The sequence below is a fragment of the Sphingobium sp. PNB genome, from assembly GCF_019873065.1.
Lineage (GTDB): Bacteria > Pseudomonadota > Alphaproteobacteria > Sphingomonadales > Sphingomonadaceae > Sphingobium > Sphingobium fuliginis.
Map to the genome: position 1 here is coordinate 1 of NZ_JAINEZ010000016.1, position 55,569 is coordinate 55,569.

General features: G+C 65.0%; 53 protein-coding genes, 1 tRNA gene and 1 pseudogene (1 of these 55 only partly in view). 33 read left to right on the top strand and 22 right to left on the bottom strand.

What is annotated here, in order from left to right; all coding sequences use genetic code 11:
* Positions 1-214 precede the first annotated feature (214 nt).
* Entirely contained in the window at positions 215-967 is a 753-nt protein-coding gene (locus tag K7W03_RS07860) for a DUF3631 domain-containing protein (RefSeq protein WP_226869890.1), read from the top strand.
* Between the two features lie 123 nt (positions 968-1,090).
* On the opposite strand, the gene K7W03_RS07865 is transcribed toward K7W03_RS07860, so the two are convergent.
* A complete protein-coding gene (locus K7W03_RS07865) occupies positions 1,091-1,393 on the bottom strand; it encodes a hypothetical protein (RefSeq protein ID WP_222885948.1) in 303 nt (100 codons plus the stop codon).
* A gap of 512 nt (positions 1,394-1,905) precedes the next feature.
* The gene (locus K7W03_RS07870) at positions 1,906-2,424 is read right to left on the bottom strand and encodes a hypothetical protein (RefSeq protein ID WP_222885949.1); all 519 of its coding nucleotides are present in this window, start codon (positions 2,422-2,424) and stop codon (positions 1,906-1,908) included.
* Between the two features lie 133 nt (positions 2,425-2,557).
* Between K7W03_RS07870 and K7W03_RS07875 the strand changes: the two genes are divergently transcribed.
* The 3 genes from K7W03_RS07875 to K7W03_RS07885 are packed head-to-tail and all read left to right on the top strand — an operon-like array spanning position 2,558 to position 4,815.
* Positions 2,558-3,238: an SLC19 family protein gene (locus tag K7W03_RS07875; protein WP_222885950.1), complete on the top strand. Its 681-nt coding sequence runs from the start codon at positions 2,558-2,560 to the stop codon at positions 3,236-3,238.
* On the top strand, positions 3,235-3,735 hold the full coding sequence (locus K7W03_RS07880; RefSeq protein WP_222885951.1) for an ImmA/IrrE family metallo-endopeptidase: 501 nt from the start codon (positions 3,235-3,237) through the stop codon (positions 3,733-3,735). The genes K7W03_RS07875 and K7W03_RS07880 overlap by 4 nt, the downstream gene beginning before the upstream one ends.
* A gap of 9 nt (positions 3,736-3,744) precedes the next feature.
* Positions 3,745-4,815, top strand: a complete 1,071-nt coding sequence (locus K7W03_RS07885; RefSeq protein ID WP_222885952.1) for a beta family protein — start codon at positions 3,745-3,747, stop codon at positions 4,813-4,815.
* Between the two features lie 88 nt (positions 4,816-4,903).
* On the opposite strand, the gene K7W03_RS07890 is transcribed toward K7W03_RS07885, so the two are convergent.
* A complete protein-coding gene (locus K7W03_RS07890; protein WP_222885953.1) occupies positions 4,904-6,100 on the bottom strand; it encodes a tyrosine-type recombinase/integrase in 1,197 nt (398 codons plus the stop codon).
* 184 nt (positions 6,101-6,284) lie between these two features.
* Positions 6,285-6,375: transfer RNA gene (locus K7W03_RS07895), tRNA-Ser, on the bottom strand.
* A 52-nt stretch (positions 6,376-6,427) separates the two neighbouring features.
* Here K7W03_RS07895 and K7W03_RS07900 point away from each other — a divergent pair.
* Together K7W03_RS07900 and ald are read left to right on the top strand one after the other, a co-directional pair.
* Positions 6,428-7,357 (top strand): peptidylprolyl isomerase, encoded by a 930-nt coding sequence (locus K7W03_RS07900; protein WP_222885954.1) that lies wholly within the window; start codon positions 6,428-6,430, stop codon positions 7,355-7,357.
* Between the two features lie 91 nt (positions 7,358-7,448).
* On the top strand, positions 7,449-8,564 hold the full coding sequence (gene ald / locus K7W03_RS07905; RefSeq protein ID WP_025551745.1) for an alanine dehydrogenase: 1,116 nt from the start codon (positions 7,449-7,451) through the stop codon (positions 8,562-8,564).
* 184 nt (positions 8,565-8,748) lie between these two features.
* On the opposite strand, the gene K7W03_RS07910 is transcribed toward ald, so the two are convergent.
* Together K7W03_RS07910 and K7W03_RS07915 are read right to left on the bottom strand one after the other, a co-directional pair.
* The gene (locus K7W03_RS07910) at positions 8,749-11,286 is read right to left on the bottom strand and encodes a penicillin-binding protein 1A (RefSeq protein ID WP_048577065.1); all 2,538 of its coding nucleotides are present in this window, start codon (positions 11,284-11,286) and stop codon (positions 8,749-8,751) included.
* Between the two features lie 146 nt (positions 11,287-11,432).
* Positions 11,433-12,431 (bottom strand): N-acetylmuramoyl-L-alanine amidase family protein, encoded by a 999-nt coding sequence (locus tag K7W03_RS07915; protein WP_413469319.1) that lies wholly within the window; start codon positions 12,429-12,431, stop codon positions 11,433-11,435.
* Positions 12,432-12,883: 452 nt separating this feature from the next.
* Between K7W03_RS07915 and K7W03_RS07920 the strand changes: the two genes are divergently transcribed.
* The 9 genes and pseudogenes from K7W03_RS07920 (at position 12,884) to K7W03_RS07960 (ending at position 22,200) form a co-directional block, all read left to right on the top strand.
* The gene (locus K7W03_RS07920) at positions 12,884-15,589 is read left to right on the top strand and encodes an Rne/Rng family ribonuclease (RefSeq protein ID WP_222885956.1); all 2,706 of its coding nucleotides are present in this window, start codon (positions 12,884-12,886) and stop codon (positions 15,587-15,589) included.
* Positions 15,590-16,033: 444 nt separating this feature from the next.
* Positions 16,034-17,404 carry a M48 family metalloprotease gene (locus K7W03_RS07925; RefSeq protein ID WP_222885957.1) on the top strand — a complete coding sequence of 457 codons (1,371 nt, stop codon included), beginning with the start codon at positions 16,034-16,036 and terminating at the stop codon, positions 17,402-17,404.
* Positions 17,401-18,171 (top strand): DsbA family protein, encoded by a 771-nt coding sequence (locus K7W03_RS07930; RefSeq protein ID WP_222885958.1) that lies wholly within the window; start codon positions 17,401-17,403, stop codon positions 18,169-18,171. The genes K7W03_RS07925 and K7W03_RS07930 overlap by 4 nt, the downstream gene beginning before the upstream one ends.
* 320 nt (positions 18,172-18,491) lie before the next feature.
* Positions 18,492-18,626, top strand: coding sequence for a 50S ribosomal protein L34 (gene rpmH / locus K7W03_RS07935; protein ID WP_007683189.1), 135 nt, complete (start codon positions 18,492-18,494; stop codon positions 18,624-18,626).
* Between the two features lie 32 nt (positions 18,627-18,658).
* Positions 18,659-19,033, top strand: a pseudogene (gene rnpA / locus K7W03_RS07940) (ribonuclease P protein component); the annotation flags it as partial.
* Positions 19,034-19,158: 125 nt separating this feature from the next.
* Entirely contained in the window at positions 19,159-19,371 is a 213-nt protein-coding gene (gene yidD, locus K7W03_RS07945) for a membrane protein insertion efficiency factor YidD (RefSeq protein WP_025551802.1), read from the top strand.
* A gap of 34 nt (positions 19,372-19,405) precedes the next feature.
* Positions 19,406-21,109 (top strand): membrane protein insertase YidC, encoded by a 1,704-nt coding sequence (gene yidC / locus K7W03_RS07950; protein WP_222885959.1) that lies wholly within the window; start codon positions 19,406-19,408, stop codon positions 21,107-21,109.
* Positions 21,110-21,119: 10 nt separating this feature from the next.
* Positions 21,120-21,767, top strand: coding sequence for a ribosome biogenesis GTP-binding protein YihA/YsxC (gene yihA / locus K7W03_RS07955; protein WP_222885960.1), 648 nt, complete (start codon positions 21,120-21,122; stop codon positions 21,765-21,767).
* Between the two features lie 10 nt (positions 21,768-21,777).
* The gene (locus K7W03_RS07960; RefSeq protein WP_222885961.1) at positions 21,778-22,200 is read left to right on the top strand and encodes a GFA family protein; all 423 of its coding nucleotides are present in this window, start codon (positions 21,778-21,780) and stop codon (positions 22,198-22,200) included.
* Positions 22,201-22,235: 35 nt separating this feature from the next.
* Here the strand turns inward: K7W03_RS07960 and K7W03_RS07965 are convergent, their stop codons facing one another.
* Positions 22,236-22,790 (bottom strand): 2'-5' RNA ligase family protein, encoded by a 555-nt coding sequence (locus K7W03_RS07965; RefSeq protein WP_222885962.1) that lies wholly within the window; start codon positions 22,788-22,790, stop codon positions 22,236-22,238.
* 128 nt (positions 22,791-22,918) lie between these two features.
* On the opposite strand from K7W03_RS07965, the gene K7W03_RS07970 reads away from it, so the two are divergent.
* From K7W03_RS07970 to K7W03_RS07985, 4 genes are read left to right on the top strand one after another with little or no spacing between them, the layout of a single operon-like run.
* The gene (locus K7W03_RS07970) at positions 22,919-23,353 is read left to right on the top strand and encodes a pyridoxamine 5'-phosphate oxidase family protein (RefSeq protein WP_373278268.1); all 435 of its coding nucleotides are present in this window, start codon (positions 22,919-22,921) and stop codon (positions 23,351-23,353) included.
* A 47-nt stretch (positions 23,354-23,400) separates the two neighbouring features.
* Positions 23,401-23,808, top strand: coding sequence for a DoxX family protein (locus K7W03_RS07975; RefSeq protein ID WP_103000577.1), 408 nt, complete (start codon positions 23,401-23,403; stop codon positions 23,806-23,808).
* 52 nt (positions 23,809-23,860) lie between these two features.
* Positions 23,861-25,909 (top strand): carbon starvation CstA family protein, encoded by a 2,049-nt coding sequence (locus tag K7W03_RS07980; RefSeq protein ID WP_222885963.1) that lies wholly within the window; start codon positions 23,861-23,863, stop codon positions 25,907-25,909.
* Positions 25,906-26,091, top strand: a complete 186-nt coding sequence (locus tag K7W03_RS07985; RefSeq protein ID WP_048577049.1) for a YbdD/YjiX family protein — start codon at positions 25,906-25,908, stop codon at positions 26,089-26,091. The genes K7W03_RS07980 and K7W03_RS07985 overlap by 4 nt, the downstream gene beginning before the upstream one ends.
* 203 nt (positions 26,092-26,294) lie before the next feature.
* Here the strand turns inward: K7W03_RS07985 and K7W03_RS07990 are convergent, their stop codons facing one another.
* Both K7W03_RS07990 and K7W03_RS07995 read right to left on the bottom strand, forming a co-directional pair.
* On the bottom strand, positions 26,295-27,212 hold the full coding sequence (locus K7W03_RS07990; protein WP_222885964.1) for an XdhC family protein: 918 nt from the start codon (positions 27,210-27,212) through the stop codon (positions 26,295-26,297).
* Between the two features lie 111 nt (positions 27,213-27,323).
* Positions 27,324-27,995 (bottom strand): helix-turn-helix transcriptional regulator, encoded by a 672-nt coding sequence (locus K7W03_RS07995; protein ID WP_044661513.1) that lies wholly within the window; start codon positions 27,993-27,995, stop codon positions 27,324-27,326.
* A gap of 295 nt (positions 27,996-28,290) precedes the next feature.
* On the opposite strand from K7W03_RS07995, the gene K7W03_RS08000 reads away from it, so the two are divergent.
* Positions 28,291-28,659: a hypothetical protein gene (locus K7W03_RS08000; RefSeq protein WP_222885965.1), complete on the top strand. Its 369-nt coding sequence runs from the start codon at positions 28,291-28,293 to the stop codon at positions 28,657-28,659.
* 46 nt (positions 28,660-28,705) lie between these two features.
* Here the strand turns inward: K7W03_RS08000 and K7W03_RS08005 are convergent, their stop codons facing one another.
* Positions 28,706-29,563, bottom strand: coding sequence for a hypothetical protein (locus tag K7W03_RS08005; RefSeq protein ID WP_048577051.1), 858 nt, complete (start codon positions 29,561-29,563; stop codon positions 28,706-28,708).
* A gap of 5 nt (positions 29,564-29,568) precedes the next feature.
* Positions 29,569-30,795 (bottom strand): TIGR04063 family PEP-CTERM/XrtA system glycosyltransferase, encoded by a 1,227-nt coding sequence (locus tag K7W03_RS08010; RefSeq protein WP_222885966.1) that lies wholly within the window; start codon positions 30,793-30,795, stop codon positions 29,569-29,571.
* A gap of 180 nt (positions 30,796-30,975) precedes the next feature.
* Here K7W03_RS08010 and K7W03_RS28055 point away from each other — a divergent pair, with 180 nt between their 5' ends.
* From K7W03_RS28055 to K7W03_RS08035, 6 genes are all read left to right on the top strand, one after another.
* On the top strand, positions 30,976-31,104 hold the full coding sequence (locus tag K7W03_RS28055; RefSeq protein WP_255308758.1) for a hypothetical protein: 129 nt from the start codon (positions 30,976-30,978) through the stop codon (positions 31,102-31,104).
* Positions 31,097-32,458: a putative O-glycosylation ligase, exosortase A system-associated gene (locus K7W03_RS08015; protein ID WP_222885967.1), complete on the top strand. Its 1,362-nt coding sequence runs from the start codon at positions 31,097-31,099 to the stop codon at positions 32,456-32,458. The genes K7W03_RS28055 and K7W03_RS08015 overlap by 8 nt, the downstream gene beginning before the upstream one ends.
* Positions 32,455-33,150 (top strand): hypothetical protein, encoded by a 696-nt coding sequence (locus K7W03_RS08020; RefSeq protein WP_222885968.1) that lies wholly within the window; start codon positions 32,455-32,457, stop codon positions 33,148-33,150. The genes K7W03_RS08015 and K7W03_RS08020 overlap by 4 nt, the downstream gene beginning before the upstream one ends.
* A gap of 89 nt (positions 33,151-33,239) precedes the next feature.
* Positions 33,240-34,247, top strand: coding sequence for a DNA topoisomerase IB (locus K7W03_RS08025; protein WP_222885969.1), 1,008 nt, complete (start codon positions 33,240-33,242; stop codon positions 34,245-34,247).
* Between the two features lie 27 nt (positions 34,248-34,274).
* Positions 34,275-35,453, top strand: coding sequence for a mechanosensitive ion channel family protein (locus K7W03_RS08030; protein ID WP_044661506.1), 1,179 nt, complete (start codon positions 34,275-34,277; stop codon positions 35,451-35,453).
* A 103-nt stretch (positions 35,454-35,556) separates the two neighbouring features.
* Positions 35,557-35,943, top strand: coding sequence for a hypothetical protein (locus K7W03_RS08035; protein ID WP_222885970.1), 387 nt, complete (start codon positions 35,557-35,559; stop codon positions 35,941-35,943).
* A gap of 39 nt (positions 35,944-35,982) precedes the next feature.
* On the opposite strand, the gene dgcA is transcribed toward K7W03_RS08035, so the two are convergent.
* Positions 35,983-36,957 carry an N-acetyl-D-Glu racemase DgcA gene (gene dgcA / locus K7W03_RS08040; RefSeq protein WP_222885971.1) on the bottom strand — a complete coding sequence of 325 codons (975 nt, stop codon included), beginning with the start codon at positions 36,955-36,957 and terminating at the stop codon, positions 35,983-35,985.
* Between the two features lie 95 nt (positions 36,958-37,052).
* On the opposite strand from dgcA, the gene K7W03_RS08045 reads away from it, so the two are divergent.
* Entirely contained in the window at positions 37,053-38,339 is a 1,287-nt protein-coding gene (locus K7W03_RS08045) for a class I SAM-dependent methyltransferase (RefSeq protein ID WP_222885972.1), read from the top strand.
* 67 nt (positions 38,340-38,406) lie between these two features.
* Complete coding sequence (locus tag K7W03_RS08050; protein ID WP_222885973.1) at positions 38,407-40,194, top strand: ABC transporter transmembrane domain-containing protein; 1,788 nt, start codon at positions 38,407-38,409, stop codon at positions 40,192-40,194.
* Between the two features lie 48 nt (positions 40,195-40,242).
* Here the strand turns inward: K7W03_RS08050 and K7W03_RS08055 are convergent, their stop codons facing one another.
* Both K7W03_RS08055 and pip read right to left on the bottom strand, forming a co-directional pair.
* Positions 40,243-40,569 (bottom strand): hypothetical protein, encoded by a 327-nt coding sequence (locus tag K7W03_RS08055; RefSeq protein ID WP_222885974.1) that lies wholly within the window; start codon positions 40,567-40,569, stop codon positions 40,243-40,245.
* 2 nt (positions 40,570-40,571) lie between these two features.
* Positions 40,572-41,525, bottom strand: coding sequence for a prolyl aminopeptidase (pip, locus tag K7W03_RS08060; protein WP_222885975.1), 954 nt, complete (start codon positions 41,523-41,525; stop codon positions 40,572-40,574).
* 229 nt (positions 41,526-41,754) lie between these two features.
* On the opposite strand from pip, the gene K7W03_RS08065 reads away from it, so the two are divergent.
* Positions 41,755-44,442: a TonB-dependent receptor gene (locus tag K7W03_RS08065; protein WP_222885976.1), complete on the top strand. Its 2,688-nt coding sequence runs from the start codon at positions 41,755-41,757 to the stop codon at positions 44,440-44,442.
* A gap of 474 nt (positions 44,443-44,916) precedes the next feature.
* On the opposite strand, the gene K7W03_RS08070 is transcribed toward K7W03_RS08065, so the two are convergent.
* The 5 genes from K7W03_RS08070 to K7W03_RS08090 all read right to left on the bottom strand — a co-directional run bounded on the left by K7W03_RS08070 (position 44,917) and on the right by K7W03_RS08090 (position 48,162).
* A complete protein-coding gene (locus K7W03_RS08070; RefSeq protein WP_025549314.1) occupies positions 44,917-45,234 on the bottom strand; it encodes a PilZ domain-containing protein in 318 nt (105 codons plus the stop codon).
* A gap of 319 nt (positions 45,235-45,553) precedes the next feature.
* Positions 45,554-45,976: an ExbD/TolR family protein gene (locus tag K7W03_RS08075; protein ID WP_025549315.1), complete on the bottom strand. Its 423-nt coding sequence runs from the start codon at positions 45,974-45,976 to the stop codon at positions 45,554-45,556.
* 79 nt (positions 45,977-46,055) lie between these two features.
* Complete coding sequence (locus tag K7W03_RS08080; protein ID WP_025549316.1) at positions 46,056-46,544, bottom strand: ExbD/TolR family protein; 489 nt, start codon at positions 46,542-46,544, stop codon at positions 46,056-46,058.
* A 114-nt stretch (positions 46,545-46,658) separates the two neighbouring features.
* Positions 46,659-47,417: a MotA/TolQ/ExbB proton channel family protein gene (locus K7W03_RS08085; RefSeq protein ID WP_025549317.1), complete on the bottom strand. Its 759-nt coding sequence runs from the start codon at positions 47,415-47,417 to the stop codon at positions 46,659-46,661.
* An 85-nt stretch (positions 47,418-47,502) separates the two neighbouring features.
* Positions 47,503-48,162, bottom strand: a complete 660-nt coding sequence (locus K7W03_RS08090) for an energy transducer TonB (protein ID WP_025549319.1) — start codon at positions 48,160-48,162, stop codon at positions 47,503-47,505.
* Positions 48,163-48,411: 249 nt separating this feature from the next.
* Here K7W03_RS08090 and K7W03_RS08095 point away from each other — a divergent pair, with 249 nt between their 5' ends.
* Both K7W03_RS08095 and K7W03_RS08100 read left to right on the top strand, forming a co-directional pair.
* Positions 48,412-49,290 (top strand): hypothetical protein, encoded by an 879-nt coding sequence (locus K7W03_RS08095; RefSeq protein ID WP_222885977.1) that lies wholly within the window; start codon positions 48,412-48,414, stop codon positions 49,288-49,290.
* Between the two features lie 113 nt (positions 49,291-49,403).
* Positions 49,404-50,708, top strand: coding sequence for a homoserine dehydrogenase (locus tag K7W03_RS08100; RefSeq protein WP_025549321.1), 1,305 nt, complete (start codon positions 49,404-49,406; stop codon positions 50,706-50,708).
* Positions 50,709-50,889: 181 nt separating this feature from the next.
* Here K7W03_RS08100 and K7W03_RS08105 read toward each other — a convergent pair whose 3' ends face one another.
* Entirely contained in the window at positions 50,890-51,201 is a 312-nt protein-coding gene (locus K7W03_RS08105) for a hypothetical protein (RefSeq protein WP_048577062.1), read from the bottom strand.
* Between the two features lie 141 nt (positions 51,202-51,342).
* Here K7W03_RS08105 and glpX point away from each other — a divergent pair, with 141 nt between their 5' ends.
* A complete protein-coding gene (gene glpX, locus K7W03_RS08110) occupies positions 51,343-52,326 on the top strand; it encodes a class II fructose-bisphosphatase (protein WP_222885978.1) in 984 nt (327 codons plus the stop codon).
* A gap of 71 nt (positions 52,327-52,397) precedes the next feature.
* On the opposite strand, the gene K7W03_RS08115 is transcribed toward glpX, so the two are convergent.
* Together K7W03_RS08115 and mprF are read right to left on the bottom strand one after the other, a co-directional pair.
* Positions 52,398-52,775 (bottom strand): MerC domain-containing protein, encoded by a 378-nt coding sequence (locus K7W03_RS08115; protein ID WP_025549324.1) that lies wholly within the window; start codon positions 52,773-52,775, stop codon positions 52,398-52,400.
* 192 nt (positions 52,776-52,967) lie between these two features.
* Positions 52,968-55,028: a bifunctional lysylphosphatidylglycerol flippase/synthetase MprF gene (mprF, locus tag K7W03_RS08120; RefSeq protein ID WP_226869907.1), complete on the bottom strand. Its 2,061-nt coding sequence runs from the start codon at positions 55,026-55,028 to the stop codon at positions 52,968-52,970.
* Between mprF and K7W03_RS27730 the strand changes: the two genes are divergently transcribed.
* On the top strand, positions 54,928-55,569 hold the 5' portion of the coding sequence (locus K7W03_RS27730) for a hypothetical protein (RefSeq protein WP_226869891.1). Its footprint extends 90 nt past the window's final position; only the first 642 of its 732 coding nucleotides appear in the window; the start codon lies at positions 54,928-54,930; its stop codon lies beyond the right edge, outside the window. The two genes, mprF and K7W03_RS27730, sit on opposite strands and share 101 nt — an antisense overlap.

Genomic DNA, 55,569 nt, shown 5'->3' on the forward strand with positions numbered 1-55,569 from the left:
ATCTAACCCGGCACCATGAACCCGCCGCGACAATCTGTTCTCATCCTGATAGTCGCTGACCTCTCACCCAGATCGTCGCGCTATAGCTAAGGGCGACGAAGAGCTACGTTGCCTGATTAATGCAGGCCACGGGACGGGCGGCTTCATCCTTCGCAACGAACTATTAGACAAGCAGTGGCATCCGGTAAAAAAGAGCGCCTTTGCAGCGATAGCCATGGCAGGAATCGGAAATATCCTTCCTGACACGATCCTGACCCGCTCGGTCGTCGTGAAGATGCGCAAGCCTTTGCCTGACGAGAAAACCGAACGGTATCGCAGTCGTATTCATGGCAAACTTGGTGATACTCTGCGTGGCGAGTTGGCAGCTTGGGCCGATCAGGTCCGCGAAGCAGCATCGCAGCGCTGGCCCATACTGCCTGATAGTATTGCCGACCGGGATGAGGATGTCTGGGGTCCATTGATCGTTGTTGCCGATCTCGCCGGTGGCCCTTGGCCTGATCTGGGCCGACAGGCAGCAATCTCAGCGGTGAAATCAGCCAAGGCAAACAGCAAGCCTTCGCTCGGCGTCCAATTGCTGGCAGACATTCGTACTTGCTTTGGTGATGCTGATCGTATGACCACCGCTGACCTGCTGGACAAGCTCCTGGCCGATGACGAAGCGCCTTGGGGCGATCTGCGAGGACGCAGGATCGATGCCCGTAATCTGGGTAAGATGCTGCGTGAGTACGACATTCGGTCAATCACGATCCGTATGCCCAATGGCCAGACGCCCAAAGGCTACAAGCGGGAAGCCTTCCACGATGCATGGAAACGCTACCTGCCTGTGTTTCCGGCAAGCACAACAACCGCAACATCAGAAACGAACCATGCCAACGCCGCTGAAACCGGGCTTGGCGCTGTGTCGGAGGATGATGCCATTGCGGTGTGTGGCGGCAATGGCCGCTGTGTCATGACCGATGAGGCCTGAAAGCCCTTGGTATTCAGGCGAATTGCCCATGTTTCGCATGTGGCGGCAAATACACAGAGTAAGTGAGGCATTTGGAGCTTTATTTAACATACATCTCCCCATCCTCTCGGATGGGGAGATGTCTTAGGCACGAAGTTCCAAGATAATTTTCTGAAACGCTTCGGCACGGCCTTCTCTTTCAGATAGGAAGTCGTTGAGATTTTCCTCCTCACGGAGGATTTTCTCACCGACCTTTTGCTCTGCCAGAGTTTTATAAGCCTTACGTTCAAGAGCGTAATCCTCTGTCTGCTTGAAACGCATCTGATCCACGTAGTCATTGAGAGCATTCGCTCCCTTGGATACTGCCTTAACAGTAGTACCAATACCATTCATTGTATCAGCAACAGCAGTGAAGGACGAGCCAAGAGCCAGCTTCAGAGTAGACATGCGGGCCTCCTATATAAGAGCAAGATTGCTCATAAGCAGCGTAAGCTGCCCACTTAAAGGGGTGCCCCCGTGTTTACAGGGTTCGACACCCCGGGGGGGGGCGTGTTTTTTTGGGGCTTCGCCCCATGAGTGTTACGCCGCCGAACGTCTCTAAAAAATGTTGGCAAAGCCGACCAATACGGCAGCAACAAGTGACATAAGGGCTGTTCGTTTCTTCGCTCCCCTTCTGTTGGATGGCCGCTCGAAGCGAAGGCTGCTCATCGGCCCGGAGCGTAGCGGAGGGTCCGATGCAGCAAAGCCGGGAGCGGAGAGCGGACGGCCAGCAGATAGATTGAACCGTCATATCCCATATCCCCGCTATAAGAACGGATGGTTATGATGAGGGTTTTCTTCCCTTGGTTCCAATTTTGGAGCACGGCGTGCCCAGCCTCTTCCGCTCCTCCCTCACCGCGCCTGCGGCGCGACGGTCGGGCGGACGGCTGGGACACGCCGTCCTCATTGTTATTCGAGGTTCAGCAGATGATGTGCGGGCCGACAACCTGACATCTCGTGCCATCCGACCCAATGATTGATCCGCCAACAGACCGATAGGTCACACCGTTGGAACCGATGAGCGTATTGCCTGACTGGTAGTAAGTCACGCGACCAGCATTACCGTTTGGTGCGATTGGTTGAACTTGCGGAGGCTGGAACTGTTGCCCCTGCTGACGAAACTGCTGTCCCCAGCCTTGTGCAGATTGCCCGAGTTGCTGGATGGAATTATTCAAATCTTCCATCTCAGCCCGTTGGTTGGCAACTTGATACTGCCACATCTGAAGCTGCTGACTATTCATTGCATCACGGTAGCCCTTCGGATTCCCGTTCTTGTCGTAACACATGATCCTTGTGGGTGAGATATTCGACATTCTCTTGCAGTTCTTGTCGCCTGCCATGTAATATTGGCCGGAATAGAAATTCGGCCCTGCGGTGCTTGCGCAGGCGGACAATGCCAGCGCGCTGCCCACAATGGCTAGCCCCGAGAATTTACGCATACGCCCCCTGTTGCATATCCGCACCGACCCGCCAGCCGGGTCGGTTGATCGACGCGAACACAGGAACACGCCTCCCGCGTATTCCCCGAGGGTATTATATTTCGCAGGCCGCCCGACCGTAGCCGAGTTGCCTGTGTTCACCGCCGATTGCGGGCCGCCCCTTCCGATCAAAGTCGGGGCAGCGGACGGACATTATCGATTGCCAACGCTCTTGTCCATGCGCCTGCCAAAGCTGGAACAAAATGGGTTGGCGCGATCATGGGATAAACGTATTAGGTTATGGGGGCTTGAATGCTGCGGGTTTCGGCAGGTTGTGGCATATGTTGACCTCAAGGGCTGGGTTCATATATGTTCCTCTAATGTTCTGTCGGGATTGCATTTGATGGCGGATAAGCGAGCAGCAAAGATAGTTGGCCCCGCGTTGAAGGTAGCCGGTGTTGTTGTGCTCTGCCTTGTGTCGGGAGTGATCGGCGGGGCGCTCACACGAAACTTTGGCACTAGCAGCTACACCCTATCTTACGCTGATTTCGTGTCGGTCATGCTGACTGCCGTGTCATTACTCATGACGGTGCTGGCAATCTTTCTGGCGGTGGTCGGGTTCTTGGGCTGGACCACCATTGAACAGAAGGTGCACGGTAAGACCGAGGACTTTCTTGCTAAGGGGTTTGAAAAAGGCGGCCGGTTAGACCGCGTTGTTGTGGACATGATTGAGCGCAAAACGGAAGAAATCATGTTCCGAGGCGTCCAGCCGGTCGGTGAAGATGATTTGAACGGGAGCGAGGAAGATAAAGGTGAAAATGGTGGTGTGGCATGAGCCTGCTGGCTGACAACAGGGTCAGAGAGAATGAAGCCGAGATTGTAAGACGTTATATGTCGAGCTTTCCGGTCAAGGTCGGCGAGCTTGCGAATGAGCTTGGCCTAAAAGTCGTGCGCGCTCCCATGCCCCCCAAGATTTCCGGTCTTATCCAGCCTTCGACCGATGCTCCCGCCGGTTTTGAAATTCGGGTCAACAAATATGAGATGCCCGAGCGCCAGCGGTTTACGGTTGCGCACGAGATTGCCCACTACCTGTTGCACCGGGACGATATTGGTGCCGGTGTGGTGGATAGCATTATGTATCGGTCTAACCTGACTTCCCGGAAGGAAACCGAGGCTAACAGGCTGGCGGCTGATATTGTCATGCCAGCAAAGGTTGTGGGCAGGGAGTTAGAACGGATTGGCGGCAGGAGAACAGATGAGGCAGTAGAAAAACTAGCCTCTATGTTTCGGGTTTCGGTTCCTGCTATGAAGGTGCGATTAGGGGTAGCCTAGGGGCAATAGATGCTTGAACAGTTTGCTTATTGTCCGACCCTTCATGCCAGAGTTGCCGAGATTAAGGCGTTGGCACAACTTCCGGCAGCGACAAAGGACAGACTGTTCCCTTTGATTATCGCTCGACCTTGGCCCAATGCAAAAAACCTTGCCCGGACTTGGGAAAAGATTGCGGAAGCAATGGGCAACCGCAGGTTTGCTCTTGATCTTGACCCTATAAAACGGAACTCGGGCGGCAAACTTGCTACTGCTGCCGAGTTTGACGAATTGTTTGTAAGCCGAAACGGCTTCGCAAATTACTACGAGAAAGTCGCCAGCATAGCCGAGGCTATTCCGGTTTTGCGGATTAACGGCGGCGAGGCCGTGCAATTTGAAGCCCAAGCCCGCCACGTAGAAAATCTGGACCGGGGATTGGTTGTTCGCATTGAGTACGGGGTTGTGACCAACCCTATAGCGTTAGTCGAACAGGTTCTTGACCGGTTTCAGGACGTTTCATTCTTTGTGGATGCCGGTTGGTCCCGCGATATTTTGGGCCGGGAGGCTTGGGCTTCGGGAATAGTTGCGCGGGTTGCCCGCGATCATCCCGAGATTGAGCTTGTCATATCGGGTAGCAGCTTCCCCGACTCATTCTCGGACATCGCCGACCGGGGTACGAACCCGGTTGGCGAGCGGTATCTATATAATAACCTCGTCCGGCGGCATAACTCCGCTACGTTAGTCTACGGGGATTGGGGTAGTACGCGCCCCCCGTCCGTTGACCAAGTTCCTATGCGAAACATTCCACGGATCGACCTGCCCAAACAAAGCGAATGGGTGTCGTTCCGGCGCGACAAAGAATTGGATGATGATGAGGACTATACCGACATAGCTCAACGGGTGGTGTCGGACGTGGATTGGCCCGCCGGTCTTGACATCTGGGGCACTTACACGATTGAATGGACAGCCAGCGGTGAGCCGGGGGCGATACGGAGTCCGTCCACCGCTGCTGCTGCACGGATCAACATTCACTTACACCGGCAAGCGTTTTTTGGGGCCAATGACACCATGGTAGATGGTGACGAGCCTTTTACGGACGATTGAGGCGACCAATGAGGCCATCGTCACCTCGCTGTTCCCCTATAATTATTCCTAGTCAGTCATTGGGCTGGATTGTTGTTGCGTACTAACCTCAGGCCCGCCTCGTCATTGGTACAACTCTCGCCTGTTCGCCATCAGCAGCGCAATAGGCACCCCATGCTTCCATCAGCTTCCGGCGCTTGTCGAGCAAACCGCCACGCTGATAGGCGCGCTCAACCTCGTTTCGATTCTGGTGAGCCAACGCCGCTTCCGCTACCTCGCCGGGGAAATTCGTTTCCTCGGCCACCCACGTCCGAAATGACGAACGGAAGCCATGAACGGTCGTGGCCTCCTTCATGCGGCGAAGCACACCTAATAGGGTCATATCTGACATGGCACCGCCGTTCACGCCGGGAAAGATCAAGTCCGTCCCTTCTCGCCTGATCGCGGTGGCACTTCGAAGAACGGATAACGCCTGCGGGGATAGCGGCACGACATGTTCAATTCGCATTTTCATGTGATCGGCTGGAACGGTCCATAGACCCTTCTCCATGTCGATCTCACTCCACGTCGCCAGCCGAACTTCCTGTGAACGGGCGGCAGTCAGGATGACGAACTCCAGAGCCAGCCTGCTCCATGTTCCTCCCGCTGTACGGAGGCGGATGATGAATGCTGGTAGGTCGGCATAGGGCATAGCTGCATGGTGCTTGCCCCCTTTCTGCTTCGGCAGTCCATTACCTGCCGCCAAGGCGTCTGTTGGGGCTTCTGTTGATCGCCAGCCGCGAGCATGAGCAAAGTTCAGCACCGCCCTTATGCGCTGCTTTACCCGCCTGCCGGTTTCCGGCTTCTCGCTCCAGACCTTGGATATGGCCGTGATGATCTCGCCAGCGGTTATGCTGCCGACTGACTTTGAACCAAGGGAAGGAAAGGCATAGGCTTCCATTGAATTGATCCACTGATCTTCGCTCTTGGCGTTGGACCACTGGTTCTTGTGCGTTCCATGGTAGGTAAGAGCCGCTTCACGAAAGGTGACGCTCTGTGCCTTGGCCTTGCGCTTCTCAGCCACAAGGTCACGGCCATCTTCGCGAGTTGCCTTGCGGGCTTCGGCTGCCTTGGCTCGGGCCGCTGCCAGCGTTACCAGCTTGGCGCTGCCAAGGCCGATGTCACGCCGCTTACCGTCATGCTGGACACGCAGAAGCCAGCTTGCGCCGCCAGATCGACTCACCTTTAGGAAGAGGCCATCGCCATCACCATAGGTGCCGGGCTTCGTCAGCGCGGCTTTGACTTCATTGGCGGTCAGCTTGCCCATGTCAATTCCCCACACACAGCGAGGAGAGGCTTCCCCACACTCGGGAGTTTCCCCACACCGTTCCCCACATTTTAACGGGGCTGCGGGCGAATATCAACGAACAGCAGCGGTTGACGACAACCCGAATAACCGCAGAAAGCCGCGCCTTTCGGCGGTTGTCTATGAACACTGAGGGATGGGTAAATGGCGGAGCGGGAGGGATTCGAACCCTCGATACGCTTTTGACGTATACTCACTTTCCAGGCGAGCGCCTTCGACCACTCGGCCACCGCTCCGCATTGCACTGGAGGCGGCTCCCTATCGTGCGTCGGCGCGCTAGGCAAGGGGATGCTTTACTTTCCTTTCCCTCCCATGCTTGATTGCATCATGCAAATCCGTTCCCTCGCTTTCCTGGCCGCGCTTTTCCTGCCTTCCCCGGCGCTTGCCGCCGATGCGCCAGCCACCCCGTCCGCCATCGTCGCACAGGCGCCCGCCAGCGCATGGCAGGCCATCGCGGCCGATACGCTGCTGGTCATGACGGTCGAGGGCGACAAGCGCGTCGTCATCCAGCTCGCGCCCGATTTCGCGCCCGCCCACGTCGCCAATATCCGCGCACTCGCCCGCGCGGGCTGGTGGGATGGCGAAAGCGTCTACCGCGTGCAGGACAATTATGTCGCCCAATGGGGCGATGTGACCGAGAAGAAAGCCCTGCCCTCCGGCGTCGCCACGGACATCGGGGCGGATTATGCCCGCCCCCTCGCAGCCCTCAAGACGCCCGTGACACCCTTGCCCTATCCCGACGCCTATGCCCCGCGCACCGGCTTCATCAATGGCTGGCCGGTCGCGATGGACGAGGCGTCGGCCTGGCTGCCCCATTGCTATGCCATGGTCGGCGTGGCGCGGAACCTTTCCCCGGACGCGGGAACCGGCGCCGAGCTTTACGCCGTGATCGGCCAAGCCCCACGCCAGCTCGACCGCAATATCGCGGTCGTCGGCCGGGTGATCGAAGGCATGGACCTGCTCGCCAGCCTGCCACGCGGCTCCGGCGATCTCGGCTTCTATGCCGCGGGGGAGAAGCGCCTGCCGATCCTCTCCGTCCACCTCGCCAGCGACCTGCCGGAATCGCAGCGGCCACGCTATCAGGTGATGGACGTCGGCTCGCGGAGCTTTGCCGATTACCTTCGCCTGCGGGCGAACCGGCAGGACGATTTCTACGAGCGGCCCGCAGGCGGCGTCGACCTCTGCAACGCGCCGGTGCCGGTGCGGGAGGCGCCCTGAACGCTCCATTCCGCCGCAACGGGCAAATTGCCGGAACGATGCCTATCTGACGGACATTACAGCTTCGCCGGCAAGGATGGAGAGGATGGTCATGATCGTAGGCACCGTCAGGGAGATCAAGAATCACGAATATCGCGTCGGCCTGACGCCGGAGAGCGTGCATGAGCTGACCGCCCACGGCCACCGCGTGCTGGTGGAAAGCGGCGCGGGGGAGGGGATCGGCGCGCATGACGGCCTCTACGCCCGCGCTGGTGCGGAGATCGTCGACGATCCGGCCGGCATCTTCGCGACGGCGGAGATGATCGTGAAGGTCAAGGAACCCCAGCCGGAGGAGCGCGCCCTGCTGCGCCCCGGCCAGATCCTCTACACCTATCTCCACCTGGCGCCCGATCCCGACCAGGCGCGGGAGTTGATGGCGTCGGGGGCGATCGGCATCGCCTATGAAACCGTGACGGACGCTCATGGCGGGCTGCCGCTGCTGAAGCCCATGAGCCAGGTTGCTGGACGCATGGCGATCCAGGCCGGCGCGACCGCGCTGGAAAAGGCGCATGGCGGGCGAGGCGTGCTGCTGGGCGGCGTGCCCGGCGTGTTGCCCGCGAAGGTGGCTGTGATCGGCGGCGGCGTGGTCGGCTTCAACGCGGCGCAGATGGCGGCGGGTCTGGGCGCGGACGTCACCATCCTCGACCGCAGCCCGGAAGTGCTTGAGCGGCTGGGCATTCATTTCGAGGCGCGGGCGAAGACGCGCTTTTCCAACCGCGCCAATCTGGCCGAATGCGTGGCGGAGGCGGACCTGGTGATCGGCGCGGTTCTGATCCCCGGCGCCGCCGCGCCCAAGCTGGTCTCGGCGGACATGCTGAAGACCATGAAGAAGGGCGCGGTGCTGGTGGACGTGGCGATCGACCAGGGCGGCTGCTTCGAGACCAGCCACCCCACCACCCATGACGACCCCACCTATATCGTCGAGGGCATCGTTCATTATTGCGTCGCCAACATGCCCGGCGCCGTGGCGCGGACCAGCACCTATGCGCTCAACAACGTGACCCTGCCCCATGCGCTGCGAATCGCCGACCTGGGGTGGAACGAAGCGCTGCGAGCGGACCCGCATCTGCTCGCCGGGCTGAACGTGTGGAACGGGCAGATCACCTATCGGGCTGTGGCGGAGGCGCTGGGACTGCCCTACATCCCGGCGGAACAGGCTATCGGATAGGGGCTGAGGCGGCGCTCTGTTCGACAGTGGCTGCCATTAAGCACAAAGCGCTCCTGCGAAGGCACTCATGAGAGCCCGGTTCAGGCGATGCGGTGTTCCACTGACGGCAGCACTCGGCTCCTGCCCTGGCGGCAGCATGTCGTGGTCAAAGGAAAGGGAGGGCAGCGACCACCCCCCTGCCCTGTCAGTAAATCCCGCCCTGGTCCTGCAGGAAGTCGCTGTCAGTGCGCTGGCGGCGCTGGACGGTCGCTTCGATGCGGGCGGCGGCCTTGTCCTGGGCGGCGACCTCTTCCTTGCGGATCGAGCGGCGGGGTTCGGATTCGGGCTTGAACGCTTCCCAGATCACGGCGGGCTTGGGTTCGTCGGTCGGCCAGACGCCATAGACGCGCTTGCCCGAGCGGCGGTCGATCGTGACCATGCGGATGCCGGCCGGCGCGATGAAGGGCGTTTTGGGCATGGTTTCGAGGACCGGCGTCATCGCCGCCTTCCAGATCGGCGCGGCGACGCGGCCGCCCTGCGCCCAGCCGCCCAGGCTGCGCGGCTGGTCATAGCCGATATAGACGCCGGCGACGATGTCCGGCGATCCGCCGACGAACCAGACATTGGTCGGGCCGTTGGTGGTGCCGGTCTTGCCGAACAGCGGGCGCTTGAGGTCCGCCAGCACGGTGGCGGTGCCGCGCTGGATCACGCCTTCGGCGATGTGCACGACCTGATAGGCGGTCATGGGATTCATCACCTGCCGCCCTTCGAAGCCGAAGCGGGGCATGGGCTTGCCATCCCAATTGGCCATGTTGCAGCCGTCGCAGGCGCGCCAGCGCAGCGGCCAGATCACCTTGCCGCGCCGGTCCTGCACATAGTCCATCAGCTTGGGGCTGAGTTGCCGTCCCTGATTGGCGAGCATGGCATAGGCGTTCACCATCCGCTCCACCGTGGTTTCGCCCGCGCCCAGCGCGAAGGAGAGATAGGGCTGGTAGTCCCCGATCCCCATCGCCTTGATGGTGCGCACGACACGGTCCATGCCGGTCTGGCTGGCGGCGCGCACGGTCATCAGGTTGCGCGACTGTTCGACGCCCCAGCGCATGGTCTGCGGCCCGGCGCTGCCGCCGGTGAAGTTGCGGAAGCATTTCTGGCCGAGGCCCGCGCCCTGATAGACGCAGAGCGGCCCGTCGACGATGATCGAGGCCGGGGTCATGCCATTGTCCAGCGCGGCGGCATAGACGAAGGGCTTGATGGTCGATCCCGGCTGGCGCATCGCCTGCGTGGCTCGGTTGTATGAGGAGAGACGGTTGTCGAAGCCGCCCTGCATGGCGCGGACGCGGCCTGAATGGGTTTCCTCCACCACCATGCCGCCGGAGACTTCGGGCACGTTGCGCAGCGCCCAGCTCGATCCGTTGCGCGCCACCACGATCAGGTCGCCGGGCTTCATCGCGGCGAAGGCCGGGCCGCCCGTCTTGCGATAGGGCAGTTGCGCGGCGCCCGCGGGCAGCGTGCCGGTCGATCCATCGGAAAAGCCGATCTGCGCCGCGGAGGAATCCCGGCTGACGATCACGGCGACGCGCCATCCGGCATAGTCCACGTCGATATAGCTCGCCGCCAGCTCGCGCTTCCAGCCGCGATCCATGTCGATCCTGGCGACCGGCCCGGACCATCCCTTGCCCGCGTCGAAGCGCAACAGCCCGTTGCGCAACGCCGTCGTCGTCAGATCCTGTATCTTCGGATCATAGGGGCTGCGGACCCAAAGGCCGCCGGCATAGACGCTGTTGGGGCCATCCTCCGCCTTCTCCCCGAAAAGCTGGATCAGGCGGCGGCGCACCTCCTCCATATAATAGCCGCCGGCGCGGGCGTCGAAGCTGGAGCCGTGCGCGGCCACGGTGCCGAGCGGCTGGGCCTGCGCCTCGTTCCGCTGCGCCTCGGTGATCCAGCCATTTTTGTACATTTCGCCCAGCGCCCAGTTGCGGCGTTCGAGTGCGCGTTCATGGCCGGTCGGGCTTTCCGGGCGATAATTGGCGGGCCCCTTGGGCAGGATCGCCAGATAGGCCATCTCATGCAGCTTGAGGTCGGCCACATCCTTGTCGAAATAGGCGCGCGCCGCCGCCTGCACGCCATAGGCGTTGCGGCCGAGGAATATCTGGTTGAGGTAGAGTTCCAGTATCTGCTGCTTCGAAAGCACCCCCTCCATGCGATAGGCGAGGATCATTTCCTTCACCTTGCGGGTGGGGGAATATTCGTCGCCGATCAGCAGGTTCTTCGCCACCTGCTGGGTGATGGTGGAGCCGCCGCGGGCGCGCTGGCCCGACCCGATCTTGGTCGCATAATCGAAAACCGCGCCGATGAAGCCGGGGATGTCGACGCCATGATGCTCGAAGAAGGTCTTGTCCTCCGCCGAAAGATAGGCGCGGATGAGGAGCGGCGGATAGTCGCTATACTGGAGCTGCACGCGCCGTTCGCGGGCATAGCTGTGGACCGGCTGTCCGTTGGTGTCGCGCACGATGGTCGGCAGGGGCGGTTCATATTCCAGCAGCGTCGCCGCATCGGGCAGCCCGCGCGCGAAGACCAGCCAGAACAGCGCATAGGCGAGCAGGAGACCGCCGAAACCGATCGCGATCCAGCGGAACCAGCGCTTGTCCCAATGGGGCCGGAGGCGTTCCCCAAAGCCGCTCGCGCCGCGGCGCAGGCGCTGAGCAAAGGACGATGCGGCGTATTTGGGGCGTGCCTCTTCCATGATGGTCGAGGCTGTAAGGTCAAAATGGGGGAAGCGCCAGAGTGGAATGCCCATGTGAGGCCGGACTGCGTTGGCGGCCCGGTCCTGATTGCCCAAGCGTCTTGCCGAACCTGTTTCAGCATGACGGCAAGACGGCAAGGACGGGCCTAACCGCCGTTACCGACCGCCAGCCTGCGGGCGAAATGCACTTCGATCGCGCGGGCGACGCCTTTGGCGATGTTGGCTTGGCCTGCCTTCGACGCCAGGAAAGCCGCGTCGGCGCTGTTGGAGAGATAGCCGGCCTCGAACAGCACCGACGGCGTGTCGGGCGCCTTCAGCACCATCAGCGAGGCGAAGCGGTGCGCCGTGCCGCGAAACGGGACATAGGGCGCCGCCTCGCGCTGGAGCAGCCGGGCGAAGGCCACCGAGAGGTTCATCGATTCCCGCTGCGTCAGGTCGATGAGGATCGAAGAGACATCGCTGGGCTGGCCACCCAGATTGACGCCGTTCAACACATCCGCCTTGTTTTCACGCGCCGCCAGCCGGGCCGCCTCGCGGTCGGATGCGGTTTCGGACAAGGTGTAGACGGTCGCGCCGCGCGCCTGGTCGTCATCGGCCGAATCGGCGTGGATGGAGATGAACAGGTCCGCATTGAGCTGGCGCGCGATGCCGTAGCGCTCCTGCAGCACCAGGAACCGGTCGTCATTGCGGGTCAGCGCGACGCGGACGCGGCCCGAGCGCGCCAGTTGGTCGCGGATCGCCAGCGCGATGGCGAGCGTCACGTCCTTCTCGCGCTCGCCATTGTCGCGGTTCACGGCGCCCGGATCATGGCCCCCATGGCCGGCATCGATCACGACCAGCGGGCGGGATGCGTCGCGCGTTCCCTCCACCGGGGGCAAGGAAACGCCGCGCGCCACCGGCGGGATGGGAACGGTGATGCTGTGCAGGCGCTTCGCCGGACGGGGCGCCATATGCGCGGGCGCGTCGAAGCGCATGCTCGCCCGGTCGCCATGGAGCGGGTCGGCGGAAGTGGGGACGGCCGAAAGGATCATGCTTGCGAGCGCAAGACTTTGGAGCATGCGCCGCTTGTGCACCGCGCGGCCCGTCGCCGTCCAGCGCAATTTCATGCGCGCAGGCGAACGACAACCGAATGATGCGTCAAGCATTGTCGAACGGCAGGCTTAACACCATCTTCACATAAGGGGCGATAAACCGCCTGGCGCCATTCGGGTCAAAGTGGCGCGACGCGAAACAATATTTCCAGGAGCCGTTGCTCCTTGCCATTTTGACTGCTACCCATTCACATTCCTTGGAGACGCGCCTTTTCGGGCGACGTTCTTTCGGGGATATTCACGATGGCACCGGCAGGCGGCAACGCCCGGAACCGATGCACGAACAGGTTGACGCTGCATGAGGCATGATTTCCAATCCACGCTGAACCCGATCCCGGGCGATGCGGCGTGGTTGGTGGTGTCCGGCACATGGTCCGGCCCTGCCCCGGCAGCAGACACGCAATTTCCCATGCCAAACCGGGCGATGCAGCAACTCGCGCCGCCCCCTTACTATCGCGCGGCAGCCCGGCCCAGTGCCGTCGGCCGCCAGCGCCGGAGAACAATAAATGACAATGCGTATGCTGATCGATGCGCGCCACCGGGAAGAAACCCGGGTCGCGGTCGTCAAAGGTAACCGGATCGAGGAGTTCGACTTCGAATCGGCCGAGCACAAGCAGCTCAAGGGCAATATATACCTCGCCAAGGTCACTCGCGTAGAACCGTCGTTGCAGGCGGCCTTCGTCGATTATGGCGGCAATCGGCACGGTTTCCTGGCTTTCAGCGAAATCCACCCCGACTATTATCAGATCCCCCGCGAGGACCGCGAAGCGCTGCTGCGCGAGGAACGCGCCCATGCGGAGGAAGAGGCCGCGCTGCGCGCCGAGGTCGAGGATGACGAGGATGTCGCCGCCGACGGCGGGCTGGAAGTCGTCGAGGCCACCCATCATCATGACGATGAGGATCATGGCGAGGAAACGGCCGAGAACGGCAATGGCGGCGATAACGGCAGGGGCCGCGGCCGTCGCGGCAAGGGCGACGATGCCGCCGACGAACTGCGCCGGAAGCGCATGGCGCTGCGCCGCCGCTACAAGATCCAGGATGTCATCAAGCGCCGCCAGGTGCTGCTGGTGCAGGTCGTCAAGGAGGAGCGCGGCAACAAGGGCGCGGCGCTGACCACTTACCTGTCGCTTGCCGGCCGTTATTGCGTGCTGATGCCCAACACCAGCCATGGCGGTGGCATTTCGCGCAAGATCAGCAACGCCGCCGACCGCAAGCGGCTGAAGTCGATCATCGCGGAGATGAACCTGCCCTCCACCATGGGCTGCATCGTCCGCACCGCGGGCCTCCAGCGCACCAAGCCGGAGATCAAGCGCGACTTCGACTATCTGGCGCGCCTGTGGGACGAAATCCGCGAGAAGACGCTGAAGTCGGACGCGCCCGCGCTGATCCACAATGACAGCGACCTCATCAAGCGGGCGATCCGCGACATCTACAACAAGGATATCGAAGAGGTCATCGTCGAAGGCGAATATGGCTATAAGGCTGCCAAGGACTTCATGAAGCTGCTGATGCCCAGCCATGCGCGCCGGGTGAAGCAATATGCCGACGCGGTGTCGCTGTTCCAGCGCGCCAGCGTCGAGGACCAGCTCGCGGCGATGTACAATCCCGTCGTACAGCTCAAGTCCGGCGGCTATCTGGTCATCAATCCGACCGAGGCGCTGGTTTCGATCGACATCAACTCGGGCCGGTCGACCCGCGAGCATGGCATCGAGCAGACCGCTGTCGCCACCAATCTGGAAGCGGCGCGGGAGATTGCGCGTCAGTTGCGCCTGCGCGACATGGCGGGCTTGGTCGTCATCGACTTCATCGACATGGAGATGAACTCCAACATCCGCAAGGTCGAGAAGGCGATGAAGGAGGCGCTGAAGGACGATCGCGCCCGCATCCAGGTCGGCCGGATCTCCGGCTTCGGCCTTATGGAAATGAGCCGCCAGCGGTTGCGCACCGGCGTGCTGGAAGCATCGACCCGCCAGTGCCCGCATTGCGAAGGCACGGGGCTGGTCCGCACCGCTTCGTCGGCGGGCCTCAGCGCGCTGCGCATGCTGGAAGAGGAGGCGGCGCGCGGTCGCGGCAGCCTGATCACGCTGCGGGCGAGTCAGGAAGCGGCCTTCTACGTGCTCAACAACAAGCGCCGGGAGCTGGACGAGATCGAGCAGCGCTATGGCGTGCGCATCGCGATCCTGCCCGATGGCGAGGTCGAAGGCGCGCGCATGTCGGTCGAGGCCAGCGGGCCGCGTCCGGAGCGGGTGGTCGACTATACGCCGATCGCGGAAGAGGATGACGATCTCGACGTCATCGAGGAACTGGACGAGGAAGAGATCGAGGAAGTCGACGCCGCGCAGGAGGAACGCGCCGAGCGGGGCGAGGATCGCGGCGATGATCGGGAAGGAGGCGGCCGTCGCCGTCGCCGCCGTCGTCGCCGTCGCGGCGGTCAGCGCGAAGAGCATCGCGCCGAGTCGGAGACCCAAGGCGAGGCTGGCGAGGACGCCGACAGCGCCGAAGAGGAAGCCGAGATCGAGGGCGAGACCGAGGCTGTTCCGGCCGAAGCCGCCGCCGAAGCGGAGGGCGAAGGCCGTCGTCGCGGTCGTCGGGGCCGCCGGGGCGGACGCCGCCGCCGCGAAGCCGGCGAGGAAGCGGTGAGCGAAGGCTCGGTTGCAAGCGAGGAAGCGGTCGAAGCCGTCGAGGCCGAAGTCGTTCAGGAGCCCGTGGCGGAAGCAACGCCCGAAGCCCCTGCCGAGGAAGAAGCGCCCAAGACCCGCCGCCGCCCCCGTGCACGCAAGGCGAAGGAAAGCGCCGCGCCTGCCGCCGAAGCGGTGGAAGCCGTTGCGGTCGAAGCTCCCGTGGAAACGCCCGTTGAAGCCGTGCCGGAAGCCCCCGCCGCCGAAGAGGCGCCGGCCAAGCCCAAGCGCACGCGCCGCAAGAAGGCCGATCCGGTGGCGGAGGAAGCACCTGCTGCCGAGGCTGCACCGGAAGCGCCCGCCGCCGAAGAGGCGCCGGCCAAGCCCAAGCGCACGCGTCGCAAGAAGGCCGATCCGGTGGTCGAGGAAGCCGTTGCCATCGAGACCGCGCCATCCGTTGAAACGCCCGTCGAGGCCGTTCCATCGGATGAGGCTGCGGAGACGGTCATCGTGAACGGAGAAGCCGAAGCGGCAGACGAAGGTGACGATGGCGCACCGCGCCGCGGCTGGTGGCAGCGCACCTTCGGCCAGTAAGCCGACAGGCGATGGAAAGACGCCGCTGTCTTGCCGCTTCGGGCGGCCGGACGGCGGCGTTTTCATTTTCGGAAGGCTGAAGTCCCGGGTGGGATTTTGCAGCTATTTCAGGACCTTCCTTATCCGTGGAAGGAGAAGGATGGGAAGCTTTGGCGACGAAGGAGCCGGGGCTGATCTGGATGAGAGGGGAGCGGGCCTGCGGCCCACGCGATCCTTTGGATCGCACCCCCCCTCACCCAGCTACGACTAGGCAGCAAGCTGCCAAGTCTGCGCAGCCCTCTCCCTCCAGGGAGAGGGATAAAAGTGGGTGTTCGCTTCCCGCCAAAGCCCCTATTGGACCTGCCGCTTTATGGGCTACATAACGCCTTTCAGTTGCCGTTCATCCCCTGCACGGCATTGACAGTCAGCGATGGAGCCTCTTCCCCTGCCCCGCACCGCCCCTGCATGCCGAACCTTCCTCGCATGACCGCGCGCTGGCTTCGTTTCGCGGCCATCGCCGCCGCATCGCTCGCCCTCTTGTCGCGCCCGGCCGCGGCGCAGCAGATCCTGCGGGACGCGGAGACAGAGGCGTTCATGGCCGACATGTCAGCGCCGCTGGTCCAGGCGGCCGGCATGGAGCCGCGCAATGTCCAGGTGCTGGTCATCAACGATCCCAATATCAACGCCTTCGTGGCGGGCGGCCAATATGTCTGGGTGCATAGCGGGCTGATCGCGGCCGCCGACAATGTGAACCAGGTGCAGGGCGTGGTCGCGCATGAACTCGGCCATATCGAGGGCGGCCATGTCATCCGTTACGGGGAAGGGATGAAGGAGGCGACCGGCATCACCCTGCTCAGCCTGGTGCTGGGCGCGGCGGCGATCGCGGCGGGCGGCGCGGAAGCGGGCATGGGCATATTGGGCATGGGGCAGCAGGCGGCGATGGGCAAGTTCCTGGCCTTTTCGCGGGCGCAGGAAAGCTCCGCCGACCTTGCCGGCGCGCGTTATCTCAGCAAGGCGGGGGTTTCGGGCAAGGGCAGCCTGGAATTCTTCAAGAAGCTGCAGAACCAGGAATATCGCCTCGCCATTCCGCAGGACGACAGTTACGGCCGCACCCACCCCCTTTCAGGCGAGCGCATCAACGTGCTGCGGGAAGTCTATACGGTCGATCCCGCCTGGGACAAGCCGATGGACCCGAAGCTGGAGGCGCGGTTCGAACGGATCAAGGCGAAGCTGGTGGGCTTCGTGTCGGAACCCAGCCAAACCCTGCTCAAATATCCCGAAAGCGACCAGTCGCTGCCGGCGCATTATGCCCGCGCCTATGCCTGGCACAAGAGCGCCTATCCGGACAAGGCTCTGGCGGAGGTCGACGCCCTGCTGGCCGCCGCGCCGCACGATCCCTATTTTCTGGAACTGAAGGGGCAGGTGCTGCTGGAAAGCGGCAAGCCCGCGGACGCCATCCCGCCGCTGCGCGAAGCGGTGCAACTGACCAACCAGCCGTTGATCGCCACGCTGCTGGGCCATGCGCTGATCGCGACGGAAAATGACGCGAATTTCGCGGAGGCGGAAAAGGTGCTGCGCAACGCCATTGCACGGGACCGGGAAAATCCCTTCGCCTGGTACCAGTTGGGCGTGGTCTATGAACATCGCGGCGACCTGCCCCGCGCCGCGCTGGCGACGGCGGAACGCTATTCGATGATGGGCGAGGACCAGATGGCGCTGCGCAGCGCCGACGCCGCGATGCAGGGATTGAAGCCGGGCACGGTTGACTATCTGCGCGCGCAGGATATCGCCATGGTTTCCCGCGCAGCCGTCGAGCAGAAGCGAAAGAAACGATGACAGATCAAAGGCGGCCCAGCTTTCGCGCAGCGCTTTCCAACAGGACCATCATGATGACCCTTGGCGTTTTCGCCTTCATCGCCGCCACCGCGACGGGCGCGGCGCTCGGCACCCAGAGCACGGGCCGCGTCGACGCCGGGGACAAGGCCGCCATCGAGCAGATCGTGCACGACTATATCCTGGAACATCCCGAGATCATCCCGCAAGCCGTCGAGAAGCTGCAGGCGAAGCGGATGTCGGGCATGATCGACGCCAGTCGCAAGACGATCGAGACCCCCTATGCCGGCGCGTGGGAAGGGGCCGCCAATGGCGATGTGACCGTGGTCGAATTTTTCGACTATGCCTGCGGCTATTGCCGGGCGTCGCTGCCCGATCTCGCCAGGCTGGTGGGTGAGGACAAGAGGGTGAAGGTCGTCTATCGCGAACTGCCGATCCTGTACGACGAGAGCATCGATGCCGCGAAGGTGTCGCTGCTGGCGGCGGAGAAGAACCAGTATATGCCCTTCCACCGGGCGCTCTATGCAGCGGGCAAGGTAACGCATGAGACGATCCTCGCGGCGGCGGCGAAGGTCGGGATCGACGCGAAGGCGGCGCAGGCGGCGATCGCGGGGGGCAAATATGATGCGGAGATCCAGTCCAATATCGGGCTGGCGCAGAAACTGCAGGCAAGCGGCACGCCGACCTTCGTCATCGGGGGTCAGGTGCTGAACGGGGCCGTGGGCTATGACGCCCTGAAGGCCGCGGTGGCGTCCGCGCGGGGGAAGTAAGCGGCGGCTTCCGCGTGGTTTGCTGACCTTCCGCTTTCCTTGAAGTGCATCCCATGAAATGCACCGTGCTCCTGCGAAGCACTCGAATGAGACAGGCGGCTCATGAGAGCCAGGTTCCCACGGTATGATGATCCACGGACGGCAGCGCTTGACCGGAATCCGACATCGCGCTCAACCGTCCTCGAAACCATCACGACCTTCTCCTCCGCCATTGACTCGCCTCTCCCTTTTGCCTATCGGACGCCCCCTGACATGCGGCCGCCCGCCCGGCGGCCCTTTTTTGTCACGCCCGATTCTTTTAGTTTTTTGAGGAATGAACGATGAAGCGCACCTATCAGCCGAGCAATCTGGTTCGGAAGCGCCGTCACGGTTTCCGCGCTCGCATGGCGACCCCCGGCGGCCGCAACGTGCTGCGCGCTCGTCGTGCACGCGGCCGCAAGAGCCTGAGCGCCTGAACGACGCGCCGCTTGAGCGCGCGCCTGCGGTCATGACCCGGCGCGCTGATTTTCTGGCGGCGAATCGCGGGCGGCGCGCGCCCATGCCAGGCTTTGTCCTGCTGGTGCGCGAACGCGGCGACGGCGATCCGGCGATGCGGTACGGCATCACGGTCACGAAAAAGATTGGCGGCGCTGTCATCCGCAACCGGATGAAGCGCCGCTTTCGCGTTCTGGCGCGGGAGCTGTTGCCGGCGCATGGCATAGCCGGAGCGGATCATGTGCTGATCGGGCGCGCCGAGGGTATTGAGCGCGACTTCGGCCTGCTTCGCCGGGAGCTGGAAAAGGCGCTGGGCAAGGTGATGAGCCGGCCTGTTGATGAGGCGCCGCGCAGGAAGGGGCGGCCTTCCCCTCCGAAAGATAGGGCGCCCCTGCGCAGGCAGGAACCCGGCTTCGAGGTGGCGACGGAAGGCAGCGGCGGAACGGGCTTCCTGCCCTCGCAAGAACATGGCGGGGACAGACATGGCAGGGGCAGACATGGCAGGGATAGGCCGTGATCGCCCGCCTTTTCATCCTGATCGCGCGCTTCTGGCAGCTTGGGCCTTCGCGCATTTTGCCTCCTTCCTGCCGCTATGCGCCCTCCTGTTCCGAATATGCGATTCAGGCGATCGGCAAATATGGTGCGGTGAAGGGTAGCTGGCTGGCCACGAAGCGGCTAATGCGATGCCACCCATGGGGCGGTTCGGGTTACGATCCGGTCCCCTGATACGAATTTTCGAGATACGGCGGAGCCGACAAGCGTGGACGACAAGAAGAATATCATCCTGGCGGTGCTGCTGACCGCGGCGATCCTGTTCGGCTGGCCCTATGTCGCCAAATATTTCTTCCCCGCCGCCAATCCGCCGGCCACGAAGATCGAGGGCGGCAAGACCACGCCGCTCACCCCGTCCGGCGCCGCCCCCGCGGCGGAAGGGTCCGCTGCGGTCCGCGACCTGGCGCTGGCGCTGAAGGACAGCCCGCGCGTGCCAATCCGCACGCCCAAGATCACCGGATCGATCAACCTGAAGGGCGCGCGCATCGACGACATCGTGCTGCCGACCTACAAGGAAACGATCGCCAAGGCGTCGCCGGCCATTCGCCTCTACAGCCCTAGCGGCACCCGGCACGCCTATTTCGCCGGCTTCGGCTGGCAGGGCGAAGGGGTGAAGACCCCGGACGGCAGCACGCTGTGGACGGCGTCGGCCAAGGAACTGACCCCGTCCAGCCCGGTCACGCTGACCTGGAACAATGGCGCGGGCCAGACCTTCGAGATCCGCTATTCCATCGACGAAAATTACATGATCACCGCGCAGCAGAAGGTGTCGAACAGCGGCGCCGGCGCGGTGGGCGTCAAGAGCTACGGCTATGTCAGCCGGGCGACTCCCTCGGCCGATCCCGACACCTGGACGATCCATGTCGGCCCGATGGGGGTGTTCAACGGCGCGGCCAATTATGACGTGAACTACAAGGATCTGGAGAAGGGTCCGGCGACGCAGAGCTTCCAGTCGACCGGCGGCTGGATCGGCTTCACCGACAAATATTGGCTCTCCGCCCTGATTCCCGACCAGAAGGCCGCCTTCACCGGCCAGATGCGTAAAGGTGCCAGCACGCAGTTCCAGACCGACGTGTCGCTGGCCCCCATCATGGTCGCGCCGGGCAAGGCAGTGACGCAGACCAACCGGCTGTTCGTCGGCGCCAAGGAGGTGAAGACGCTGGAAGCCTATCAGGACGCCGGCGTCCCGCTGTTCGACCGGGCGATCGACTGGGGCTGGTTCTACTGGTTCGAAAAGCCGATCTTCGCCCTGCTCCACTGGCTGTTCGAGCATATCGGCAATTTCGGCGTGGCGATCATCTGCCTGACCTTCGTGGTGCGCGGCCTGATGTTCCCCGTCGCCCAGCGCCAGTTCGCCAGCATGGCGGCGATGCGCGCGGTGCAGCCCAAGATGAAGGCGCTGCAGGAGAAATATAAGGACGACAAGCCCAAGCTCCAGCAGGAGATGATGGAGCTCTACAAGCGCGAGAAGGTAAACCCGCTCGCGGGCTGCCTGCCGATCTTCATCCAGATCCCGATCTTCTTCGCGCTCTACAAGGTGTTGCAGCTCACCATCGAAATGCGCCACCAGCCCTTCGTGCTGTGGATCAAGGATCTGAGCGCGCCCGATCCGCTGCACATCGTCAACCTGTTCGGCCTGTTGCCCTTCACCCCGCCCGCCTTCCTGGGGATCGGCGTGCTGGCGCTGTTGCTGGGCATCAGCATGTACTTCCAGTTCAAGCTGAACCCGGCGCAGATGGACCCGATGCAGCAGCAGGTGTTCGCGATCATGCCGTGGATGATGATGTTCATCATGGCGCCCTTCGCGGCGGGCCTGCTGGTCTACTGGATCACCAACAACTGCCTGTCGATGTTGCAGCAATGGTGGCTCTACAAGCGCCACCCGCAACTAAGCGCAGCGACCGCGAAATAAGGCCGGGGCGTTGACCGAACAGGAACAGGCTGAATTGATCGAGGAAGCGCGCAAGGTCTTTGCCGGCCCCATCGCCTTCCTCAAATCCGCGCCCGACCTCAAATTCCTGCCCGACATGGCGGTGAACGAGGTGGCATTTGCGGGCCGGTCCAATGTCGGCAAATCATCGTTGCTGAATGCGCTGACGAACCGCAACGGCCTTGCCCGCACGTCCAATACGCCGGGGCGGACGCAGGAGCTGAATTTCTTCGATGTGGGCGATCCATTGCGCTTCCGGCTGGTCGACATGCCGGGCTATGGCTATGCCCGCGCGCCCAAGGACATGGTGCGCAAATGGCGGTTCCTGGTGAACGACTATCTGCGCGGGCGGGCGAAGCTGAAGCGCACGCTGGTGCTGATCGACAGCCGCCACGGCATCAAGGATGTCGATACCGACATCCTCGACATGCTGGACGCTGCGGCGGTCAGCTATCGCATCGTCCTGACCAAGGCGGACAAGGTGAAGGCCAGCCATCTTGCGGAAGTCCACGAGGCCGTGGTCGAGGCGATCCGCAAACGGCCCGCCGCGCATCCGGACATCATCGCGACGTCGAGCGAAAAGGGCATGGGACTTCCCGAATTGCGCGCCGCCGTGCTGGAAAGCGTGACCCAAGGGTGAGGCCCGGCCGATGGTGAGGATCACCTGCCTCTGCGGTCGGATCGGCCTGACGATCGAGAAACGCCCGGCGTTCATCAATGCATGCAACTGCACGCTGTGCAGCAAAACGGGCGCCCACTGGGCCTATCTCCACCCCCGCGAGGTGCGTGTCGAGGGCGCCACGCAAAGCTATTGCCGGGAGGACAAGGACGATCCGGCAGCGGAGGTCCAGTTTTGCGGTCGATGCGGATCGACCACCCATTTCACCCTATCCGCCAGCGCGGTATCCCGGTTCGGAAACGGCATGATGGGCGTCAACATGCGCCTGGCCGACGAACGCGATCTGGCGGGAATCGAACTGCGCTATCCTGACGGGCGGTCCTGGTCGGGCACGGGCGACTTCGGCTATGTGCGGGCGCCCCGGATCATCGGCCAGGACGCAAGTTCCGGCTGATCCCCGGCAGGCTTTCCTCGCGGGAGCCGAAGCGGCTAGAAAAGGCTGTACTGCCCACTTCCTTTCAGAGTCCAGGTGGCCAGGGTCTCATGATGCGTGCGCCCGACATGGCTGCATATCAGCATGAACCGGTCGACATGCCAGCCAAAGCCATCGACGCGACGCTGTTCCGGCGGGCCGTCGCGATAGAACAGCGTCTGGTGCGGGCTGAAGCTCCAGCCGGGACGCAGCATCACCCCCGCGCCTTTCATGCCCGCCGCGATCTGCTTCTGAAGCGTGCCGAGCAACGGCACGCTATGGGACGGACGCAGGGCGGCGGACCGGTTGCCGATGCTGAGCCGGTCCAGCCGCAGGTCGAACGGTTCCGCCATCACGCCTGTCCCGGCGCGCATCAGCGCCTTGATCACCGCATAGGGATATTCGACATAATCGCAGGTGATCGCCAGCGTCACATGCTGGTGATCCACGGCGATGCGCCGGGCGCCGCCGGCGATGGCCTCCGCGAAATGATCCGTCTGGCGGCCGATCAGCAATGTGGGCTTCAGGGCGAAGAACAGGCGGAAGAGAGTCTTGCCGGGCTGGTTTTCCATGACATTGCGCTCCATGCGAATCGGTCGATCATGTTCATGATATGTTCTTTTCCTGCCCAAGGCGAATCCGGTGGAGCCGCCCCTGATTTCATGCGTTTGCGCGATAGGGGACAAGGAGAGTGACGATGATGCAATTGACGCTCGACAGTCTGGCGGAGAAGATGAAGGACATCGATTTCGCGATGCTGTCGACCCATGCCGACGGCGGCCAGATCGGCGCAAGGCCGATGAGCAACAACCAGGATGTCGCCTATGGCGGCGACAGCTTTTATTTCACCACGGAAGACACGCTGATGGTGAAGGACATCGAACGCGATCCGCGCGTCGGCCTGTCCTTTCAGGGGCGTACCGGGTTGCTGAAGCAGAACCCGCTGTTCATCGCCGTGGAGGGCCGCGCCGACCTGATCCGCGATCGCGATGCGTTCCGCGCGCATTGGAACAGCCAGTTGCAGGACTGGTTCGAGGAAGGGCCGGACACGCCCGGCCTTGTCATGATAAAGGTCCATGCGCAGCGCGCCCATGTCTGGGACGGCGAGAATGAGGCTGAACTGGAGCTTGGATGATTCGCGACGGCGCGAGGCCGCACGGCAGAGGGAGACGGGTCGCGCAAATGGTCCTGGCCTTGGCTTTTGGCCTGGCCGGAACCCTGCACCTGACCCGGCCCGGCGGCTTCGTCGCGATCACGCCTGACTGGGTTCCCGCACCCCATATGACGATCGCGCTGACCGGCGTGGCCGAGATCGCCGGCGCCATCGGCCTGATGCTGACGCCGCTGCGCAGGGCGGCAGGCATGGCTCTCGCGCTCTACGCCCTGTGCGTGTGGCCGGCCAATTTCCATCATGCCCTGAACGACATTCCGCTGGGCGGCGTGCATCTGAGCTGGTGGTATCACGGGCCGCGCCTGGCTGCGCAGCCGGTGATCATATGGTGGGCGCTCTGGGCAGGCGGAGCAACGGACTGGCCGTTCAAACGGCAGCGGGCGCGCAGTCCGGTTTCCGGACAAGATGATTGTCTTTGAAGATTGCGGCTCTACTGTGCGCACTTTCCAACGAACAAGCGATCAGAGAGCGATGACCCGGCATATTCCCTGGATAATGATAGCGATTATGGGCGCGGTGGCGCTGTCGGTGGTGGCTGTATCCCGCGGCGAGGCGGTCAATGCGCTGTGGATCGTGGTGGCGGCGGTCAGCAGCTTCCTCGTCGCCTATCGCTATTATGGGCTCTACATCGCGCGGAACGTGATGCGGCTGGACCCGTCGCGGCCCACGCCCGCGATCCGGCGGGCCGATGGCCTCGACTATGTGGCGACCGACCGGACGGTGCTGTTCGGGCATCATTTCGCCGCCATTGCGGGCGCGGGCCCGCTGGTGGGACCGGTGCTGGCGGCGCAGATGGGCTATCTGCCCGGAACGCTCTGGATCATTGCGGGCGTGGTGCTGGCGGGCGCGGTGCAGGACTTCATGGTCCTCTTCATCTCCATGCGCCGCGACGGCAAGTCGCTGGGCGAGCTGATCCGCATGGAAATGGGGCAGGTTGCCGGGACCATCGCACTGTTCGGCGCCTTCATGATCATGGTCATCATCCTCGCCGTGCTGGCGCTGATCGTGGTGAAGGCGCTGGCGGAAAGCCCCTGGGGCATGTTCACCGTGGCGGCGACGGTGCCGCTGGCGATGGCCATGGGCGCCTATACGCGCTGGATCAGGCCGGGGCGCATCGGTGAAGTGTCGCTGCTGGGACTGGTCGGGCTGCTCGCCGCCATCGTCTATGGGCAGAACATCGCCGCTTCGCCGGTCTGGGGGCCGGCCTTCACCTTCACGCCGGTGCAGCTTTGCTGGATCTTGATCGGCTATGGCGCGGTAGCGTCGGTATTGCCGGTGTGGCTGTTGCTGGCGCCGCGCGATTATCTGTCGACCTTCCTCAAGATCGGGGCGATCGCAGCGCTGGCGATCGGCATCGTCATCATGGCGCCGCCGCTCAAAATGCATGCCGTGACCCAATTCGTGAACGGCAACGGGCCGGTCTGGTCGGGCGGATTGTTCCCCTTCCTGTTCATCACCATCGCCTGCGGGGCGGTTTCGGGCTTCCATGCCCTGATCGCCAGCGGCACCACGCCCAAGCTGATCGCGAGCGAAGCCCATGCGCCGATGATCGGCTATGGCGCGATGCTGATGGAGGCGTTCGTGGCGATCATGGCGCTGGTGGGCGCGTCGATCCTCGATCCGGGCATCTATTTCACGATGAACAGCCCTGCGGCGGTGATCGGCAACGACGCGGCCAGCGCGGCGGCGGCGGTGACGGCCATGGGCTTCCCCATCTCGCCCGATCTGATCCTGCAGACCGCGAAGGATGTGGGCGAGCACAGCATCATCTCCCGCGCGGGCGGGGCGCCGACGCTGGCGGTGGCGATGGCGGAGATATTCTCCCATATCATGGGCGGGCCGGCGATGAAGGCCTTCTGGTATCATTTCGCCATCCTGTTCGAGGCATTGTTCATCCTGACCGCCGTGGATGCGGGGACCCGCGCCGGACGCTTCATGTTGCAGGATCTGATCGCGCTGGCGGTGCCCGCCTTCAAGGACAGCAAGAGCATGGCTCCCGGGGTCGTCGCAACGGCGCTGACCGTCGCGGCCTGGGGCTTCTTCCTCTATCAGGGCGTGACCGATCCGCTGGGCGGGGTGAACACGCTCTGGCCGGTTTTCGGCATTTCCAACCAGATGCTGGCGGCCATCGCACTGATGCTGGGAACGGCGGTGCTGTTCCGGATGAAGCGGGACCGCTTCGCCTGGGTGACGCTGATCCCGACCGCCTGGCTGCTGATCTGCACCCTGTCGGCGGGCTTCCTCAAGCTGTTTTCCGCCGATGCGAAGGTCGGTTTCCTGGCGCATGCCGCCCGATTCAGCGCCGCGGCGGGCGAGGGAGAGGTGCTGGCCCCCGCCAAGTCGATGGCGGAGATGCGGCAGATCATCTTCAACGACCGGATCGACGCGGCGCTGGTCGCGGTCTTCCTGTTCGTGGTGTTGGCGGTGCTGCTGTTCACCATCCGCACCTGCCTCGCCGCGCGGAAGGTGGCGGCGCCGACCGCACGGGAAATTCCGGCGCAACTGGTGCCGGCGGAATGAGCATCTTCCTCCACCGGCTGCGGCAGATGGCGCATATGATGGTCGGGGTGCCGGATTATGAGGCCTATCTGCGCCATATGCGGGCGCATCATCCCGAGCGTGCGCCGATGGACCGGACAGCCTTCTTCCGGGAGCGGCAGGAGGCGCGTTATGGGGGCAGGAATGGGGGGAAGTGCTGCTAGGGCTGGCCGCCCTCCCCTTCGTCGATGGGGAGGCTTGGCTTAGAGCCAATCGACATTCAGCCCTGACGGCCTGCAAATGACGCTTTTCCGTGCTTCCGGTGCTCACATACCTTGAGTAGACTGCGCTCCGGGTCACGGAAAACCACCATTTTACCTTCGGTGGTCTTCGGCTCGGCTCGTCATCATCTGAATGTCGATTGGCTCTAGCGCTTGGCGTTGAAGCCCGCGACCATGCCGGCTGCGATGGAGAGGGCGATTTCCGCCGCGCCTATCGCCCCTATGTCGAGGCCGGCGGGGCCGTCTATGCGCGCCAGTTCTTCCGCCGAAAAGCCGAGAGCAGCCAGCCGTTCCAACCGCGCCGCATGGCTTTTGCGCGATCCCAGCGCGGCGATGTAGCCCGTCGGCCCACGCAGCGCCGCCGCCAAGGCGGGATCATCGATCTTGATGTCGTGGCTGAGCGTCACGACCGCGGTGGATTCGCCGGGAAAACGGGCCGCAACCGCTTCGTCCGGCCAGCGGTCGTCCAGTTCGACGCCAGGGAAGCGCTCCTCCGTCAGGAAACGGCCGCGGGGATCGATGACGACAGGAGTGACGCCGATTGCCTGCGCCAGTGCGCTGAGCGACTGGGCGATCTGTACAGCACCGACGATCAGCAGCCTGCGGGGCGGATCGTAGCGGTTGTGGAACTGCCCCTCCCCCGTCCCTTCCCGCGTGAGGCCGGTCGCAAGATCCGTCGACAGGGTGAGCGCCCTGCCCTTCTCGCTTTCCGCCGCGATCCGCTCGAACAATGCGGGGTCGAAGCCTTCCGGACTGACCGGCTGGACCAGCACGCTGATTTCCCCGCCGCAGGGCAGGCCCACCGCCCAGGCGTCGCCATCGGCCACGCCATAGGTTTCCAGATTAGCCGGCCGTCCCCCGATCACCTCCGCCGCGCGCTGGAGCACGTCGGTCTCGACGCATCCGCCGGATATGCTGCCTTCGAACCGGCCGTCCTCATGCACGATCATATGGCTGCCGCGGGGCCGGGGCGCGGAGCCCCATGTCGACACCACCGTCGCCAGCGCCAGCCGCGCCCCACGCCATTCGGTGGCCTTGCGGATGACCGCACCATTGTCGTTCAAAAGCCTGCCTCCCAGAGCGATTTCCAGCAATCGAACCGATCGCTGGTCAAGAAATCGCGGACAATAAAGAGATTATAGCGGCGATCTGATTCAATCACATCGAAACCCGCCCTAAACCAGCCGTCTTCCTGTCCATACCACCCGACCCACGATCACGACCAGCGCCGGATCGATGTCGATCCAGTCGGGATAATGGGGATTGTCGCTGAGCACGGAGAAAAAACCCCTGCGCGGCCCCATGGCCACGCGCTTCACCATGAGCACCCCGTCGAGCCGCAGCACATAGACGCCGTCGCGCAGCCGCCCCGCATCGTCGTCATGATTGACCATGATCTCATCGCCATCGCTGAGCGTGGGAGCCATGGATTCGCCATCGACGCGGATGATCGATATTTTCTGCGGCCGAACGCCCAGATGACGAAGCCAGTTGGCGTCGAAGGCCATCAGGCCGGCCGCCCGCTCATCCTCGTCCAGCGAACCCGGCCCAGCCGAAGCGCCCAGCGAAAGCCGCGGCACGCTGACCACCGAAGGCAGCGACCGCACCCTGACCGGCGGGGTTCCGCGCGGGACCGACCCGCCCAGCATTTCCTCCGCCACGCCGAAATAGCGGGCCAATATGCGCCGGTCCTCCTCATCCAGCTTCCGCGGCGTGCCCCTTTTAATGAACTGCTGGATATAGGCGGGATTGCGGTTCAGCAGGCGCGAAAGATCGGAATAGCTGTCGCCCCGCTCGGCAATCAGCCGCTCCAGCACCATGCGCGGATCTTCTCCAATACCGACCATATCTCATCCATTACTGATAGGAATTTTCCTAGACAAGTAGGAAATTAGGCAACATGAAAATCACCTGAGGGATTCGCGCAGGCGGATCGAATCGACAGAGGAGAAGCGGGACTATGCTGTTGCGAGAGGTCGAAAAATTTCTGCGGGAAAACGGCATTCCCGCGACCCGGTTCGGCCGCGAGAGCGTGCGCGATCCCCGGCTGGTCTTCGACCTGCGCAGGGGCCGCGAACCCGGCATGAGAATGAAGAGGCGAGTATAACATTTCATGAACACATATCGCAGGAGCATGGGCGAATGACAAGCATCCACGTGAACGCTCCCATCCGGAATCTGCTCCAAAATGAAGGTGCGGCGAAAGCGCGCGACCCCCTGCCCCGTCTGCTGGCGCAACTGATCGCGCGGGCGGGTGGAACCGTCATGGTGGAACGCGCCGTCAGCCGTCCCTGGGCGAGCGCGCTGTTCCAGGGGCGGCACCATGTCGTCGCGCTGACCCTCGCCGGGCCCGATGCGGCCGAGCGGCGCGCAGCCTTTGTCCAGGGAATCGAGGAAGCGGAATGGAGCCTGTCCGGCCATTTCGTCGCGGACATCAGCATCGACTGCCGCCGTCCGGTGCCGGGCGGCGAATGGGTCGAATTGTCGGCGCTCACCATAGAGGACTGGTGAAAGCCATCAAGGGAGAGCGCCCTTCAGCGCGCTCTCGCCTGCCGGTTCAGCGGGCGCGGCCGGCCATGGTCCGCAAAGTCCCCAGAGCGGCGCGCAGGGCCTCATCGACGCCCTGCTCCACCTTATCGCGCACGGGCACGGCGGCTTCGACCGGCATGTCGGCCAGAACGGAGGCGGGCCGGCCCATGCGCTTGCGCTGGGCAAGACCCTGTTCCAGCCTTTGGGTCAGCTCCGCCAATGAAAGATGCGCGATGGGCGCAGGCGCGGGAGCGGTCTCGGGCTGCGCCGGCTGCGCGATCTCCTGAGGGTCGGCATCGACGGTCTCCGGCGAAAACGCCCGCTGCAGGCGTGCGAAGGCCGTTTCCTCCGTCATCTTGTCCGGCATGCCGGGAATGGAAAGGCTGCCCGGCGCGGTGATGGGCGCCTCGACAGCGGCCTCCGCCTCCCCATCTTCGCGTCCGGGCGCGGTGCGGGCGAAAATATCGAGGCCGCCAAAGTCGCGGCTGGCGAAGATCGGCGGACGCGCGGGGGCGTCGGGATGGGCGTCGGCACGGCGCAGCGCCGGACCCGACCTGCTCCGGTCACGCGACAGCCAGTTCAGCTTCGACAATGCAAAACCCATTTCACTCACTCCTGCGGCGCCGTTCCCGCGCCCTTGCTTGTCATGCGTCAGCAGAGCGACGCGCTTTTCCCTTTGTCCCGCCCAGATCAGGCCCAGGACCATCGCCGCGCCGAAACCCGCCAGCAGCAGACGGGCCTTCAGTCCCAGCGGCGGCGCGGCGGCCGGGATGGCTTCGCTAAGGCCACTCGACGCCACGACCGTTTCGACCAGCCCTGTGGGCAGCGAGAAGAGGAGCAGCCCGGCCCCGAGCGCGCCCGAAAGCGCCTTCAGCAGCCCAGGCATTCTTCTCACGCCGCCGCCCGCGCCCCTTCAGGGCGCGCCAGCAATTGCCGATAGACGGGTTCGTAGCGAAGAATGTTTGACGACCAGTTACGCTCCCGCTCCACAAAGGCGCGCGCCGCCGCGCGCCGCTCTTCCCAGAAGCCGCGATCCGCGAACATCCCCGCCACCGCGGCGGCAAGGGCGGGCGGATCGTCAGGCGCGAACAGCGTGCCGGTGACGCCATGTTCGATCAGTTCGCGATGGCCGCCGACGCTGGACGCGGCGACCAGCCGACCCTGCGCCATCGCCTCCAGCGGCTTCAACGGCGTCACCAGATCGGTGAGGCGCATCGACTTGCGCGGATAGGCGAGGATGTCGACCTGCGCATAATAATCCTCGACCTGATCGTGCGGCACGCGACCGACGAAGACGACATGGTCGGCAAAGGGCGAGGCCATGGCCCGGTCGCGCAAGGCCTGCTCGCACGGGCCGCCGCCGACCAGCAGCAGCTTCGCCTTCGGGCGGGCGCGCACGAGTTTCGGCAGGGCGGCGATCAGGTCGTCCAGCCCCTCATAATCGTAGAAGCTGCCGATGAAGCCGACGACGTCGGCGCCCTCCAGCCCCAGTTTCGCGGTCAGCGCGGGGTCGCGGGGAACTGGTGTGCCGAACTGGTCCATGTCGACGCCGTTGGGCGAGACGATGATCTTGGCCGCGTCGATGCCCCGCGCCACCAGATCGCCGCGCAGGCCTTCGCAGATCACGGCAACCGCATCGGCGGCGCGGACGGCATGGGTTTCCAGTTGCCGTGTCAGCCAGTAGCGCGGACTGCCCTCCGTCCCGGTGCCGTTGCCGACCGCCGCATCCTCCCAGAAAGCGCGGATTTCGTAGATCATGGGGATAGCGTGACGCTTCGCCACCTTCTGCGCCGCGATCGCGTTCAGCACCGGCGAATGGGCGTGGATGATGTCGGGCCGCCACTGGCGCACCAGCATATCGATGGCGTCGGCATGGGCGGAAATGTCGCGCCATTCGCGCAGCAGCGGATGGCCGCCGGTCGATTCGCCGGGCGTGCGGTGGAAATGCAGGCCGTCGACCACCTCCTCCAGCGGCCCCGGCGCGGCATGGCGATGACCGGTGATGCCGCGCACCTCCCAGCCCTTCGCCAATTGCGCCCGCAGGATCGCGCGGGTGCGGAAAGTGTATCCGCTGTGCATCGGCAGGCTGTGGTCCAGCACATGGAGAATCCGTGTCATGGCGACGAGTCTTGCCGAAAAAGGTTTAACGGGCCGTCAACTCTGTTGGGTTAGGGGTGGGAGGGTTCGGGCTTCAGTACAACATGCTCCTGCGAAGGCAGGAGCCTAAGTCCTGCCGTCCGGACTGGGCTTCTGCCTTCGCAGGAGCACGTTGGAAGTGACGGATAGCTCAAGCACGCGATGATCGACGCCCTTTCCCTTCTCATCAGCCATGGCGTCATTCTGCTGGCGGCTTGGCGCCTGCTGTCGCGGCCCGACCTGGATCGCGATCCCCCCTCCGGCCTGGAGGCGGAGAGCGGCGATGCGTGACCTGTTCTTCGTCGCCTTCCTTGGCGCCTTCTTCCTTACAGGCTTGCGACGACCGTTCCTGCTGATCGCCGTCTATGCCTATATCGACATCGTATCGCCCCAGCGCCTCTCCTATTTCCTGCTGAACAGCGTCCCCATCTCCTTCATCGCCTTCGTGGCAGCGGTGGGATCGTGGATATTGGTCGACGACAAGAAGGATTGCCGACTGTCTGCGCGGCAGGCGATCCTACTGCTGCTGCTCGCCTGGTGCGGCTATACCACGGCGACGGCAGACTTCCCGATCAACGCCGCGACCAAATGGGCCTGGGTATGGAAGGCGATGCTGTTCGCCATCTTCCTGCCCGTCACCCTGCGCACCCGCCTGCGGATCGAGGCGCTGGCCCTGTTCATGGTGCTCTGCGCCAGCACGATCATCATCAATGGGGGCATGAAGACGGCGCTGTCGGGGGGCGGCTATGGCGTGCTGAACCTGATGGTCGACAACAATAGCGGCCTTTATGAAGGCAGCATCATTTCGACCGTCGCCATTTCGCTGATCCCGCTGATCCTCTGGCTGTCGCAACATGGCACCGTCTTTCCGCCCGACTGGCGGGTCAGGCTGTTCGCCTATGCGCTCTGTTTCGCCTGCCTTCTGATGCCCATCGGCACGGAGGCGCGCACGGGCCTTGTCTGCATCGCCGTGCTGGCGGGGCTGATGCTGATGCGGTCGAAGCGGCGGTTCATCTACGGCCCGCTGATGGCGCTGGCGGCGCTGGCGGCGATTCCCTTCCTGCCGGCCAGCTTCACCCAGCGCATGTCGACCATCGAGAATCACAGCCAGGACGAAAGCGCCTCCACCCGGCTGGCCGTGTGGAAATGGACGCTGGACTATGTGGGCGAGCATCCGGGCGGCGGCGGCTTCGACAATTATCTGCAGAACAAGTTCAGTTATGTGATGCAGGAACGGGTTATCGACGCCGCCGGATCGCGCATGGAAAAGCGCATCGTCACCGACCATGGCCGCGCCTATCACAGCGCCTATTTCGAGATGCTGGGCGAGCAGGGCTATTTCGGCTTCTTCCTCTGGGCGCTGCTGCACCTCATCTGCTTCATCCGGACGGAGGCGATCCGGCGCATGTACCGGAACCGGGAAGGCGATGAAGCCTGGGTGTCGCCCTTCGCGCTCGCCCTGCAACAGGGCCATGTCATCTATATGGTGGGATCGCTGTTCGTGGGCATCGCCTATCAGCCCTTCATCTTCATGATGCTGTCGTTGCAGATCGGCCTCGACACCTATTTGACCCGGAAGCGCAAGTTGGCCGCGCGCCAGCCGTTATTTCCCGCAACACCCGTCGCGCAAGGGAGCGCCGCATGAAGGGCGAGTTGAAGATATTGGGCGCGGCCCACGGCCTGCTGCTGGGGCTGGTGCTCGCCGCGCCGCTGGTCGCGCCGGCGCTGCTGCCATGGGGCGCCGAAGCGCTGTTCATCATCGCCGCCTTCCAGTTACGGCTGGCCGACCGGCGCTGGGAAACCCGCGCGGGGTTGCAGGGGTGGATCAGCCACATCCGCATGGCGCCGTTGCGACTGGTGCCCTGGGCCGGGACGGCGGTCGTGGCGCTGATCGCGGGACCGGAGCAGGCCCGGCTCGCCACCGCAATCCTCATCGCCGTCGCCATGGGCGAATTGCTGATCTATCCGGTCATCGCCCATCTGCTCGGCCGCATGCCGCGCCTGGGTCTGGCGGGCGCGATCCTGCTGCTGCTGATCGGCTGCGGCCTGGCGGAACCGGCACAGGCGGCGCGTTTCGCCATGGCCTTCGCGCTGGGCGTCGGCGGATGCGTCTTCTGGCTGCGCGGGCCCGATGGCGAGCCGGGCGCGACCTTGCTGGCGCTGGGCGGATCGGCCGCCGCGACGGCAATCGCCCTGCTGCTGCCGGTGGCGCAGTCCGTGGCGATTCCCGCCGCGATCCTTTGCCTGACGCTGACGCTCGCCCATCTGTCGGTGATGCGCCGTCACCCGCTCCATTGGCGGTTGCCCAGCGGCATGCGGTTCATGCGGATTCATTGAGGGTTGCGCTTCGGTCATTGGCCACTTCCAGCCATTCCCCTATCGCGCATTGCGGAACGAAGCGAGGAACGGCGGGTTGAGGAAAAACCATGCCGCCCGATTCCCTCGTCCATGCCAATGACAGCCTGCCGGGCATCACGCGCCGGGCGATGAAAAGAGGATGGGCCTATTTCGACGCCAGCGGCGCGCGCATCACCGACCGGGAAGAGATCGACCGGCTGAACGCCATCGCCATGCCGCCCGCCTATCGCGACTGCTGGTTCTGCCCCACGCCCCACGGCCATATCCAGGCGACCGGCTATGACGACCGGGGCCGCAAGCAATATCGCTATCACCTCGATTTCCGCGCCGCGCGGGAGGCGGAGAAATATGCCGGCTGCCCCGCCTTCGGCCGCGCCCTGCCCAGGCTGCGCGCCCGGATCGAAGCCGACCTGTCCAGGCGCGGCCTGCGCAAGGAAAAGACGCTGGCAGCCGTCGTGCGCCTGCTCGACCTGGCCAAGGTGCGCGTCGGCAACGAGCAATATGCCGCCGCGAACAAGAGCTTCGGCGCGACCACGCTGCGCCGCCGCCATGTCGACCTGCGCGGACAGGCGCTGCGCCTGCGTTACCGGGCCAAGTCGGGGCGGGAGCATGAGCTGACCGTCACCGACCGCCGCCTCGTCCGCTTCGTTCGCGCCGTACAGGATTTGCCGGGACAGCATCTGTTCCAATATCTGGATGAGGAAGGCGTCGCCCGGCCCATCACCTCGGGCGACGTCAACGCCTATATAGCCGAAGCCATGGGCGGCGATTTCACCGCCAAGCATTTCCGCACCTGGGGCGCTTCCGTCATTGCCTTCGAAACGCTGGCGGCGGGCAGCGTGTCGCTCAAGCAGATGATCGAGCCGGTCGCCGCCGCGCTGGGCAACACCCCGGCGATCAGCCGCAAAAGCTATATCCACCCCGCGCTGATCGAGCTTTGCCGCAACGGACAGGATGCATGGCGACAGGGGCTTCGCCTGCCGCGCGCAACCCGCTATCTTTCCCGTTACGAACGCGGACTGATCGCTTTTCTGGAGGAGGCCGGCGGCTCGACCGCCCTTCCCCTGGCGGCCTGATCCGCATCCAGAACCGCAAGGATATTCATGGCCGCCAAGAAAGACACCGCAACCCTGCCGCAGATCGATGTCCGCCCGCCCAATCTGGCTGAGATGTGGCAGTCGACGGTCCACTGGTTCTCGCTCCACTATCTGCAGATCCTGATCGCCATCGGCGCGGCTGTGGCCATCTACAGCCTTTTGACGGCGCTGCGCAGCGTGGGCGGACGGTTGAAGGGGCATCCCGGCGACACTCTGGGCCTTGCCAACGTCGCCGGCCGCGCCTTTGCCCGCACCACCCATTTCTTCATGGCGATGGTCGCCGCACGGCTGGTGGTGAGCTATGCCCGGCCGCCGGAGATGGTGCTGAAGACCGTCGTCTTCCTCTTCACCATCGCCGCCGTCTTCCAATGCGCCATCTGGGCGCGGGAAATCATATTGGGTCTGGTGGAACGGCGCACCTCGGCGGACGAGAGCCAGAGCCTGGCCAACGCCATGGGCCTGATCCGCGTACTCGTGACCTTCGCCCTGTTCGCCATCGCGCTGATCGTCGTGCTGGACAATCTGGGGGTGAATGTCACCGGCCTCGTCGCGGGCCTGGGCATCGGCGGCATCGCCATCGGCCTTGCGGCGCAGGGCATCTTCTCCGACCTGTTCGCCGCCTTGTCGATCATCTTCGACAAACCCTTCCGGCAGGGCGAGGTCATCACCTATGACCAGACCACCGCCCGGGTGGAGCGCATCGGCCTTAAGAGCACGCATCTGCGCGCGATGAGCGGCGAGAAGAAGGTGATCTCCAACGCCAACCTCCTCCAGAAGGAGATCACCAGCCTGCAGACACTGGCGCAGCGGCGCGTGACCTTCGCCATCGGCATCATCTACCAGACGCCGGAGGACAAGGCCGACGCCATTCCCGCCATGCTGAAGGAGATCGTGGAGGCGGAGGGGCATATCTTCGTCAATGCGGGGCTGGTCAGCTTCGGCGCCAGTTCGCTCGACTATCAGCTCAATTTCGACGTGCCCGACCCCGACACCCATGACTATTTCCTGTCGCGGCACCGCGTGGGCCTGGCCATCTGGAAGCGCTTCAATGCGGAGGGGATCGAATTCGCCTATCCAACGCAGACAAGCTTTACCGCCGCGCCCGACGGCCGGGCGATCATGCCCTATCCTGAGGTGCAGCCCGTGGTACGCGTGGACCAGCCGGGGGGCAGCGCCCCCGCCTGACTCGCCTGACCGCATATCGGACTCGCCTTGCCTGCTCCCGCTTGCCCTGTGCGGCGGCGGGAGTCAGGCCGGGCCGACCATGAACGGACATTTCGGAACAGCCATGAAACCCTGTTATTTGCTGGCCGCCGCTGCGCTCGCCTTCACCCCTGCCGCCCATGCCGAAGGGATCGGGGCCGAGGTAAATTACGGACGCGCGGACGGGCATTGGGGCACGGAAATCGGCGCCGGCTATGCGATGGATATTGCCGGCTTCAGCCTGACGCCGGGCGGCGGCGTCTATCTGCGCGATGGGGATACGAAGCTCTATGGGCGCGTCGAGGCGACCTACACCCTCCCCGCTTCCGCCACCATCGGCGCGGGCGTGCGCTTCAGCGGCGACGACACGCGGCCCTATGCGACGCTCGCCATGCCGCTGATCCCCAAGCTGCGCGCCAAGGCCAATGTGGGGCCGAAATATTATGCGGTGGGATTGACGCTGGGTTATTGAGGGTCGCCCCTCTCCTCCTTCGTCATGCTGGGAGATAACTTAATCCAAGCCCCATAGCCCGCCAGGCCGCAGCAGCCCGTCGCGCAGTTCCAGCCCTCTTTCCCGGTCCTTCGCCAGCAGCAGCGCGCCGTCCAGATCGATCCAGTCCGCCCCCTGCGCCACCAGCGCGGCCGGAGCCATGCCCAGCGACGTGCCCAGCATGCAGCCGACCATCACGCGGAATCCCCGCGCCCGCGCCTCTCGCGACAGGGCCAGCGCCTCGGTCAGCCCACCCGCCTTGTCGAGCTTGATGTTCACTGCGTCGAAATCCGCCAGCCGGTCGAGATCGGCCCGCGTATGACAGCTCTCGTCCGCGCAGAGCGGCAACGGCGACCTGATCCCCGCCAGCCGCTCTTCCCTGCCGTGGAAGACCGGCTGCTCGACCATTTCCACGCCTAGTTCCGCCAGGGCCCGCGCCTCCGCCACAATGTCCAGATCATGCCAGCTTTCATTGGCGTCGACGATCAGCCGCACGTCCGGCGCACCGGCCCGCACCGCCGCGATCCGCGCCCGGTCGCCATCCCCGGTCAGCTTGCATTTGAGCAGGCCGAAGCCGCGCCCCGCCGCGGCCCGCGCATCCGCCTCCATCTTCTCCGGATCGCCCAGGCTGATGGTGAAGGCGGTGGGCAGGGGCTTGGGCTCCTCCAGCCCCGCCAGCTTCCAAACCGGCACCCCGGCGCGCTTCGCCTCCAGGTCCCAGAGCGCGCAGTCCAGCGCGTTGCGGGCGGCCCCGCGCGGCATGGCGCTCAGCAGCGCTTCCCGCTCCAGCGGCCCGGCATAGGCGTCGATCGCCGCCGCGCAGCCTTCCGCCGTCTCGCCCTCATAATAGATCGCCGTGCCCTCGCCCCGGCCGACATGCACGCCATCGCCCACGGTGCAGATGACGACGTCCACCGACGTCTTCGCGCCCCGGCTGATGATGAAGGCCCCGGCGACCGGCCAACGTTCAACAGTCGCAGATATGATGCGTGTCATCGGCGTTCCCTGTGCTGGCGATATACGGGTCCAAGCGAACCGGCTATCCCGCCGCATAACCAGTCTCGACCCGCAGATAAAGGATAGGCGCACCCGTGACCTCCAGAGAATTGACCGGTTTCCTGTCCCTCAGCGAAGCCGATGCCGTGGCGGCCCGGCGCCGCCTGTCCGACATGATCTGGCGCGTCGGCTTCGGCGCGATCACCTGGCCCTGGCTGCTGGCCAGCCTGTCGGGCGGGCGCAAGGCGGACAAGCGCGCGCTGCTGGACGAGCTTGGCCTGCCCCATGACGCCCTGCCGCATCTGGGGAGCTGGAAGGCCGACGTCGGTTTCCTCCGCCATATCGTGCGGGAAATCGCCCGGCTGCGGCCCGCCCATGTGGTGGAACTGGGGGCAGGCGCATCGACGCTGATCGCCGCGCGTGCGCTGGCGCTGCATGGCGGGGGGCGGCTGACCAGCTTCGACCAGCATGACGGCTTCGTGCAGGCGACCCGCAACTGGCTGGCCGACCATGGGCTGACGGCCGATCTGCGCCACGCGCCGCTGGTTGCGGAAAGCGAGGACTGGCCGGGCCGCTGGTACGACATCGACAGCCTGCCCGACAGCATCGACCTGCTGATCATCGACGGTCCGCCCTGGGCGGTGCACCCGTTGGTGCGCGGCGCGGCGGACAGCCTGTTCGCGCGCCTGTCCCCGGGCGCGGTCGTACTGCTGGACGACGCGGCCCGTCCCGGCGAGCGGCTCGTCGCCCGGCGCTGGCGCAAGCGCTGGCCGCATATCGACTTCCGCCTGAAGCATGACGGGACCAAGGGCACGCTGGTGGGCCGCCGCCGCGACACATCGGTCCCCGTCGCCAATGACAATGATCATGGCCGGGCATGGCGTCATCTCGGCCGGGCGGCGGGCATCGCCGCGCTGGTCGCCACCGGCTGGATCGCGCGGGGCGAGCTGGGCGAATTTCCGCAGGCGGCGCAGGCCACCACCTTCCTGGACGAAGCCGCCGCATCGCACCGCACCGGGCTGCTGCGCCAGAGCATGGCGTCCCAGGTGGAGAGCGCCACGCTCAACCCCGGCGAGATACAGCGTTCGACCGGCATCGTCCTGCCGCCGCTACCGGCCCAGTGGCGCATAAATGACGTGCAGCTTTACCCGACGCCGGACAGTCCGGCGGTGGCGGTGTCGATCACCACGCCGGAGGGGGAGCAGCTTTCCTTCTTCGCGGACCGGGCCGAAACGCCGGCGGAGGCGCGCCCGTTGCTCGCCCGACGTGCCGACGACGTCATCGCCTATTGGGAGGCGGGGGACATGGCCTATGCCCTGACCGGCCGTGCCGGACCGCAGCGCATCATGGCGCTGGCGGCGGAGATCGCGCCCGCCGGTTAGCGCCCGGTCGGATTTCGGAACCGGGAAATGTTCCCTTTCACGCAAAATCCCTTTAGAGCGCGGCGCCATGGAGGATGTGGACCAACCATCGCCGCGCGACAAGGCGCGCCCCCCACTCGGCAGCCTGGCGATGATCTGGCGCTTCGCCAGCCGCTATCCGGGCCGCATCGCCGGGGCGCTCGCCGCGCTGCTGATCTCGTCCGCCGCGACGCTGGCGATTCCCAGCGGGTTCCGGCTGGTCATCGACCGCGGCTTCATGGGCGGCGGCGACATCAGCCGCTGGTTCGAATATCTGTTCCTGATCGTGGTGGTCCTGGCATTGGCGACGGCCGCCCGCTTCTATTTCGTGTCCTGGCTGGGAGAGCGCGTCGTCGCTGACATCCGGTCGGCCACCCAGGCCAATCTGCTGCGGCAGGAACCCCGCTTCTTCGAGGAAAACCGCCCCTCCGAAATCGCGTCGCGCATGACCGCCGACACGGCCATCATCGACCAGGTGGTGGGATCGACCGTGTCGATCGCGCTGCGCAATGTGGTGACAGGCACCGGCGGCCTCATCTATCTTTTCGCGCTGGCGCCCAAGCTTGCCGGGCTGCTGCTGCTGGGCATTCCGGTCATATTGGTGGCGATCATCGGCCTTGGCCGCCGCGTGCGCGCCCTGTCGCGGGCAAGCCAGGACCGGCTGGCCGATGTCGGCAGCGTCACGTCGGAAACGCTGGGCGCGATGAAGATCGTGCAGGCCTTCGGTCAGGAAGGACGGGAAGCGGCGCGATTCGACAGCACGGTCGAGGCGGGTTTCGCCACGGCGCGCCGCCGGATCGCCCTGCGCGCGGCGATGACCGCCATCGTCATCGCACTGGTCTTCGGGTCGATCACGGCGGTCATGTGGCAGGGCGCGCTGGATGTCGCCGCCGGACGCCTGTCGGGCGGCAGCATCGCCGCCTTCGTGCTGACCGGCGGGCTTGTCGCAGGCGCGTTCGGCGCGTTGTCGGAGACCTGGGGCGACCTGCTGCGCGGAGCGGGCGCCGCCGGACGGCTGCATGAACTGATGAGCGCCGTGCCGCAGATAACCCCGCCGCCCCGCCCCGTCCCGGTGCCGCGAACCGAGCATGGCGCGCATCTCCAGTTCGAGGACGTGCATTTCCGCTATCCCACACGGCCCGACCAGGCGGCCCTGCATGGCATTTCCGTCGACATCGCGCCGGGCGAAACGGTCGCCATCGTCGGCCCTTCCGGCGCGGGGAAGTCCACCCTGATCCAGCTGGCGCTGCGCTTCTACGATCCGGATTCGGGCGTGATCCGCCTGAACGACGTGCCCCTGCCCCAGGCCGATCCGACCGAGGTGCGCGGTATGATGGCCATGGTGCCGCAGGAAAGCATCATCTTCGCCGCCTCCGCGCGCGACAATCTTCGCTACGGGCGATGGGACGCCAGCGACGAGCAGATCTGGGCCGCAGCCCGCGCCGCCAATGCGGAGGGTTTCCTGCGCGCCCTGCCGCAGGGCCTGGACAGCTTTCTGGGCGAAGGCGGCGCGCGCCTTTCGGGCGGCCAGCGCCAGCGCCTGTCCATCGCCCGCGCCCTTCTGCGCGATGCGCCGATCCTGCTGCTGGACGAAGCGACCTCCGCCCTCGACGCCGAATCGGAACGGCTGGTGCAGGATGCCCTCGGCCGGCTGATGCAGGGCCGCACCACCATCGTCATCGCCCACCGGCTGGCCACGGTCAGGGCCGCCGACCGCATCCTCGTGCTGGACGAAGGGCGGCTGGTCGAACAGGGCGACCATGCCACGCTGATGCGGCAGAAGGGCCTCTATGCGCGGCTGGCCAACCTCCAGTTTCAGGATGTCGCCGCAGGCTGACGGCATGAGCCGCCATGCCTCGCACGGGGACATGCGCCAAGCCGACGGTCAGTGGGTGCGGCTGGTGACGTTGGCGGTGCCGTCGGCCTGAATTTCGATCAGATGCGCCGTGCCGTCATTGCACGCGGCCTTCCAGCCCTTGACGCCGGGCCGCACCTCGGTCCGCTCCGACCGGATGACGGTCGGGCAAGCCGCGCCCGACGCCCGCACCGCGCGTTCCAGCACGCCGTTGCGCTGGGCCTCGTCAAGCTTCGCGACGGCGGCCGCGGCGCCGGTTTCGGGCGTATCCCGGCGGTCGACCGCGGTGATCCGGTCGCTGCTCTCGCCACAGCCCATCAGGGAAAGGACCCCCGCCAGCACCATCCATATGCGCATGCTTATCCTTTCGCTTGGGCGGCAAACCCGTCCGTCGCCCGGATGAGCGCGTCCAATATGCCGGGTTCGTTGAACGCATGGCCCGCCCCTTCGATCATCTCGAAGCGCGCCTCGGGCCAGGCCCTGTGCAGCGCCCAGGCGGTTTCGGCGGGGCAGGCCATGTCATAGCGGCCCTGTACGATGACGCCGGGGATGCCCGCCAGTTTCCCGGCGTCGCGGATGAGCTGCCCCTCCTCCAGCCAGCCGCCATGGACGAAATAATGATTTTCGATCCGCGCGAAGGCGAGCGCGAAATCATCGGCCTCATGCGTGGCGGACAGCGCTTCGTCGGGCAGCAGGCGGATGGTCTCGCCCTCCCAGACGCTCCAGGCCTTCGCCGCGGCGATCTGCCGCGCGCGATCGTCGCCGGTCAGGATGCGCCGATAGGCGTGAAGCAGGTCGTCACGCTCCGCTTCCGGGATGGGCGCGACGAAACGTTCCCATTTGTCCGGATAGATGCGGCTGGCGCCCTGCTGATAATACCAGTCGATCTCCTGCTTGCGGATGGTGAAGATGCCGCGCAGCACCAGTTCGGTCACGCGGTCGGCATGGCTCTGGGCATAGGCCAGCGCCAGCGTGGACCCCCAGCTTCCGCCGAAGACCATCCATCGGTCGACGCCCATCATCTGCCGCAGGCGTTCGATGTCCGCGACCAGGTGCCAGCTCGTGTTCGCCTCCAGCTCCGCATGGGGCGTCGAGCGACCGCAGCCGCGCTGGTCGAAGAGGAGGACGTCGTAGCGTTCCGGATCGAACAGGCGGCGGTGGTCGGGCGATATGCCGCCGCCCGGCCCGCCATGCAGGAAGACGGCCGGCTTGGCGCCCGGCGTCCCGGCCCGCTCCCAATAGACGCGGTGGCCATCCCCCATGTCGAGATGTCCGGAAGCGAAGGGTTCGATGGCGGGATAGAGCGTGCGCATGCGCAAAGGTGTAGAAAGTCTGGCGGGCAATGCAATCGGCAGACGCGCGATCCCCTTCCGGCATGGCAGGTCGCAGTCCCGCCGCCAGGGTCTTTTGCGATGCGGCCCGACCCGGGCGGCACGATGCCGGATTACATTTTGCGACAAATCTTTATGGGCATTGCCAGAGTCTTGCGACAACTTCCCCCTAGAGGGAGGGCATTCAGGGTTTGATCCTAAGGGGTAAACAGTGCGCCGTTCCTTTGCCTGTCTTCTGTTTCCGTTGATGATGAGTGCGGCGCCGGGGGCGCTGATGGCGCAGACCGAGGAGCCGAGGGGCCCGGCCGGGCAGATGGACGATGCCGATGAGATCGTCGTCACCGGCCAGCCCGAACGCGGCGCGGTGGTCGGCAATGTCAAGCCGGAGCAGCAGCTTTCCCCCGCCGATGTCCGCGCCCTGGGCGTCACGTCCATATCCGAAATGATCTCCGAACTGTCGCCTCAGACCAATGGGACGCCGGTGATCCTGCTGAACGGCAAGCGGATCTCCAGCTTTTCGGAAATTCAGGACATCCCGTCCGAAGCGGTGGCGCGGGTCGACATCCTTCCCGAACAGGTGGCGCTCAGCTATGGCTATGCGCCGACGCAGAAGGTGGTGAACATCGTGCTGCGCCAGCGTTTCCGCGCCGAAACGGTGGACCTGCGCGCGGGCACGACGACGCAGGGCGGGCGGGAGAATGGCTCGGCGGAAGGCGGGCTGCTGCGCATCCGGGGCGATAATCGCTTCACCCTCAACCTGCAGTACAAGACCGCCGCATCCCTGCTGGAGAGCGAGCGCGGCGTGGTGCCGACCGTGCAGGGTGAGCAGGCCAACCGGCAATCGGGCATCGACGTCTTTCTGGTGGGCGGGAATGGCATGACCGGCGGCGAGCTGGCTCATCATCGCACGCTCAGCCCGGCGACGGAGAGCTTCGCCGCCAATGCGACGCTGGCCCGCGCCCTGGGCAAGGTGTCCATGACCGTCAACGGGCGGCTGGAACTGTCCGACAATGACAGCCTGCAAGGGTTCCAGGCAGCCGCGTTCGACCTGCCCGCCGGCAACCCCTTCTCGCCCTTCGCCGCGCCGACGAGCTTCTATCGCTATCTGCGCCAGGCGGGCGAGTTGGGACAGCAGATCAAGGGCACGACCGGCCATGTCGGCGTGACGCTGAACGGCCTGCTGGGCGGCGGCTGGCAATGGTCGTTCACCGGCAATGGCGATTATTCGAACACCCGGACTTCGACCGACCGGGGGTTTGCGACCGGAGCGATCCAGAGCGCGATCGATGCAGGCGCGGACCCGTTCGGCGGCTTTTCGTCCGACCTGCTGTCGACGCGGGTGATCGACCGGGCGGAGGCGGAATCGAAGGCGGTGCAGGGCGACCTGCTGCTGTCGGGTCCGCTGTTCGACCTGCCGGCCGGGGCGGTGACGACCGCGGTGCGCGTGGGCGGATCGGCCAATGGCTTCGATAGCTCGTCGATCCGTTCAGGCGAGGAGCGCGACAACAGCTACAGCCGGGAAATCGGCAGCGGGCAGATCAGCGTCGACCTGCCGATCACCAGCCGGTCGAAGGGCGTGCTGGGCGCGGTGGGCGACATCGGCGTCAATGTAAACGCGGCGGCGCAGCATTATTCCGACTTCGGCACGCTTTCGACCCTGGGGTACGGCATGCGCTGGCGGCCGGTGCCCGCCGTGCAGTTGCTGATGTCGGCCAACCAGGATCGCGCCGCGCCCACGGGCACGCAGATCACCGATCCGCTGGTGTCCACGCCCAATGTGTCGGTGTTCGACTATGCGACCGGACAGACCGTCTTCGTGACGCAACTGAGCGGAGGCAATGCCGCCCTCAAGGAGAGCGTGCGCGACCAGTTCCGCCTCAGCGCCAATATCAAGCCGTTCGACAAACCCAACCTTACGCTGACGGCGACCTACACCAACAGCCGGACGAGCAACCCGATCTCGGCCTTCCCGACGCCGAGCCCCGCCATTGAGGACGCCTTCCCCCAGCGCTTCCTGCGGGACGAAGACGGCAATCTGGTGCAGGTCGATGCGCGGCCGATCAATTATCTGCGATCGCGGAGCGAGCAGCTCCGCTGGGGCTTCGACCTTTCCATTCCGCTGAAATCGCACATCCAGAAGGTGGTGGAAGCCTGGCGTGCCGCCGGCGCCAGGCCTGAGGAGCGGCCCAAGGAGCTGCAGGACCTGCGCAGCCTGTTCGGCAATCGCGGGCCGGGCGGCGGCCAGGGCGGACAGCCCCCTCAAGGACAGGATGGCGGCGAGCGGCCACGCGGCGAAGGCAGTCGGGGCGGACCGGACGGAGGCTTTGGCGGAGGTCCGCGCGGTCCCGGCAGCGGCTTTGGCGGGCCGGGAGGTTTCGGCGGCGGCCGTGGCGGCGGGGGCGGCGGCCGGCTCAGCTTCAGCCTCTATCACAGCTGGCATTTCACGGAGAGCATCCTGATCGCGCCCGGCGTGCCGGAACTGGACCTGCTGAACGGCGACGCCACGGGATCGTCGGGCGGCCAGCCACGGCATGAGCTGAATGCGCGGATGGGCTATACCAATAACGGCCTCGGCGCGCGGTTGAGCGTGGATTGGGAAAGCGGCACCCATGTCGACGGCGCCCTGAACGGCACGGCGGGCGGCGCGTCGCGGCTGGACTTCGGCAGCCTGGCGACGGTCGACCTGCGCCTGTTCGCCAATCTGGGGCAGATGCCTTCGCTGGTGAAGAACCATCCGTTCCTGCGCGGGGCGCGCATATCGATCGGCATCGACAATCTCTTCAACCAGCGGCGCAGCGTGACCGATGCGAACGGGACCACGCCGGTCCGGTACCAGCCGGGTTATCTGGACCCGCTGGGGCGCGCGGTGACGATCAGCTTCCGCAAGCTGTTCTTCTGACGGATTGATGGCGATGCGCGATGGATCGGAATGACGCTTCGGCAGGCACAGAACAGGCGGTCCAAGCACCGTTCATGACGATCAGGATATGGACCCACCCGGCTGCGTCGGAGCGCCGCCAATACACTCAAAGCCGCCATGGACGGGAGGGTTGAGGCCGTGGACATGAAGGCTTGTCGCGTCATCATGCTCCAGTCCGATGCGACGCCGCGCCCATCACCGCCCGGCGTCGGCAAGGCTGCGGCCGCTGCTAAACAAGGCGAAGACCGCATGGACGGCAGCGAAGTTCACCGCGTCGGTCAAGGACGACGCGGATGGAGACGCGGATGGGATGGTCCGGAGCGGGCCAGCGGCACCGTCAGCGGGGAACCGCAGCCGTGGAGGAGACGATGGGTCGGCGTCCCCATGGGCGCCAATCATCGGCGTGATGGCGGCCTTTGAACTGAGCGCGCCAGCAAGCGAATCGCCGCCGGTTTACTGGCTGATCCGGATGATGTGATCGAGAATCGCCGGATGCAGCGGGCGTTCGAAGACGCAGCCCGATTCATGCGACCGGCTCCACAACACACGCGCCCGGCGGCCTTCGAAGCCCGGCAGCATGATCCACAGATCATCGTCCGCCGCCAGTTTCATGAAGCTTTTCAAGCGGAAACCGACTTCGGAGACATCGGTGATGTGGCTCTTGAACCAGGTCTCGCCCGGGCGTCGGACCCGAACGCCGATCACAGCCGTGCGGCGATCCGCCAGACGATTATTGCCGTGATACGGGTTTGTCTGAACTTTGGCGCCCATGATCCCATGCCGATTTGACCGGCCGCATCATCGCCCGTCGCGGTGAAGAAAGCATTAAGCCGAACCCGGCCGGGCAAAAATAAGGGGCCGCCGAAGCAGCCCCCATGCAGGTCCGCGCATCACGCGCCCGATTGCGTCACCCCAGCCCGCGCCCGGAAACGGGAAGTCGAACATTCCCGGCCAGACGGCGGCGGCGTATTCGTGCCCTGGGGGCGCACGGACGTCCGATGATCCAGCGAACGCCCGTCCTGCGCCCCTTTCGATGCGCAAATCCTACCGAACCGGTTCCGGCGTTGTGCCGGCTCCGGTTCCGACGGCCTTAGAAATTGCCGTACTGTTCGTTGCCGACGAAGCCCAGCTTCGTCACGCCAGCGCGCTTGATCTCCGCCAGCACTTCGTCGACGACGACGTAGCGGGTGGCGGCATTGGGCTGGAACTGCAATTCGGGTTCGACCGGCAACCGCAGCGACTGCTGCAGATACTGACGCAGGGTCAGCAGGTCGATGGCCGAACCGTTCCAGGTGATGACGCCGCTGGGATCGATCGCCACCTTGTTCTTGACAGGGTCGATGACGCTGTCGGTCGGCGGCGCGTTCTGCGGCAGGTCGATCTTGACCGCGTGGGTCTGGATCGGGATGGTGATGATGAACATGATGAGGAGAACGAGCATGACGTCGATCAACGGCGTCGTGTTCATTTCCACCATCGGTTCGCCATCGTCTCTTCCGGCACTCATTGCCATGGCGATACTCCTAGAGCATTTTCATCGATGGACGTGGACCGGCCACGAGGTCTGAAAATGCGGCACAAAGGGCTGTAACTTAAAGCCGCTGCGTATGCGAACCCGGCTCGGGCTCGGATATGAAGCCGACCTTCGGGAAACCGGCGCGCTGCATCGTGTAGATGGTACCGCCGATGCACCGATAGGGAACGTTGATGTCGCCGCGGATATGCACTTCGGGCAGATCCTCGGGCGTCAGATTCTCAACGCCGCCCGCCTTCTTGATGTCCGCCTCCAGCTTCGCGACCGCACGGTCGAGCAGCTCGTCGGAGGAGACGCGGGTCAGGTTCCAGTAGACCGCACAGCTACCGTCGGAGCCCTGCGTGATCGACAGGGAGACGTTTTCCGGTTTCGTCGTCGTCGGCTCGAACGCGACCTTGGGGAGCTGCAGCTGAACCGTCTGGACGACGACCGGGACCGCGATGAGGAAGATGATGAGCAACACCAGCATGACGTCGACGAGCGGCGTCGTGTTGATGTCGGACATCGGCTTGTCTTCACCGCCGTCAGAGCCAACACTCATTGCCATTGATTATTTCCTAACATGCTTGTCGATGGCGCCCCGGCATTCCGGGACCCACGTCCGATAAGGGGGACCGGGCGTCGCAGCCGCCGCCGGCCCCCTTGCCGGCATCTCAGCCTATCAGGCCTTGGTCGGCGCAGCGGCCGGCTTGGCGGCCGGAGCGGCCGGGGCAGCGGCGATCGTCGGCTTCACGGCGCCGTTCGACACCAGGTGAGCCAGCAGGTCGACGGTGAAGCCGTTGAGCTGTTCCGCGATCGACTTGTTGCGGCGCTGCAGGAAGTTGTAGGCCAGCACCGCGGGAACGGCCACGGCCAGACCCAGGGCGGTCATGATCAGAGCTTCACCGACCGGGCCTGCAACGGCGTCGATCGAGGCCTGACCGGCAGCACCGATCTTGATGAGCGCGCGGTAGATACCGATAACCGTACCGAACAGACCGATGAACGGCGAAGTCGAACCGACGGTGGCGAGGAACGCCAGGCCGCCGCCGAGCTTCGAATTGATCGAGGCTTCCGAACGGGCGAGCGAGCCGTGCAGCCAGTCATGGGCTTCGACCGGGTCGGTCAGCTTGGTGTGTTCTTCCTGGGCCTTGATGCCGTCGTCGACGATCTGCTTGTAGGCCGAGTTCTTTTCCAGCTTGGCGGTGCCTTCCTTCAGGGTGGCGGCGCGCCAGAAGGTCGCACGAACCTTCTTGCCCTGGTTGATCACCTTCTGCTGTTCGATCAGCTTGGTGAACAGAATGTAGAAGGTGCCGATCGACATACCGCAAAGGATGATGAAGACGGTCCAGGCGATGGTGCCGCCCTGCTCAAGGGCCTCCATCAGGCCATACGGGTTCTCCGCCTTGGGCGCGGCAGCTGCTGCGAGATACATCAACATGTTCAAGACTTCCCTCTCAAAGGATCAATAAACAAGGGTAGGCGGCGTCCAGTCATCCGGAGGCGCTCGCCCGCCCTTTTCAAAATCATTCCGGCAGACGCCAGGTGATCCGGCCATTGTACGTGTCCGACATCGGACCACCCCCGGCTGCCGTCGCGGGCTTGAACCTCGCACGCTTCGGAAGCAGGCGGCACGTCGCCTCGTCGAGGTCGGCATGGCCGGTCGAAGAGGTGATGGTGCAGTTGGTCACGCGGCCGTCCGGGCCGATTTCCAGGCGGAACCCGGCCGTACCCGAGCGTTCTTCACGCTGCGCGCGGCTCGGATAGTCGGCATCGCTGAGCCAGCTGCCCGGGCTGCTGCGCGGCGACGCACGGGATGCGGGCACCTCCGGCGGCGGGGGAGCCGGCGGCGGCGGCGGAGCGGCAACCGGAACCGGGTTGAAGACCGGCGGCGGAGTCCGGACCGTCTGGATCGGCGGTGCGGGGGCCGGGGTCTGAACGATCGGCGGCGGTGCGACGACCGGCGGCGGTTCGACCGGCTGGTCTGGCGGCGGCGGCGGCGGCTCCTCGTCCGGTGGCGGCGGTTCCTCCTTGACGTCGATCACGTTCAGCTGTTCCGCCGCCTTTTTGACATATTTCATGCCAAGACCGGTGACGAAGGCATAACCCAGAACAGCGTGAATCAGGGCGACGATAATGATCGAGATCGTGCGACTCGATCCTTGCGAGTGGTCAGCATAGGCCATTCGGCAACGACACTCCTTAACTCAGCTTACCAGTTGATTATCGGCAAATAAGCCAAAAACGGCCCGAGCTGGCCGGGCTACCCCGGTCATCTTGGCCCCTATCCGTCCATTTGCTACCGTGCGAACTCCTATCGCGGCGCATCGTGGCACGCAAACGCTTTATCGATATGATCATTTGCGACCGCCATTACACACCGGAAAGACTTGCATGTGACAAACATGTCACGGACTGCCATCATTAGGACGAAGATGAAAAAGAAATCCACCATGCCCCTGCGGAAGCTCGCCCTGCTCTGCCTCATTTCCGCCGTACAATCGCAGATTTCCGTGGCTCAGACGGGTTCGGGCCGGATGGTAACGCAACCATCGGAACGCGTGGCGGGACTCTCCTATGCGGACATCGCGGACATCGCGGACGCCGCGCCGCTGGTGGCACAGGCGCGGATTGGCAACATCATCAAATTGAAACCCGCGCAGGCCGGCACCGTCCCGGCAGGGTATCAAAGGGTCTATGTGGAGGCGAATGTCGCCAATCTGATTCGCGGCGAGGGGGGAATCAGCCCCACCGTCCGTTACCTTTACGACGCGCCGCTCGATGCGCGGGGCAAGATGCCCAAGCTGAAGAAAGCGCAGGTCATCCTGTTCGCGCGTCCCGGCGGGCGCCCCGGCGAAATCCAGCTCGTCGCACGCGATGCGCAGATCGTCGCATCCCCTGCGGAGACCGAGCGGGTGAAGGCGATCCTGTCCGAACTGGTCGCCGTCGATGCGCCGCCCCGCATCATCGGACTCGGCGATGCCTTCCATGTCGCGGGCACGATCGCCGGCGAAGGGGAGACGCAGATTTTCCTGCGCACGGAAAATGGCGACCCCGTCTCGCTGTCCATCCTGCGCCGGCCCGGGCAACAACCGCGCTGGGCCGTGGCGCTGGGCGAGATCGTGGATGAGGCTGCCCGGCCCCCGGCGCCGGGCAGCCTGCTCTGGTACCGCCTGGCCTGCGGCCTGCCCAACGCGCTGCCGGCCCGGTCCGTGCGGGCGCTCTCGCCCCAGGACGCCGAGCTGGCGCGCGCGGATTATCAGATGGTCCTGGACGCCCTGGGCCCCTGCGGGCGGACAAGGACGGCGCGCTGATTGCGCGATGGCGGCAGCCTTCCGGTTCCGCGGCCGGCTCCTTTTTCTTGGACAGAAGCGCAGACGCCGCTATCAGCGCGGCGTCTCGTGATCAGGAAGGATGAATGGAAGCCATGACCAATCTGCACCGCCATGCCCCGCTGCGCGTCGCGCTGGTCGGCCTCGGCACGGTGGGCGGTGGGGTCATTCGGCTGCTCCAGACCAATGCCGACCTGATCGCCCGCCGCGCCGGTTGCCCGATCCAGATCGTCGCCATCTCCGCGCGCGACCGCAACAAGGATCGCGGCGTCGACCTCTCCCCCTATGAATGGGTCGACGACATGACCACGCTGGCGACCCGCGACGACATCGACGTGGTGGTGGAACTGATCGGCGGAGCGGACGGCCCTGCCCTCACCCTCGCCCGCCAGTGCCTGAGCGTCGGCAAGCCCTTCGTCACCGCGAACAAGGCGATGCTGGCCCATCATGGCCTCGACCTTGCCGGGCTGGCGGAGAAGGCGGGCGTCGCCCTCAAATATGAAGCGGCGGTCGCGGGCGGCATCCCTGTCATCAAGGGCATGCGCGAAGGCGCGGCCGCGAACGAGATTGCGCGTGTCTACGGCATCCTCAACGGCACCTGCAACTACATCCTGACCACGATGGAGAAAGAAGGGCGCGGCTTCGACGAGGTGCTGAAGGAAGCGCAGGAACTGGGCTATGCCGAGGCCGATCCCAGCTTCGACATCGACGGTGTCGACGCCGCGCACAAGCTGACCATCCTCGCCAGCCTCGCCTTCGGCACGGAACTGGATTTCGATGCGGTCGCGACCACCGGCATCCGCCATGTCATCGCCGCGGACATCGCGGAGGCGGCAGCGCTCGGCTATCGCATCCGGCTGGTCGGCATGGCGGAAAATGGCCCCGACGGCCTGTTCCAGCGCGTCCACCCGATGCTGGTGCCGCTCGACCATCCGCTGGCCCATGTCGACGGGTCGCTCAACGCCGTGGTGGCAGAGGGCAATTTCGTCGGCCGCCTTTTCTTCCAGGGACGCGGCGCGGGCGACGGGCCGACCGCATCGGCGGTGGTCGCCGACCTGATCGACGTGGCGCGCGACGAATATGGCGACGCGCTGGCCATGCCCGTGGCCGCCCTGGCCCAGCAGAAGCCGGCCGATGCGGGCAAGCGCGTGGGTCGCGCCTATCTGCGCTTCAAGGTGCAGGACCGGCCCGGCGTGCTGGCGGAGATCGCGGCGGCGACCCGCGACGCCGGCGTGTCCATCGAGAGCATGATCCAACGCGGCGCCAGCCAGACGGACGGCGTGCTGGTGGCAATCGTCACCCATGCAGGCGAGGAACGCTGCGTAAGGGAGACGCTGGACCGGCTGGCGGGGTCGGACAGCCTGCTGCAAACGCCGATGGTGATGCATATCCTGGATTGAGATGCAGGTGTAAGGCATGGCGCTGGGATTGACCCATCCAGGACCTTCGACAGAGGGGTGGCTGGCGCAACATCGGCGGCGGTTTTCAACAGCCAGCTTGTAAGCTCGCCGCTTGCGCCCACCCTATCCCTTCCACAGGCGGGAGGGTCATGGCTTCGACACCCCTCTTCGTTCCGCACGCTCAATCCAGCCCGAAACTCCGGGCCAGCGTCTGGCCGATGGGTTCGCCCAGCCGGAATATCTGCCGATTGGCGCGCTTGGGGCAGCCCATATTGCCCACGATCCGGCATGGCCGCGCATCGAAGCGGTAGGCGCTCATCTTCCCGTCGCCCGCTGAAGCCGCGCTTCGTCCCAGACGCGGTTCCTGCGCGACCGTTTCGGTCAGGCACAGCGCCGGCACGGCCTGGCATGGCGCTGGCCGAACCCTGGCGATCCGGCGCGGCGCGCCATCGGGCTGCGCGGCGAGGCTGGCGGCAATCAGCAGAAGGATCATCGGAGCGGCCCTTGGTCTTGTCCTGCTGCGAACGCCACAAACGCGCTTCCGTTGCATCCCCCTCGCGAAAAGCGCACCCTCGACAATGTTCGAGCGACATCCTATCGCGCTCTCCAAAATAGCGGCTGAAGAGGAAACGACATGGTGCAGGCAAGCTCGACACTCGATCGTGTGCTGGTGCTGGAGATGGTGCGCGTGACCGAAGCGGCCGCGATCGCCGCGTCGAAGCTGATTGGCCGCGGCGATGAGAAGGCCGCCGATGCCGCCGCGGTCGAAGCGATGCGCCTGGCCTTCAACGACCTCTATATGGACGGCACCGTCGTCATCGGTGAAGGCGAACGCGACGAAGCGCCGATGCTCTATATCGGGGAGAAGGTCGGCAACGCGATCGGCACCGGCCCGCGGATCGACATCGCGCTCGATCCGCTGGAGGGCACCACCATCACCGCCAAGGCCGGTCCCAACGCGCTGGCCGTGCTGGCGATTTCCGAAGAGGGCGGCCTGCTCAACGCGCCCGACGTCTATATGGAGAAGCTGGCGGTCGGCCCGGGCCTGCCCGACGGCGTCATCGACCTCAACAGGTCGGTGAAGGAGAATGTCGAGGCGGTCGCCCGCGCCAAGGGCGTCGACGCGCATGAGATCATCGTCTGCGTGCTGGACCGGCCGCGCCATGAGAAGCTGATCGCGGAGCTGCGCGCCATCGGCTGCGGCATCATGCTGATCCCGGACGGGGACGTGGCGGGCGTGATCGCCACCACCAATCCCGAAACCAATATCGACATGTACATGGGATCGGGCGGCGCGCCGGAGGGCGTTCTGGCCTGCGCGGCGCTGCGCTGCGTCGGCGGGCAGTTCAAGGGCAAGCTGCTGTTCCGCAACGATGACGAGCGCGCACGCGCCCGCAAATGGGGCATTGCCGACCTGGACAAGGTCTATGATCTCAACGAACTGGCCAAGGGCGACTGCATCTTCGCGGCGACCGGCGTCACCGACGGATCGTTGCTGGCCGGCGTCAAGCGGCTGCCGGGCGGCAAGCTCACCACCGACAGCGTCGTGATGCGCGCCAGCACCGGCACGGTGCGCTGGGTGAAGGGCGAACATCGGCTGGACCGTAAACCGATCTGAGCCGGAATCAGCGGCCAGGCAAAAAGGGGACCTTGCCGGGTCCCCTTTTTTCATGCGCGATGTTGGAGCGGCTATCGCCCGGCGCGGTGATTGAGATCGTGGCCAAGCGCCAGGATCGCGACGCCCAGCAGCGTATAGGCGCTTTCCTGCCAGCCATGATCCATGGTGAGCGCACCGGCCATGATTCCCAGGCCCAGCGATCCGATCGCGGCCGGCATCATGAAGCCATGCGCCACGGCGCCATGGCCGAGCGCTACCGCGCCCAGCAGGATCGCCAGCACCAAGCCGGCCTCATGGAAGATCGGGCTTTCGAAAATCCCTCCGGCCGAGGCGAGCACGCCGAGCAGCACGGCCGTACCGAAGCAATGCGCCACGCACACGCCCGACAGAGCGATCGCGATGCGATCGATCCGGCCGTTGAGCAGATGCTGGCGAAGGCTGATCGGCATGGTGCGTGCTACATAAGCGAGGCCGAGCAAAGTTACAACATATCATCACGTGATTTTTGCGATATGTGCGGAAGATGTTTTTGGTCTAGCGTCGCCATCAGGCGGCGCAGCGCTCCTTCCGGAGAGGGCGGCGTTCAGACCGTCGGCCATCCCCTCTGCGTCACCCGCTTCCGAGCCGGCAAGCCGAAAATCTCAACCCACATCCGCCCCTGCCAGCCGTCCCGATGACTGGCATCCCTCATCATCCAGGCCCACCGCCGGCGGTGCATGCGTCCTGCGCCGCCGCGTCCTTGTCGCCGCGCTGCCCGGTCCGCCGCCGACCAGCCTTTGCAGGTCGATCATCGCGCGGGACAGGGATATGCCGCTTGGCCCCGCGATGAAGCGCGGTTCCCAGCACGGGGCATATTTGTCCTTATAGGCGCGCAGCCCCTCGAAACCGTAGAAGCTCTCGCCGTGGCGGAAGAAGAAGGCGCCCGCCTTGGCCCAGAAGGGCGACAGACGACGCGCCTCTATGCCCGACAGCGGCGCGAGGCCCAGGGTGAACCAGTCATAGCCCTGTTCGCGGCCCCATTGCATCAGGCGGATGAACAGGAAATCCATCGTGCCATAGGGCATCTCATCCGCGTGGCGCATCAGGTCGACCGACAGTTCGCGGCGATTGGCGGTGGCCCAGATATTGGCGAAGGCGACGATCCTTCCCTCCTGCCGGACGAGGGCGCAGTCGCAGGCGGCGATATAGGCGGGGTCGAAGCGGCCGACGCTGAACGCCTTTTCGCCATGGCCCTTGGCGGCGAGCCATTGGTCGGAGATCGCCTTCAATTCCGCCAGCAGCATGGGCACCCGGCCCGCCGGCACGATCTCGAACGTCGCCCCTTCGCGCATGGCGCGGCGTTCGGCATAGCGCAGCGACTTGGCGTCCGGCCCGTCGAGCGTGAAATGATGCAGGTCGACGCGGGCTTCCTCGCCATATTTGACGATGGCGAGGCCAAGGTCGATCGCCAGCGGCAGGGCTTCGAGGCTCAGTTGATAAAGCAGCAGGCGGCCCTGTTCTGCATCCGCCCTTTCGCGCAACTGCCACAGCAGGTCGGGCCATTCCGATCGGTCGCCCACAGGGTCGCCCATCACGATCCAGCTATGTCCCTGCACCTGGTACATGACGAAGGCGCGGCCGGTGCCGGAGGTCAGGAACAGCTTGTCGCCGGTAGTCGCGAGCAGCGCGTCGGTCCGTTGGGCCAGCGCCAGCGCGCCCGCGCTGGCCGTGATGGACGGGCGGTCGGCGAGGCGCGGCGCGGTCGCGGGGCGGAACATGCGCCAGAAGGCGGCGCCGACCGCCAGCACCGCGGTCGCAAGGCCGGCGCGCAGGAAGCGGGCGGCGTTGGCGTGCGGGCCGAAATGCCACCACAGGTCGTTCTGATAATCGACATGCTTATAGGCGAAGAAGCCGATCCAGATCGACAGGCCGACCGCCACGGCCAGCGTCGCGATCCAGGCGGGGGTCAGCGCCTCGGCCGTGAAGCTGGTGCGGCGGTAGAAAGCGCCCCGCGTCCATTGCAGCAGCGCGGCGATCAGCAGCAGCGCGCTCGCCTCCTCATAATCCAGCCCCTTGATCAGCGAGAAGATCGCGCCCGCCAGCAGCAGCGCCCGCGTCATCCAGAAGGCGGCGTCCAGCCTGCGGTAGAGGCCGGAAGCGAGCAGGATCAGCAGCGTGCCGATGACGCTGGCGGCGAAATGGGACGCTTCGATGAAGGTCAGCGGCAGCCAGCCGGTGACGATGCGCATGCGGTGCTGGATCGCAGGCAGCGCGCCGGAGATCAGCAGGATCACGCCGCCCACCGCCACCAGCAGCGACAGCATGACCGGCGCCATGCCGGACGCGGCGGCCTGCGCGCCGTCCAGCACCCGGCTGACCGGATGGCGCCAGCCATTGCCTTCGTGCAGGGCGATGGCGACGACGCCCAGCAGCAGCGGGATCAGATAATAGATCAGGCGATAGGCGATCAGCGCGGCGAGCAGGCTGGGCCTGTCCACATCGGGCAGGGTGGCGACGATCACCGCCTCGAATATGCCCAGGCCGCCGGGCACATGGCTGACCAGAGTGACGATGACCGCCAGCCCATAGGCCAGGAACAAAGTGGGATAGAGCGCCGGGGCGATGCCCGGCACCAGGATGAACAGCGCGGCGCTGGCGGCGGCGAGGTCGATGCAGGCGACGCCGATCTGGGCAAGAGCCTGCCCCTGGGTCGGCAGCGCCAGCCGCCAGCCGCCAGCCGAACAGGCGCGGGGCGCGGGCGGGGCGGGCGAGGAGGAGCAGGACCGCCGCCGCCGTCAGCAGGATCGCGCCCCCCGCCAGCCTTTGCCACGGCATGCCGATCGTCCATCCCATGATGCCGATGTCGGCCGGATGGACCAGCATCAGCGCGCCCGCCAGCACGAATACCCCGCCCCAGAAGGACAGGCCCGCCGAGGCGATGATGCGGGCGATGTCGCCGCCCTCCAGCCCGGCGGCGGTGTAGATGCGGTAGCGCGCCGACCCGCCGGTCAGCAGCGAGAGGCCGAGATTGTGGCTGAGCGTGTAGCTGCAGAAGGACGCCAGCGCCGCCGTCCGCCACGGCAGGGGCCGCCCGACGATCCGCAGCGCGACATAGTCGTAGAAGGTGAGCGCAATGTAGCTCGCCGCCGTCAGCGCCAGCGCCGCCGCCAGCCGCCAGCCGGCGATCAGATGCACGGCATGGCGGATGTCCTTCAGCCGTACTTCCGCCAGCAGGCCGTGCAGCGCCACCAGCCCCAGCGCCGC

Excerpts from the sequence above, each read along its gene's own strand:
- K7W03_RS07860 (WP_226869890.1), top strand. The coding sequence starts at position 215 with ATGGCAGGAATCGGAAATATCCTTCCTGACACGATCCTGACCCGCTCG.
- K7W03_RS07865 (WP_222885948.1), bottom strand. The coding sequence starts at position 1,393 with ATGTCTACTCTGAAGCTGGCTCTTGGCTCGTCCTTCACTGCTGTTGCT.
- K7W03_RS07870 (WP_222885949.1), bottom strand. The coding sequence starts at position 2,424 with ATGCGTAAATTCTCGGGGCTAGCCATTGTGGGCAGCGCGCTGGCATTG.
- K7W03_RS07880 (WP_222885951.1), top strand. The coding sequence starts at position 3,235 with ATGAGCCTGCTGGCTGACAACAGGGTCAGAGAGAATGAAGCCGAGATT.
- K7W03_RS07885 (WP_222885952.1), top strand. The coding sequence starts at position 3,745 with ATGCTTGAACAGTTTGCTTATTGTCCGACCCTTCATGCCAGAGTTGCC.
- K7W03_RS07890 (WP_222885953.1), bottom strand. The coding sequence starts at position 6,100 with ATGGGCAAGCTGACCGCCAATGAAGTCAAAGCCGCGCTGACGAAGCCC.
- K7W03_RS07900 (WP_222885954.1), top strand. The coding sequence starts at position 6,428 with ATGCTTTACTTTCCTTTCCCTCCCATGCTTGATTGCATCATGCAAATC.
- ald (WP_025551745.1), top strand. The coding sequence starts at position 7,449 with ATGATCGTAGGCACCGTCAGGGAGATCAAGAATCACGAATATCGCGTC.
- K7W03_RS07910 (WP_048577065.1), bottom strand. The coding sequence starts at position 11,286 with ATGGAAGAGGCACGCCCCAAATACGCCGCATCGTCCTTTGCTCAGCGC.
- K7W03_RS07915 (WP_413469319.1), bottom strand. The coding sequence starts at position 12,431 with ATGCTTGACGCATCATTCGGTTGTCGTTCGCCTGCGCGCATGAAATTG.
- K7W03_RS07920 (WP_222885956.1), top strand. The coding sequence starts at position 12,884 with ATGACAATGCGTATGCTGATCGATGCGCGCCACCGGGAAGAAACCCGG.
- K7W03_RS07925 (WP_222885957.1), top strand. The coding sequence starts at position 16,034 with ATGCCGAACCTTCCTCGCATGACCGCGCGCTGGCTTCGTTTCGCGGCC.
- K7W03_RS07930 (WP_222885958.1), top strand. The coding sequence starts at position 17,401 with ATGACAGATCAAAGGCGGCCCAGCTTTCGCGCAGCGCTTTCCAACAGG.
- rpmH (WP_007683189.1), top strand. The coding sequence starts at position 18,492 with ATGAAGCGCACCTATCAGCCGAGCAATCTGGTTCGGAAGCGCCGTCAC.
- K7W03_RS07960 (WP_222885961.1), top strand. The coding sequence starts at position 21,778 with ATGGTGAGGATCACCTGCCTCTGCGGTCGGATCGGCCTGACGATCGAG.
- K7W03_RS07965 (WP_222885962.1), bottom strand. The coding sequence starts at position 22,790 with ATGGAAAACCAGCCCGGCAAGACTCTCTTCCGCCTGTTCTTCGCCCTG.
- K7W03_RS07970 (WP_373278268.1), top strand. The coding sequence starts at position 22,919 with ATGCAATTGACGCTCGACAGTCTGGCGGAGAAGATGAAGGACATCGAT.
- K7W03_RS07975 (WP_103000577.1), top strand. The coding sequence starts at position 23,401 with ATGGTCCTGGCCTTGGCTTTTGGCCTGGCCGGAACCCTGCACCTGACC.
- K7W03_RS07980 (WP_222885963.1), top strand. The coding sequence starts at position 23,861 with ATGACCCGGCATATTCCCTGGATAATGATAGCGATTATGGGCGCGGTG.
- K7W03_RS07985 (WP_048577049.1), top strand. The coding sequence starts at position 25,906 with ATGAGCATCTTCCTCCACCGGCTGCGGCAGATGGCGCATATGATGGTC.
- K7W03_RS07995 (WP_044661513.1), bottom strand. The coding sequence starts at position 27,995 with ATGGTCGGTATTGGAGAAGATCCGCGCATGGTGCTGGAGCGGCTGATT.
- K7W03_RS08000 (WP_222885965.1), top strand. The coding sequence starts at position 28,291 with ATGACAAGCATCCACGTGAACGCTCCCATCCGGAATCTGCTCCAAAAT.
- K7W03_RS08005 (WP_048577051.1), bottom strand. The coding sequence starts at position 29,563 with ATGCCTGGGCTGCTGAAGGCGCTTTCGGGCGCGCTCGGGGCCGGGCTG.
- K7W03_RS08010 (WP_222885966.1), bottom strand. The coding sequence starts at position 30,795 with ATGACACGGATTCTCCATGTGCTGGACCACAGCCTGCCGATGCACAGC.
- K7W03_RS28055 (WP_255308758.1), top strand. The coding sequence starts at position 30,976 with ATGATCGACGCCCTTTCCCTTCTCATCAGCCATGGCGTCATTCTGCTG.
- K7W03_RS08015 (WP_222885967.1), top strand. The coding sequence starts at position 31,097 with ATGCGTGACCTGTTCTTCGTCGCCTTCCTTGGCGCCTTCTTCCTTACA.
- K7W03_RS08020 (WP_222885968.1), top strand. The coding sequence starts at position 32,455 with ATGAAGGGCGAGTTGAAGATATTGGGCGCGGCCCACGGCCTGCTGCTG.
- K7W03_RS08025 (WP_222885969.1), top strand. The coding sequence starts at position 33,240 with ATGCCGCCCGATTCCCTCGTCCATGCCAATGACAGCCTGCCGGGCATC.
- K7W03_RS08030 (WP_044661506.1), top strand. The coding sequence starts at position 34,275 with ATGGCCGCCAAGAAAGACACCGCAACCCTGCCGCAGATCGATGTCCGC.
- K7W03_RS08035 (WP_222885970.1), top strand. The coding sequence starts at position 35,557 with ATGAAACCCTGTTATTTGCTGGCCGCCGCTGCGCTCGCCTTCACCCCT.
- dgcA (WP_222885971.1), bottom strand. The coding sequence starts at position 36,957 with ATGACACGCATCATATCTGCGACTGTTGAACGTTGGCCGGTCGCCGGG.
- K7W03_RS08050 (WP_222885973.1), top strand. The coding sequence starts at position 38,407 with ATGGAGGATGTGGACCAACCATCGCCGCGCGACAAGGCGCGCCCCCCA.
- K7W03_RS08055 (WP_222885974.1), bottom strand. The coding sequence starts at position 40,569 with ATGCGCATATGGATGGTGCTGGCGGGGGTCCTTTCCCTGATGGGCTGT.
- pip (WP_222885975.1), bottom strand. The coding sequence starts at position 41,525 with ATGCGCACGCTCTATCCCGCCATCGAACCCTTCGCTTCCGGACATCTC.
- K7W03_RS08070 (WP_025549314.1), bottom strand. The coding sequence starts at position 45,234 with ATGGGCGCCAAAGTTCAGACAAACCCGTATCACGGCAATAATCGTCTG.
- K7W03_RS08075 (WP_025549315.1), bottom strand. The coding sequence starts at position 45,976 with ATGGCAATGAGTGCCGGAAGAGACGATGGCGAACCGATGGTGGAAATG.
- K7W03_RS08080 (WP_025549316.1), bottom strand. The coding sequence starts at position 46,544 with ATGGCAATGAGTGTTGGCTCTGACGGCGGTGAAGACAAGCCGATGTCC.
- K7W03_RS08085 (WP_025549317.1), bottom strand. The coding sequence starts at position 47,417 with ATGTTGATGTATCTCGCAGCAGCTGCCGCGCCCAAGGCGGAGAACCCG.
- K7W03_RS08090 (WP_025549319.1), bottom strand. The coding sequence starts at position 48,162 with ATGGCCTATGCTGACCACTCGCAAGGATCGAGTCGCACGATCTCGATC.
- K7W03_RS08095 (WP_222885977.1), top strand. The coding sequence starts at position 48,412 with ATGAAAAAGAAATCCACCATGCCCCTGCGGAAGCTCGCCCTGCTCTGC.
- K7W03_RS08100 (WP_025549321.1), top strand. The coding sequence starts at position 49,404 with ATGACCAATCTGCACCGCCATGCCCCGCTGCGCGTCGCGCTGGTCGGC.
- K7W03_RS08105 (WP_048577062.1), bottom strand. The coding sequence starts at position 51,201 with ATGATCCTTCTGCTGATTGCCGCCAGCCTCGCCGCGCAGCCCGATGGC.
- glpX (WP_222885978.1), top strand. The coding sequence starts at position 51,343 with ATGGTGCAGGCAAGCTCGACACTCGATCGTGTGCTGGTGCTGGAGATG.
- K7W03_RS08115 (WP_025549324.1), bottom strand. The coding sequence starts at position 52,775 with ATGCCGATCAGCCTTCGCCAGCATCTGCTCAACGGCCGGATCGATCGC.